This is a genomic window from Bacteroides sp. HMSC067B03 (genome assembly GCF_001811315.1).
Classification (GTDB): Bacteria; Bacteroidota; Bacteroidia; order Bacteroidales; family Bacteroidaceae; genus Bacteroides; species Bacteroides faecis.
Genome location: NZ_KV804295.1, coordinates 1 through 49,181 on the forward strand (window position 1 = coordinate 1; position 49,181 = coordinate 49,181).

Annotated in this window: 50 protein-coding genes; 5 read left to right on the top strand and 45 right to left on the bottom strand. The window is 43.0% G+C overall.

The window, feature by feature from the left end:
- Positions 1-240 precede the first annotated feature (240 nt).
- Positions 241-651, top strand: a complete 411-nt coding sequence (locus HMPREF2794_RS04935; RefSeq protein WP_005868911.1) for a PcfK-like family protein — start codon at positions 241-243, stop codon at positions 649-651.
- Position 652: 1 nt separating this feature from the next.
- The gene (locus HMPREF2794_RS04940; protein WP_005868910.1) at positions 653-1,900 is read left to right on the top strand and encodes a PcfJ domain-containing protein; all 1,248 of its coding nucleotides are present in this window, start codon (positions 653-655) and stop codon (positions 1,898-1,900) included.
- Between the two features lie 99 nt (positions 1,901-1,999).
- Here the strand turns inward: HMPREF2794_RS04940 and HMPREF2794_RS04945 are convergent, their stop codons facing one another.
- The 25 genes from HMPREF2794_RS04945 to HMPREF2794_RS05065 all read right to left on the bottom strand — a co-directional run bounded on the left by HMPREF2794_RS04945 (position 2,000) and on the right by HMPREF2794_RS05065 (position 23,085).
- Entirely contained in the window at positions 2,000-2,485 is a 486-nt protein-coding gene (locus tag HMPREF2794_RS04945) for a hypothetical protein (protein ID WP_005868909.1), read from the bottom strand.
- Positions 2,486-2,538: 53 nt separating this feature from the next.
- Complete coding sequence (locus tag HMPREF2794_RS04950) at positions 2,539-3,564, bottom strand: toprim domain-containing protein (protein ID WP_005868908.1); 1,026 nt, start codon at positions 3,562-3,564, stop codon at positions 2,539-2,541.
- 135 nt (positions 3,565-3,699) lie between these two features.
- A complete protein-coding gene (locus HMPREF2794_RS04955; protein ID WP_005868906.1) occupies positions 3,700-4,119 on the bottom strand; it encodes a hypothetical protein in 420 nt (139 codons plus the stop codon).
- A 22-nt stretch (positions 4,120-4,141) separates the two neighbouring features.
- Complete coding sequence (locus HMPREF2794_RS04960; RefSeq protein WP_070751065.1) at positions 4,142-6,088, bottom strand: type IV secretory system conjugative DNA transfer family protein; 1,947 nt, start codon at positions 6,086-6,088, stop codon at positions 4,142-4,144.
- 11 nt (positions 6,089-6,099) lie between these two features.
- Positions 6,100-6,483, bottom strand: a complete 384-nt coding sequence (locus tag HMPREF2794_RS04965; protein ID WP_007564694.1) for a single-stranded DNA-binding protein — start codon at positions 6,481-6,483, stop codon at positions 6,100-6,102.
- Positions 6,461-7,654, bottom strand: a complete 1,194-nt coding sequence (locus HMPREF2794_RS04970) for an ArdC family protein (RefSeq protein WP_005868899.1) — start codon at positions 7,652-7,654, stop codon at positions 6,461-6,463. The genes HMPREF2794_RS04965 and HMPREF2794_RS04970 overlap by 23 nt, the downstream gene beginning before the upstream one ends.
- A 3-nt stretch (positions 7,655-7,657) precedes the next feature.
- Positions 7,658-7,843, bottom strand: coding sequence for a hypothetical protein (locus HMPREF2794_RS04975; RefSeq protein WP_005868897.1), 186 nt, complete (start codon positions 7,841-7,843; stop codon positions 7,658-7,660).
- 18 nt (positions 7,844-7,861) lie between these two features.
- Positions 7,862-9,334 carry a DUF3945 domain-containing protein gene (locus tag HMPREF2794_RS04980; protein ID WP_005868895.1) on the bottom strand — a complete coding sequence of 491 codons (1,473 nt, stop codon included), beginning with the start codon at positions 9,332-9,334 and terminating at the stop codon, positions 7,862-7,864.
- A complete protein-coding gene (locus tag HMPREF2794_RS04985) occupies positions 9,331-10,443 on the bottom strand; it encodes a DUF4138 domain-containing protein (RefSeq protein WP_005868893.1) in 1,113 nt (370 codons plus the stop codon). Before HMPREF2794_RS04985 ends, HMPREF2794_RS04980 begins: the two co-directional genes overlap by 4 nt.
- Positions 10,444-10,455: 12 nt before the next feature.
- Complete coding sequence (locus tag HMPREF2794_RS04990; protein ID WP_007564699.1) at positions 10,456-10,641, bottom strand: hypothetical protein; 186 nt, start codon at positions 10,639-10,641, stop codon at positions 10,456-10,458.
- Positions 10,638-11,921, bottom strand: a complete 1,284-nt coding sequence (gene traM / locus HMPREF2794_RS04995; protein ID WP_005868892.1) for a conjugative transposon protein TraM — start codon at positions 11,919-11,921, stop codon at positions 10,638-10,640. Before traM ends, HMPREF2794_RS04990 begins: the two co-directional genes overlap by 4 nt.
- Positions 11,908-12,606, bottom strand: coding sequence for a hypothetical protein (locus tag HMPREF2794_RS05000; protein WP_005868891.1), 699 nt, complete (start codon positions 12,604-12,606; stop codon positions 11,908-11,910). Before HMPREF2794_RS05000 ends, traM begins: the two co-directional genes overlap by 14 nt.
- 4 nt (positions 12,607-12,610) lie before the next feature.
- Positions 12,611-13,666: a TraJ family protein gene (locus tag HMPREF2794_RS05005; RefSeq protein WP_005868890.1), complete on the bottom strand. Its 1,056-nt coding sequence runs from the start codon at positions 13,664-13,666 to the stop codon at positions 12,611-12,613.
- A 6-nt stretch (positions 13,667-13,672) separates the two neighbouring features.
- The gene (locus HMPREF2794_RS05010; RefSeq protein WP_005868889.1) at positions 13,673-14,269 is read right to left on the bottom strand and encodes a TrbJ/VirB5 family protein; all 597 of its coding nucleotides are present in this window, start codon (positions 14,267-14,269) and stop codon (positions 13,673-13,675) included.
- Positions 14,270-14,274: 5 nt separating this feature from the next.
- Positions 14,275-14,496, bottom strand: a complete 222-nt coding sequence (locus tag HMPREF2794_RS05015; protein ID WP_005868888.1) for a hypothetical protein — start codon at positions 14,494-14,496, stop codon at positions 14,275-14,277.
- Positions 14,489-17,095 carry a TraG family conjugative transposon ATPase gene (locus HMPREF2794_RS05020; RefSeq protein WP_005868887.1) on the bottom strand — a complete coding sequence of 869 codons (2,607 nt, stop codon included), beginning with the start codon at positions 17,093-17,095 and terminating at the stop codon, positions 14,489-14,491. Before HMPREF2794_RS05020 ends, HMPREF2794_RS05015 begins: the two co-directional genes overlap by 8 nt.
- Positions 17,092-17,403 (bottom strand): hypothetical protein, encoded by a 312-nt coding sequence (locus HMPREF2794_RS05025; RefSeq protein WP_005868885.1) that lies wholly within the window; start codon positions 17,401-17,403, stop codon positions 17,092-17,094. Before HMPREF2794_RS05025 ends, HMPREF2794_RS05020 begins: the two co-directional genes overlap by 4 nt.
- 12 nt (positions 17,404-17,415) lie before the next feature.
- Positions 17,416-17,760 (bottom strand): hypothetical protein, encoded by a 345-nt coding sequence (locus tag HMPREF2794_RS05030; protein ID WP_005868883.1) that lies wholly within the window; start codon positions 17,758-17,760, stop codon positions 17,416-17,418.
- Between the two features lie 18 nt (positions 17,761-17,778).
- Positions 17,779-18,123, bottom strand: a complete 345-nt coding sequence (locus HMPREF2794_RS05035; RefSeq protein WP_005868881.1) for a hypothetical protein — start codon at positions 18,121-18,123, stop codon at positions 17,779-17,781.
- Positions 18,120-18,332 carry a hypothetical protein gene (locus HMPREF2794_RS05040; protein ID WP_005868879.1) on the bottom strand — a complete coding sequence of 71 codons (213 nt, stop codon included), beginning with the start codon at positions 18,330-18,332 and terminating at the stop codon, positions 18,120-18,122. Before HMPREF2794_RS05040 ends, HMPREF2794_RS05035 begins: the two co-directional genes overlap by 4 nt.
- An 18-nt stretch (positions 18,333-18,350) precedes the next feature.
- Positions 18,351-18,929: a conjugal transfer protein TraO gene (locus HMPREF2794_RS05045; RefSeq protein WP_005868877.1), complete on the bottom strand. Its 579-nt coding sequence runs from the start codon at positions 18,927-18,929 to the stop codon at positions 18,351-18,353.
- Positions 18,930-19,238: 309 nt separating this feature from the next.
- Positions 19,239-19,832, bottom strand: a complete 594-nt coding sequence (locus tag HMPREF2794_RS05050) for a Crp/Fnr family transcriptional regulator (RefSeq protein ID WP_005868875.1) — start codon at positions 19,830-19,832, stop codon at positions 19,239-19,241.
- Between the two features lie 244 nt (positions 19,833-20,076).
- Positions 20,077-21,207: a hypothetical protein gene (locus tag HMPREF2794_RS05055; RefSeq protein ID WP_005868874.1), complete on the bottom strand. Its 1,131-nt coding sequence runs from the start codon at positions 21,205-21,207 to the stop codon at positions 20,077-20,079.
- A gap of 692 nt (positions 21,208-21,899) precedes the next feature.
- On the bottom strand, positions 21,900-22,382 hold the full coding sequence (locus HMPREF2794_RS05060) for a DUF3408 domain-containing protein (RefSeq protein WP_005868873.1): 483 nt from the start codon (positions 22,380-22,382) through the stop codon (positions 21,900-21,902).
- A 4-nt stretch (positions 22,383-22,386) separates the two neighbouring features.
- Positions 22,387-23,085: a ParA family protein gene (locus HMPREF2794_RS05065; protein ID WP_005868872.1), complete on the bottom strand. Its 699-nt coding sequence runs from the start codon at positions 23,083-23,085 to the stop codon at positions 22,387-22,389.
- Between the two features lie 371 nt (positions 23,086-23,456).
- Here HMPREF2794_RS05065 and mobC point away from each other — a divergent pair, with 371 nt between their 5' ends.
- The 3 genes from mobC to HMPREF2794_RS05080 are packed head-to-tail and all read left to right on the top strand — an operon-like array spanning position 23,457 to position 26,203.
- On the top strand, positions 23,457-23,795 hold the full coding sequence (mobC, locus tag HMPREF2794_RS05070) for a plasmid mobilization protein (RefSeq protein WP_008770294.1): 339 nt from the start codon (positions 23,457-23,459) through the stop codon (positions 23,793-23,795).
- On the top strand, positions 23,792-25,192 hold the full coding sequence (locus HMPREF2794_RS05075) for a relaxase/mobilization nuclease domain-containing protein (protein WP_005868870.1): 1,401 nt from the start codon (positions 23,792-23,794) through the stop codon (positions 25,190-25,192). The genes mobC and HMPREF2794_RS05075 overlap by 4 nt, the downstream gene beginning before the upstream one ends.
- A 27-nt stretch (positions 25,193-25,219) precedes the next feature.
- Entirely contained in the window at positions 25,220-26,203 is a 984-nt protein-coding gene (locus HMPREF2794_RS05080; RefSeq protein ID WP_005868869.1) for a hypothetical protein, read from the top strand.
- Positions 26,204-26,247: 44 nt separating this feature from the next.
- Here HMPREF2794_RS05080 and HMPREF2794_RS28835 read toward each other — a convergent pair whose 3' ends face one another.
- The 20 genes from HMPREF2794_RS28835 to HMPREF2794_RS05190 form a co-directional block, all read right to left on the bottom strand.
- Positions 26,248-26,403 carry a hypothetical protein gene (locus tag HMPREF2794_RS28835; protein WP_005868867.1) on the bottom strand — a complete coding sequence of 52 codons (156 nt, stop codon included), beginning with the start codon at positions 26,401-26,403 and terminating at the stop codon, positions 26,248-26,250.
- A gap of 611 nt (positions 26,404-27,014) precedes the next feature.
- A complete protein-coding gene (locus HMPREF2794_RS05090; RefSeq protein ID WP_005868866.1) occupies positions 27,015-27,662 on the bottom strand; it encodes a hypothetical protein in 648 nt (215 codons plus the stop codon).
- Between the two features lie 355 nt (positions 27,663-28,017).
- The gene (locus tag HMPREF2794_RS05100) at positions 28,018-29,358 is read right to left on the bottom strand and encodes a sugar phosphate nucleotidyltransferase (protein ID WP_005868865.1); all 1,341 of its coding nucleotides are present in this window, start codon (positions 29,356-29,358) and stop codon (positions 28,018-28,020) included.
- 5 nt (positions 29,359-29,363) lie between these two features.
- Positions 29,364-30,500: a glycosyltransferase family 4 protein gene (locus HMPREF2794_RS05105; protein WP_005868864.1), complete on the bottom strand. Its 1,137-nt coding sequence runs from the start codon at positions 30,498-30,500 to the stop codon at positions 29,364-29,366.
- The gene (locus HMPREF2794_RS05110) at positions 30,497-31,075 is read right to left on the bottom strand and encodes an acyltransferase (protein ID WP_005868863.1); all 579 of its coding nucleotides are present in this window, start codon (positions 31,073-31,075) and stop codon (positions 30,497-30,499) included. Before HMPREF2794_RS05110 ends, HMPREF2794_RS05105 begins: the two co-directional genes overlap by 4 nt.
- On the bottom strand, positions 31,056-31,970 hold the full coding sequence (locus tag HMPREF2794_RS05115) for a glycosyltransferase family 2 protein (protein WP_005868862.1): 915 nt from the start codon (positions 31,968-31,970) through the stop codon (positions 31,056-31,058). The genes HMPREF2794_RS05110 and HMPREF2794_RS05115 overlap by 20 nt, the downstream gene beginning before the upstream one ends.
- Positions 31,971-31,997: 27 nt before the next feature.
- Entirely contained in the window at positions 31,998-33,086 is a 1,089-nt protein-coding gene (locus HMPREF2794_RS05120; protein WP_005868861.1) for an EpsG family protein, read from the bottom strand.
- Positions 33,083-34,183, bottom strand: coding sequence for a glycosyltransferase family 4 protein (locus HMPREF2794_RS05125; RefSeq protein ID WP_005868860.1), 1,101 nt, complete (start codon positions 34,181-34,183; stop codon positions 33,083-33,085). The genes HMPREF2794_RS05120 and HMPREF2794_RS05125 overlap by 4 nt, the downstream gene beginning before the upstream one ends.
- A complete protein-coding gene (locus HMPREF2794_RS05130) occupies positions 34,170-35,072 on the bottom strand; it encodes a glycosyltransferase family 2 protein (RefSeq protein WP_005868858.1) in 903 nt (300 codons plus the stop codon). Before HMPREF2794_RS05130 ends, HMPREF2794_RS05125 begins: the two co-directional genes overlap by 14 nt.
- Positions 35,073-35,306: 234 nt before the next feature.
- Entirely contained in the window at positions 35,307-36,482 is a 1,176-nt protein-coding gene (locus HMPREF2794_RS05135) for a glycosyltransferase family 4 protein (RefSeq protein WP_005868857.1), read from the bottom strand.
- 2 nt (positions 36,483-36,484) lie between these two features.
- Positions 36,485-37,819 carry a glycosyltransferase gene (locus HMPREF2794_RS05140; RefSeq protein WP_005868855.1) on the bottom strand — a complete coding sequence of 445 codons (1,335 nt, stop codon included), beginning with the start codon at positions 37,817-37,819 and terminating at the stop codon, positions 36,485-36,487.
- Complete coding sequence (locus HMPREF2794_RS05145; protein ID WP_005868853.1) at positions 37,816-39,348, bottom strand: lipopolysaccharide biosynthesis protein; 1,533 nt, start codon at positions 39,346-39,348, stop codon at positions 37,816-37,818. The genes HMPREF2794_RS05140 and HMPREF2794_RS05145 overlap by 4 nt, the downstream gene beginning before the upstream one ends.
- A 564-nt stretch (positions 39,349-39,912) precedes the next feature.
- Positions 39,913-40,356: an acyltransferase family protein gene (locus HMPREF2794_RS05150; RefSeq protein ID WP_005868848.1), complete on the bottom strand. Its 444-nt coding sequence runs from the start codon at positions 40,354-40,356 to the stop codon at positions 39,913-39,915.
- Complete coding sequence (locus tag HMPREF2794_RS05155) at positions 40,343-41,611, bottom strand: nucleotide sugar dehydrogenase (RefSeq protein ID WP_005868845.1); 1,269 nt, start codon at positions 41,609-41,611, stop codon at positions 40,343-40,345. Before HMPREF2794_RS05155 ends, HMPREF2794_RS05150 begins: the two co-directional genes overlap by 14 nt.
- Positions 41,612-41,633: 22 nt before the next feature.
- Positions 41,634-42,611: an SDR family oxidoreductase gene (locus HMPREF2794_RS05160; protein WP_005868843.1), complete on the bottom strand. Its 978-nt coding sequence runs from the start codon at positions 42,609-42,611 to the stop codon at positions 41,634-41,636.
- 238 nt (positions 42,612-42,849) lie between these two features.
- Positions 42,850-43,566 (bottom strand): tyrosine-protein phosphatase, encoded by a 717-nt coding sequence (locus tag HMPREF2794_RS05170; RefSeq protein WP_005868841.1) that lies wholly within the window; start codon positions 43,564-43,566, stop codon positions 42,850-42,852.
- Positions 43,567-43,653: 87 nt separating this feature from the next.
- A complete protein-coding gene (locus HMPREF2794_RS05175; protein WP_008782414.1) occupies positions 43,654-46,044 on the bottom strand; it encodes a GumC family protein in 2,391 nt (796 codons plus the stop codon).
- A 16-nt stretch (positions 46,045-46,060) separates the two neighbouring features.
- On the bottom strand, positions 46,061-46,852 hold the full coding sequence (locus HMPREF2794_RS05180; protein WP_005868837.1) for a polysaccharide biosynthesis/export family protein: 792 nt from the start codon (positions 46,850-46,852) through the stop codon (positions 46,061-46,063).
- A gap of 12 nt (positions 46,853-46,864) precedes the next feature.
- Positions 46,865-47,986, bottom strand: a complete 1,122-nt coding sequence (locus HMPREF2794_RS05185; protein ID WP_005868835.1) for an MraY family glycosyltransferase — start codon at positions 47,984-47,986, stop codon at positions 46,865-46,867.
- Between the two features lie 74 nt (positions 47,987-48,060).
- Positions 48,061-48,639, bottom strand: coding sequence for a UpxY family transcription antiterminator (locus HMPREF2794_RS05190; RefSeq protein ID WP_005868833.1), 579 nt, complete (start codon positions 48,637-48,639; stop codon positions 48,061-48,063).
- Positions 48,640-49,181: the final 542 nt, after the last annotated feature.

The following is a 49,181-nucleotide window of genomic DNA, read 5'->3' on the forward strand; positions in this document are numbered from 1 at the left end:
ATCTAGCTGAAGCATAAAATTAGAAGTTTAACAAACTAAGTAGCAGAAGTATATGCAAATCATTCAATTTGTTTTTTCGGTCATCATCGCTCTTTGTGCAGTGGCTATGTTTGTCGGAGCGGTAATAACGCCAAGTCCGATAAAGGTTGTGTCGGTTACGTTGTTGGCTCTTATTTGCCTATTCTCCTTGTTTCTCGTGAAATTGGCTTATTGTGAAATGAAATCTAAAAATGATATACTATGAAAGTGTCAGAACAATTTAAAAGTACCATCAAGGCATACCTTGATAATATGGCAGCGGTGGATAGTCTGTTTGCTCCAGTCTATCAAAAACCTACAAAGAATATAGATAATTGCATTACCTATATTTTAAACCAAGTGAAGAAAAGCGGTTGCTGTGGTTTTAGTGATGATGAAATTTTTGGTATGGCGTTGCACTATTATCAGGAAGATAATATTGAGGTGGGTAGCCCATTGAAATGTAATGTAGTCGTAAATCATCATGTTGAATTGTCAGAGGAAGAAAAGAAAGCGGCTCGTGAGGCTGCTATCAAAAAATTGCAGGAGGAAGAATTGGCAAAGTTGAAGAAGCGTCAACAAGCTAAACGTGAGAACAACACCGAAGTACAAACCCAGTTAACTCTTTTTTGATATGAAACCCAAGACAAAATTACAAATGGAAATCGTGAATGGGAGCAGGAAGTTAGCTCCCGTTTCAGAGGCTCAAAAGCGTTATGCCTATAAACATTGCTTTGTGCATTATTTCAAGCGTGATGCAAAGGGGAATTGCTTTTGTTTGGATTGTGGGCATACATGGCGGGATAAGGAAGATAAGAAAAACTGTAAATGTCCTCATTGCGGTATGAACCTGAAATTGGAGAATAGCAGGAAAAGGACGGCTGTATATAAAGAATATTTTTGTGTGATTACTACATACAAGCAATATCAAGTTATCCGTTTTTTTATGGTGGACTGCCGGCTGAAAAAAGGGTCTCCGGCTAATTACTTTATAATTGAGGCGGTACAGTGTTGGATGAATAAAGAGGGCAAGACAGAAACGCTGTCTTTGCTGCGGGGCATGTCTATATTTTATTACGATGCATGGATATATGGAAGTTCTTTGGAATTGCGTAAGCGGAATGTGCATCATGACCGTATTTATGATATTTGCCCGGCAGTTATCTATCCGAGAATGAAAGTGATACCCGAACTTACGAGGAATGGATTTAAGGGTGCCTTTTATGATATTTGTCCGAGTTCCTTCTTTATGACATTATTAACTGATAATCGGATGGAGATATTATATAAGGCAGGGCAAATGAATTTGTTCTTGAGATTTTTAGAGAGAAAATACGGTATAGATAAGTATTGGACGTATGTAAAAATCTGTTTAAGACATGACTATGTGATACATGATGCGGACTTGTGGCTGGACTATGTGGATATGCTGATAGAAAATAAATTGGATGCGAGAAATCCTCATTATTTGTGTCCGTTGAATGTAGAAGAAGCGCATGATTGGGTGATGGGGAAATGTAAGAAAAAATATTCTGAAAAGGATGAAAAAGACTATATTGCTGCCAAATCACGTTTCTTTAATCTTTCGTTTGCGGATGGAAATATTATGGTTCGGGTATTGGAAAGCCTTTCGGACTTTTACAAAGAGGGAAAGTTGCTGCATCATTGTGTATTCAGCAACGCCTATTATAAGAGAGAAGATTCGTTGATAATGTCGGCAACGGTGGATGGAAGGCGCATGGAAACGGTGGAGTTTTCACTTAGCAGGATGGAGGTGTGCCAGTGTCGTGGAAAGTCTAACCAATTATCAGCCTATCATGACCGGATTCTGAATTTGGTACGGGATAATATACCGTTGATAAGGGAAAGGATGGTAGTGTAATGAATAGCCCACACATCTAAATGTGTGGGAGTTCTTTTTTGGAAGACGCCCAAAAAAGAACCCCAAAAAACGTTGTCGCTACACATCGTTACGCTCGGATTATTTGCTTGTCGGCTTTAGTTTGCCGATACATTTTTCCATGTCGGGGGACAATAGGAAAGAAGCCGTCTTTTTCTGCTGCACCCCTGAGTGTGGCTGGACGATGGCATACCTGCATTTTAATATCTTGCCGATAACTTCCGTACTGTCACGGTGCAGGTACATGGCTTTCATGGCATCCGTTGCTTTCAGGCTTTTTTCGGCTTCCATATAGGCGGAAAAGGACGGTTTGAATAAGGCACGGGGACTTTCCGCTTTCTGTATGACAGCGGATAATTGTGCGCTTTTGTTGTTCAGGTAGCACAGGCTGTCCGATACGGTGACGTCTTCTGTTTCCAACACTTCCAGTAGTTCGAACTTTAAATCCGTCCAGGTGCCGTGAGAATCTGTCTGAACCCATTCCGCAATGGCCTTCTCATAGCCGGGTTTGCTGCATGAGGAAAAGGCAATGAGCAGCATACAAAAAAATAAATGCTTGATATTCATATTGATCTGATTTTATAGGTTGTCGTATTATGTGATGGAGCAAATCTATGAGGTTACTGGCCGTCCTCCGTGGAGGAACAGATGCCACACGAGATTTTCAGATCATCGTTCCAATCCTTGTTTTCCGAAAGTTCGACGTTCTTCAGTTTCCGTACCTTGTTGCGGAGTTCATCGTTACTCAGGCTCTCGACATCAGTCGTATCGCCATGAAAGTAACGATGCAGCCATAGAGTGTACTTGTGCCCTTGTTTGTCGTTGTCAAAGATGCTCCGGAGCTCCTTTACCTGGTTCTTGTCAAGAATCAGGCGTAATAGCCTCATTTGTCCTTCCGTGAATGTCCCTTCCGTAGATACATATACAAGATTGAGGTCGTTTCCGGAATGGCGTAATTGATAGTGGGAGATACAGTCTATAAATGACTCCCCAATGTAGAGAATGTCTATCGGGCGGCTTTTGTCATGGTTGCTGGTCGCCAGACAGTCGAACTTGCCACCGATAATCCCTTTGAATGTTTCATTTCGTTGAGAAATGGCTTGCACACCGTTTTCATTGTACATCTTGATGCACACGTTGCGGTAAACACTCCCTTTGTTCTTTACCTCACGGATAAAGAAAGTGTCTTTGAAGAACCGGCTTTCAATGCTTTCTTTCAGGATACCTCTTTTCTGGAGATAATTGCCCTTGTAGGGTTGTAGCTGGCTCAAGTAGAATTGAAGTTCGTCCGCTCTCATGCTTGTGTTACCTACTTCATACCGGCTTTTTTCGGGTGTCGTGATGCGGTTGGTGTTGATGTAGTTCTGAAGGATCTCCCCCACCTCGCGCAAGGACGGCATTTTTCCGGTTGTTTCAAATAGATGTTCCTGCATCAGATCCATGATACTGCGGCCACGCACGCTGTCACTATGCACGTCCCAATAGGTGTATTGGTTCTGCGAGTTCCGCTTGATGACGATGGTATGCGTTCCGTTGCTCATTTTGGGACAGGAGTTGGAAGAGCCTTCCACGATTTTCCATCCTAGTTCCAGCAGGAAATCGGGCAGAGAAATGGTTGTTTTTATCTGATTGAAATCGACTTTCATAACGTTGACTGGATTAGTTGAATCTCATTTTATCTGAGCTTAGATTATAAATGAGAAAGATTATCTTTCATAAAGATAAGAAATATCATCTAAATATGGAAGAGAAAGTATATGTTTTTTGATTCGTCTGCATTTTTATTTCAAGGTACTGTAAACCAAATCAACAGTAGTGTCTATACCGGGAACGGCCTCCAACTGTTTGCTCTGGTTGAATACGCTTTCCCCGTCTTTTTTTATCTGCATGGTGATGATAGCACTCTCTTTTGAATAGAGAATGCCTTGCACGGTAATTTGGCTGACAGGCTTTTCCGTGCTGTATTCCGCTTTATCGGTGAAACTCTCATCTACGGAAGCTGCGGAGGTACCGGTGCGTTCGTTCCTGAATCTCACGCCGTCAAGATTATATATATGCACACTGCCTTTGGGTGAGGAACCGGTTACGGCTACGGTGATGTGATACATGCCGGCTTTGTCTGTTTCCGATTGGATTTCCTCTTTGTTGCATGAAGCGGCCAATAAGCAGGCTGCCGCTAATAATGAATGAATTTTTCTCATGGTAGGATTCTTTTGTTGAATGTTATCGGATGATTTTTTGTTCTGTCTTGTGTGTCCCGGTTGGCGGAATTGCTGACTTTTCTTTTAATTTGTCCTCTATCTTTTTGAGGATGGCGTTGACATCTTCAATGATTTTGATGTAGTTCTGCTGGATAATCTCTTCCAGGATTTCCAGTTCCATCTCTTCTTTGCCGTTGCCCAGTTTGACCGGTAAGGAGAAACGGGGTATCTCCTTCTCTTCAAAACGGCACATATCCATCTGCACGCTGAAGAATGGCGGCTTGCCTCCGGCAATCTTGCCAATGAAGTGTCCGGCTGCTTGTCCGGCAATGTCCCTTGCCTTTAAGACTTTTTCTTTTTGCAGGCTCTCCGTGACACTGTTATTGCCACCGGCTTGGTGTGAATAAGATTCTTGCGCTTCTTTCTTCTCCCCAAGCAAGTTCTCGATGTCTTTGGCGGTCTTCTCATTTCCGGTCATACCGTAAGCCTGCGTTCCGCAGGAGGCTTTCAGGATGTTGGCACTTTTCTCTCCATAGTCCCTGACCGCTTGGTTGAAGTCCTGAACGGCGAGAATGGTAGCGACATTGTGCTTCCGGGCGGTTCCGATGAAAGTGTCAATGCCTTGCAACAGGATGGTCGGAAATTCATCTACCATGAATATGCTGGTCGCTTTGCCGGGATTGTTCATCTGTGACATCAAGACGCTGCCGATGCAGGAAATAGCAGGGGAAACGGCTTCCTTGATGGTGGGCGCATTGCCTACGCATAACAGCGTTGGGTGTTCCTTGTTGGTTATATCCAAAGAGAACTCTTCTTCGGGAAGTGGCGACAACACCCAGAAGATGTATTTGTTGTTCAGGAGTACCAACGGAGTCTGTGCGGATGATACGGCTCCGGCTGTCTGCTGTTGTGCACCCAGTTTCCAGGCGGTCAGCATGGAGGACATGTTCAATGCGATTTCAGGATCTTCCGACAGCCAGTGGAATACTAGGTTGCTGTCAGAAAGGGCAAGGGCTATCACATGGGGCAGCGTACAGATACCAAGCTTCCTTTCCTTGAAACATTTATAGGCGATTGAATAGACGTAGTTGATGGCATTGTTGGCCCAAAAGTCGGTCTTTTCCTTCCAGCTTGCTTCCAGATTCTTCATCAGTGTCATGATGATATTGCGGATGAATAGCGATTCGTTTCCCTTTGACATGTATTGCGGAGAAAGTACGTTCACCCTGACCGTGCGTGACATATCCACAAAGTTGATATAGGCGAAACGGGGTGTTTCCATCCCCTTGTTCCGGAAATGTTCGATGCTTCCGTATGCGATACGTGAGAGGATGGGTGACTTGTCCTTGGTGGGATCACCCTCCCAATCGTACACGAATCCGGCATAGTTGCGCTCGGCGCACTGGTAGATGATTCCCTTGATCCAGCTCTCTGATTTACCGCTTCCCGGACCGCCGTCGATATAGACATTCTGCTGCGGCTTATGGATGACCAGCGGCCCGGAGGCGGTTTCAAAGCGGAAGTAGAAAGCCGATTCTTCCCGGCTTAACCCGAAAATGCTATCATCGGATTGGGCATGACGCCGGATGAAATAAGGCAGAGTCTTGATGACAAGCAGCGTGTACGCTACGAATAGAATGGGAAATACAAATAGGTTATACCACGCTGATAACCGGCTGAATCCGACAACCAGCATGGATGCCGTAACCAGTGTCATACTGGTGTAAACCCATTTCTTGTTTTCGTCTTTCACTTTGCCAACCGGAAAGAGAAAAGCGAGGCCTCCGATCAGGATAACGTAGAGAAACCGGAATAGGATATCCTTCTCCATCAGCCTTTCCCACATGGCCGGATTACGTAGTGGAGCGTATAATCCCGTAACGATAGCCCACTGAAACAGTACGGCTGTCCCGATGAGCGTGGATAGCAGGATCAGGATGAATGACAGGTCTTTCTTCTCTCTTTCCATGGCCGTTGCTGTTATTGGGGTTGTCCGGATGCCGTTCCGTCACCGCTCTCTTTTTTCTCTGCCTTTCCCAGTAACTCAATGCGTGAGACGGTCAGGCTGACGGATGGGATGTGGCTACCGTCATCCTTCTGGAATACATCGGCATACACATCGCCGCAGACATATACCTGTGTCCCTTTTTTCAGATACTCAAAGACTTTACTCTCGTAATTCACGAAACAGCATACCCATAGGGTCTGTTCCTCGTTGTTCACGTTCTTGTACTTGGTGGATACATGGAAGTTGAATCCTTTTCCGTTCTTGTTCTGCCGGGCATCCGCACCGACATAACCGATAATTTGTCCTGTAAACATAATGATGGTTTTTAAAAGTTTATAATCCGAGCTGTGGCTCATTCATATTTTTCATGGCTGGCTCCGCTTCCATGGAAGGCAGCGAAATGCCGAAAGTGCTGTGTAGCGTTTCAAGGTTGTCGGCTGTAGGATGGTTTGCCGCAACACTTTCCAATAACCGTGATGAAGGGGTAAAACCTTCGTTTTTCATCTGCTCCAATACCGGACGGTTGTCTTGCAGGACGGCCTGCGTGAACCGTTCCTCCGGTGTGAGGTACTGTTCCATCCGTGCGGTATGTTCCTGAATCATATTGCTGGCTTTTCCTACATCGGCAAGGATGTTGTAGATGAATTTGGGATCTTCTTTCAAGGCTCCCAGCCAGTTTTTTAGATACATGGCATTTTCTTCCCGGATATGGGTGGATATTCCCAGGCTTTGCCCGACGGTAGCGGAGGTGAGTTCGGCAACCAGTTCCTCTTTGGCATATTGCTTGTCTCCGAAAATCACGCCTTTTTCCCGGTTCAGATGCTCAGGTTCTCCAGTCGAGTGCGCCATCTCATGCAGTAGTGTGGAGTAGAAATTCTCTCCGTCCTTAAACTGCCCCTTCAGGGGTACGACGATATGGTTATCTTCTCCCCTTGCATGGTAAGCACTATTTCCTTCCTTGGAATAAATGGGGCAGATCCATTGCTGTTCCCGTACCATCGCATCAATCAGAGGCACGGTGAGCATCCCTTGCTCGTCCTTGATGGCCGGTATCTTGAATTGCTCCTTCAATGCTTCCCATTTCTCCGGTTTCGTTTCCTGAAGATTGGTCTGCTGTACGTTGAACACATTGTATGTCTTCAGAAACGGCGTGACCTTATATTCCTGCTGCTCGTTTTTATCCAGGTTCTTATATACGTCGAAAGGTATTTTCTTTCCGTTCTTGTCTCTTACTGAGAAATTCCAGTAAATGACTGGGAATGACTTTTCTCCTTTCAGTATGTTAAGGCCGTTGTCTTTGGCTTGCATGAAGGTCATATAGACCGGCAGGCTGTACTGCTCTTTTTCCGAAAGTAGAAACAACATGAAGGAATTTACTCCGTTGTAGGTTCTTCCCTCGATATTTTGCGGAAGTCCCCCACCCTTTATCCCGAACCAAGGCTTTTGCCAGTTGTCTTCCACCTGCTTTATCTTTTCGATCATCAGTTCGGCGAAACGCTGTAATGCTTTATCACTTGCTGTATCCATGATTTATTGGTATAGATTTCTGTTCTCGTAATCAAGCAGCCATTCTCTGGCCGTTTGGTTGTTTGTCTCTTGCTGCTTGGCAGCCATCTCTTCTTGATAGGCTTGTGCAAGCTCTTCCTGTGCAAGTAGAAACTCTAAGTCACTGATTTCTCCTGCAATGTTTTTCTGTACTAATTCATCGTAATCCATAATTCCTGATTTTTTAGGTTATAAGTCATTGAAAGCCCGGTTGATGGTGCTGGCTATCGGACGGGCCATTTCCTTGCTGTTGTCGGGTTTGGGTGTGCTGGCCAGTTTGACATCTCCCAGTGTCTTTGTGCTGCCTTCCATCCCGAAAATCTTTTGTACGGCTATCAGTGTGTTGGCTTGCACACCCGTTTCACGCATCCGGGTAAGGTCTTCTTGAGTGAGCCGGTACCCTTCTTTCTGTATCTCTTGGATGACATGAAAGTTGTCGGTCTGTGCGGCATCCAACAGACGTGCGGCCTGCCTTTCATGTTCGCCCTGTTCTTCCGGCTTGGTGCCGAACAGCTGGATGACTTCATGGGTTTGCCTTTCATCCAGACCGTGTTCCTTACCGATTCCTTTGATAAACTCTTCACTGGGTTTATATCCTTCCTCTTTGAGCTTCCCGATTTTTTCAAAGTCATGTTTGCCCACCGCTTCCTTAAACTCGGCTTCCATATTGCGCCCCTCTTCGTGTTTTTGCTCTTTTGCAGCTTCTATGTTGGCCGCATGGGCTTCCAGTTTGGGGGTCATGGCCTTGATCAGCTCTTGTGCCTTGCCGGGAGTGATACTCTGTATGTTCTGTATCATGACTCCTTTCCTGTCATCCGTCAGTTGGATGTCGGCAATGAAGTAGCCTTCCGGACTGTGCAGCAGCTTGTTCTCCAGTGCATGGCCGTTGGCGAGCAGGTATTTGTCGGCTTTGGTTAACTTGTAGCCGCCATATTCGCTGGTCTGCCCGATGATGTCGGGAATCTTGATTTCCTGGTTGGTGCGCAGGATGACGGAGTTCAGATCCCGGTCAACTTGCAGCAGGATGTCCTTCTTATTTACGGTGATGGGTACGATGTCACCGGCAAGCAGCTGTTCTTTCTCTTTCTTGCCCAACTTCTTTCCCAGCACCTTGTCCGGGATAACCAACGCCTCTTTGCGGTAGAATACGGAGATTCCGTCATCGTTGAAACGGAGCTTCCCCGGTTTGCCGTGTATCTCCATCAAATCAGACATGACACCCTTTTCCAGCTTGGTGCCTTTCCCGTCGAGGATGTTCCCTTGCTTGTAGGCGTATTCATAGAGCGACTGTCCGGTGTAGCATACCTTCAGGCGATGGTCGATGACGGTAAAGCCGTCCTTGTCATGTCCCTTCAGGTTCTCCCACCGCTTGATGCTGATGCCATCCTTCTCCAGCTCGGCGACATATTTAGGATCATTGGCACGTTCCTTGTCAAAAAGGGCGGATACACGTTCTTTTGATTGGTCACGAAGGCTTTCATCGTACTTTGCTCCGGCTTTTTCCCTGATTTCGCTTACGCTCATGCTCAGCTCTTCCCCGTCTTTGCGGAACCGGAAATATCCGTCCCGGTATTCGGTCTGATAGCCCAGTGATTCGGCGATGCCGCCGAACTGTCCCACGTTGTCGAACATATAGGTGTCTAATGCTTCTCTCAGTTTCATGGCTGTGGCTTGTATAAGGGTTCTGCGGAAAGGATGTATTCGTTCAACACGGCCAGCTTGATGTGCCGCCCGCCGTTTCGCTCGTAAATCTCGATCTCGAATACCTTATCATCGGGTATCGTGAATTTGTCGAAACCAAGTATCAGCCGGTTCCGGCTCTTGCCCTTGATTTTCGTATCAAAATCTTTCTGATAGATAGGTTCGATGGTCGTTTCTTGCTGGATGGCGTTCTTGCTCTTCTTTTGGTCACGCTGGAAACATTTGACAAACTCGATGTCGTAGTCGATGTATGATTTGTTTTTCAGGTCAAAGATGAAAAACATGAAGTCCTCATGCACATACAGATTGGCCATTGACAACTCAAACTTGTTCTCGATGACCCCCAGGCTGTAGATGTTGCGCTTCTTGGTGCGCAGCTCTTGGATGCATCTTTCCATTTCCTCGCTGTTCACATCCACATGGGCGGTATATTTGCGCTGGTCATCAAAATTGTAGGTGAATACGGAGGTATTGCCCCGTTTGATGGTGATGTGGTAAGTGTTCATGGCCTTATCCACCACAAACAGGTTGGAATATGCCACGGCATCTTTGGCGGTTGATACTTTCAACTGGTTGTTGTAGGCGGCCAGAGTGAAGGACACCTCGTTGCCGGGCGTTCCGTAAGCGATGTCCTCCGGAAAGAAGAACTCGGCCAGATGGAGGTCGCTGACTTCTGCCTGATAGTCATGGTGCTGCCATTTCCCGTTGTCCTCGTAAATGTTCGGGTACGAATCCGTGCCGCCTTCGGGAAGGTAGCGGATGTGATAGGTGTAAACGCTTCCGTCGATGCAGACTACGGTCAGGTTGGTCTCTTCGGTGAATCCTTCCGCTTGCGCCGAGAGCCTGACGATATGGGGCGCCTCTTCTACCCGGCTGGCCATGACAAGCTCCTGTTCGCCGATGGCGATATCAGATACTTGCACAGGAAATACCAGGTGTTTCACACAGTCGAAAGAGATAAAGATGTCTTTTTGGCTGATGGCTTGTTTCCGGGGAGTGCCGTTTTCCTGAGCGAAGAGCGGCAGACTGCACACAAAGCAGTAAAACAGTAGATAAATATATTTCTTCATGTTGTCGATATGTTAAACGGTTCTTGAAAAAAAGGCGGTGAATACGGTAATGCCCCATAGAAGAAGCAGGGTAATGCCGAAAGAAACGGTCAGCGGACGGATTTCTTTAAAGGCTCGTCCGTTCCGGCGTGATACGTAGATCCGATAGCCGAAAAAGACCGCTGACAGCGCAAGCAGGTAATTGAGAATGTCTATCATAATTTGTCTATCAATGTTTGAAGGGGATGATTTTTCTTGTTCGTTTTCTCTTGTTCCATTTGCTCATAGAGCTTCTGTAACTCCGCTTGCACGGCTTGCCTACGCAACTTCGATTCCTGACTCTCTTCTTGGATATACATTTCGTAGTTGGACTTGAGATGTACCTTCACTTGTGAGAGGCTCATGTTCAAGATTTGCTTGGCTACCTGGGTGGTGGCGTTGACTACGCTGGTCACTTCGCTGGCCATCGTGCCGATGGAAGAGAGCGGCATGTCAATGTTCTGTACAAGACCTTGTTCCATACGCTTGGCTGCACTGGCTTTCAGGTTATTGGGCAGGTTCAAACCTTCCATGGCATCATTGTCGAAGACAACCACCGATACGGGATTGAGGTTGTCTCCTACCTTCAGGTTGCTGACTACCACATCGAGGCGGTTGGCTCCCAAAGTGGCGATACCGTAAAACAGCGTGTTGGCCGGTATCTTCATGCCGGATAGGGTTACGTCCTGAAGCAACCGCATCCGTACCGTACTGCCCGTGACTACGGTCTGGTCGCCGTGGATGCAAGCCCTGAAGAGGTTGCTGTTTCCCGGTGCGGAGGTCGGTTGGCGGCGTACCCGCTTGCCGTTTTCGGCATGGTAGATCGGGCCTTTTTGCATCAGGCTGTCGGCGGATGGATGGCCGGAAGGGTTGGCAGCGGCTTTCTCCGTTTTTCCCTCTTGGTCATAATTGACAATCCGTTCATACATGCGCTTGCGGTATTTGTCGGATTCTTCCAGTTCCTTGCGGATGCGTGAGTTCTTCTTGGCTTCCCGGATAATCTCGTTGAGCGCCTGCTCGTCCTCCAGTCCGTCCAGTTGGCTTTCCAGCTGATGAGAGAAGCGTCCGTTCCGGCCACCTCCGTATTCTGCCATGACTTCGCTGTACGGATCGTTCTGCATACGGCGGATGCGCTCCAGTGTGGCACGGTCATACCGCTCCTGCTGGTTTTGCAGCTCGAAGTAAAAATCAGATCCTTTGACCTGAGACTCTTTCAGGATGCGTGCCTTCTCCTGCTCTTCCAGTTTGTCCTGCTTATAGGCTTCCATCTTGTCGTTCACCTTGTCGGCCATTTCCGACTGTGGTTCCAAAAAGGCTTGCGAGGCGGCCTGTCTGTCACTCCCTGACGGCACGTTCCCGTCCTCACGGATGAAGAATACATAAAGGAAGAGGATGCCCAGGATTACCGGGATGGCCATCAACAGCTTGTTCTTGTCTTTGATAAGTTTATTCGGTTCCATGGTCGGTTGGTTTAGAGGTTTCTGACTGGTTTTCATTCTTGCCCGGAGAAGCTGCCTGCGATGTGTTGGTGCCGTTGCTTTCCACGGGTTCGGAATAGCGGACAATCCAATCTTCTATCTTGGCTCCGTGCGCATTTTCCTCGCTGCGGGACAGCATATCATAGATGGTGAACTCCGCTTCGATATTACGTGAGATGCTTCCCCGTGCCCGGTACCCGGTCTGCGTGAAGATTATCTTTCCGGAAACGGGTATCGTTTGTGTGTTAATCTCTACATCCTTGATGCGTACCCCGTAACGGATATTCTTTTGTATGAGTGAGTTCAGCATATTCACATCGTTGTACTCGTTCAACAGCTCCTTCCCCTTGTTGCCTATGAGGTTGAGCGCAAGCGAAATGTTCTTCTCGTAGCTGCTCTCGTCAAAGGCATACCAGTGGGTTACGAAGGTCTTTACATGGTTCATGTATTCGTATTGCCGCATATCGCTGGCAGACAGGCTGCTTGCCTCATAGACTTCTCCCTGCCTGTCGATGACGAGAGCCTGGCCGTATGCTTTTTCTATTTTGTTGATAAGGAAGATGATACTGCTGGCAAAAGCGATAGTCAGAATGATGCAGTACCCGGCTGAAAGCCGGATAGTCAGCTTGACCGCATCATCTGCTCCTTTGAATTTCATCAGATTCATAGTTCTATTTTTTATTGTTGTCGTTTATGAAACTTGCCCCGATAGAGGCGGCACCGCCTACGTTGGTCAGCTTGCCGCCTGCCGCTGCGCCTCCCATCAGGGCGATGGTGGCCGCCGTGGTGACGATTGACACGGTTTTCGAAATGATTTTCCCGGCATCGCTGTGTCCTACGATTTTGGAGGATAGCCAGAAACAGCTGCAATAAGCACCAATCAGGGCGAGATCCATTCCTAAATATTGTATCTGCTGCGTAGCTGCGTCCACCATGTCGGCACTTTCCGTATAGATGGCCTTGAAGGTCTGCCATATGATTTGGTTCAGAATATTGATGACGGTGAATACCATACAGGCGGAGCAGAGCGTACCGAACCAGATACTCAACTGTTTCTGAAAGACCGGCAACATGCTTACGGCAAAGACAAACGGGCCGAGAATGACCAGTAGCTTGACAATGACCACGCCGATACCCAAGATGACTACTTGTATGATTCCTACCAATAGGGCGGAAATGCCATGAAGCACAAGGGTGGCGAGGTTGGCGGGGTTGAGCAGCTGCACAATCTTCTCCACGCTGGAGCGTACACCGGTCATTTCGTCCTCTTCCATCTTTTTATCCAGTTCGTGCTGCATGGCGCCGGTGCTGTCTTCTCCGGCTGCTACCTCCGACTGGAGGCTGTGTTTGTCGTATTCGGCAATCATCTCTCCTTGTTCGATGGCTGATTGTGCCATGAACTGGGCAAATTCCTGCGCACGCTCGGAGGTCAGCGAGGTGGCTTCGTTGATTACTTCCATCGTGCCTACGATGGTTTGGGCGATGGGGGTGTATATGCTTAGGCAGAAGAACAGTACCAGGCAACGGGCGATTTCCATCATGTCGGGAAATTTGTCCTCATTCGGGCTTAACAGCTGGCTGGCTCCGTGATAGAGATAGTTGTATGCTAGGTTGCAGATAAAGCAGATGACACCAACACCGAAGGCGATGACTGTCATTTGCGAAACGAGTTCCATCGTCAGACCGTCCGTGATCTGAAGTCCCCAGAGAAAATTATCTTGATTCATAACGCTTTAATTGGTGTGTCGTGTGAAAGCGGCCAACCGTCCCTGGTAATAGGTCTTCCGGTTATGCCCCTTCATGGATTTGTAAATGACCGTGGAACGCACGGATTCGTTAAACTCACGCATCTCTTCGGCGGCTTTTTCCACCGATTCCTTCACCTGCTCGATAAAGGACATGCGCCCTTCCGAGTTCATCGAGAAGTAACTGGTCACGGTGGCCACCTTGAACAGCAGGTCGGTACTCAGGCTCAGATTGACGGTCACACGCTGAAAGTTGAGAAATTTCAGGCAGTGGTAATTCGATCCTACGTTCAGGTAAAAGCTGTAGTCGCTGCTCAGGCAGGCTACGTCGTCCAGCAGGTCGGCAAGCTCTTTCAATGATTTGAGTTCCTTCAACTGGTCGATCTTTTGCAGGCCGAGCCGCAGTTCCTGGGCATCGATCATTTCATTGATTTGTGTAACCCATTTCTTGACATTGGCGATCCATTCCGTTGAGTTCAGCAGGGTGTGGCCGGGATCATGCACGACGAACTGGGCATGAACACTGCCGGTTCCCATCAGCCCTATCGAGGCGGCAAGTCCGAGTATGAGAATGATTCTTTTCATGACGGTTATTTGTTGGTGATGAATAATAGGGTGAATATGACACATACCAGCCAGGCTGTCAGATAGCTCTTGGCATTTTCCTTTTTCGTGGCGAGTGCCCATACCACGAAAATGAGCGCAACGCCCAAAAGTGCGGCGGCAATGCTTCCGGCAAGATTGTATGCGCTGCCGTTGAAGTCGGTTGACCAGCCTAGAAGGGCGGTCAGCCCTTGGGTGGCGTCATCCATACTTTTTCCTCCTTTCCTCCAGATAGCGGTTGATGGCCGTATAGGTCGAGCCGCTTTCGTTGAACAACTGCTTCAGTCGTACTACTGTCGCCTGGCGCGAATCGAAGGCTACGGCGGCGAAGTCGGACACCTCGTTGCGGAAGATGAAGGCATCGTTCGACATCTTGATGAAAAACTCTCTCCAGCGTTCCGTGCGCTGCAACGACTCGATCATATAGGCCTCTTCGTCCGTGATGGAAAGCACGGCTTTCACTTCCGGCAGGTTCTGCCGGTGTTCTGAATGGTCGAGGATAATCTTGGTCGCGCAGTTGATGATGATGGAGTCCTTGATACTGGACGGCATGTTTTTCAAAAACAGGATGTTCTGTGCGGCCAGCGTGATGCTTCCCTCCTTTTTACGGAAGGTTCGGTACAGGTAGGCGATGAAGTCTCCGAATTTCTCGTCTTGCAGGAAGTCGAGTGCTTCGTCGATGATTAGCTCTTTGGCAAACCCCTGGCGTTTCTTGATTTTATCCACGATCATTTGCAGGGTGATGATGGCAACGAGTGGAAAGTACTCTTTCTTAGAGGCATCTTCCATATCGAAGGCTATCAGCCGGTCATGCACGATATCCACGTTCTCGGTAGCGTTCAGCAGGAATGACAGCTCTCCGTCCGTATAGGGTTCCAGTAAAAGCAACAGCTCCTCTATCTCGAATTTCTGTTTCTCAAACTCGGTCATCCGTTTGCTGAACACTTCCTTCAGATAAGCCCGGTAAGTTATCAGCGTCGGGAAGATACGCTCATGCTTCTCTCCTATTGAAGAATTGTTCACATAGTCGTAAAATCCGATGACGGATTTCCTGAGAATGGCGTTTTCGGCAGGCAGCATGGGTTCACGTACCTTCCAAATGTAGCTGATAATGGCGACGATGGTCTTTATCTGGTCATCGGCAGACTCGGCATCCGTGGTGTCGATGTACAGGTATTTGCCGTTCTTGTCACGGTCACACAAGAAGGGGTTGAACGCAAATTTCTTCTGCTCGGTAGAGTCGAAGTATTTGCCCCGGTTCAAGGCTATCATCGAGCGGTAAGAGCCGCCGATGTCAATGATCATCACATCCCGGCCCAGCTCATAGCTTTGCAGGATGTAATTGTTCAGCCAGAAAGATTTACCGGAACCGGACGGGCCGATAACGATGCGGTTCTTGTTGTTCAGCGCCGGATAATCCCAGAGGTTTATCTTGGCGGGAGTACCGAAACGGTCATGGTAGATATGCCCTTTCTCGTCCGAAAGGTACATCCCCTCTTTTTGCAGATAGCAGATGGCCTGCTTGGTCGTGTTGACGAAGCCCCGGTAATTGGCCCTGGCATTGCCGGGTATGTTGCAGAAGAACAGGTTGCACAGCTCGGCGTTCTCCACATAGCACGAACTTTGGTTCATAAAGCTGAAGCCTTGCTGTACCAGTGCGGTTTTCCGCATGAGCGAGGTGCGGTCTGTATCGTTCAGCACGACATTGAAGGCGGTATAGGCGGTCTGGTAGTCGAACTGGGTAATCTCATCGCAGAAGGCTGCCTGCTCGCGTTGCTTCTCTGCCGCCGGAGGGTAGAAGTTGGTGATGTAGTTCAGCGCGTCTTTCTCCGCACCGATGGCCGTTACGGTGGCATCTGGATCGGTTATCTCTATCACGATGTTTACGATGTGGTTGAACGGCAGGCCAAGTCCTACGGGGTACAGCATCGAGCATTTGCTCCGTATGCTGTCCGGTATCTCTATGTTTCCCCCGTATGCCTTCGACTTGCCGGTGTGCGGCACGGCCAGTTCCTGAAGATGCTCGCCTTCGTTGGTCAGCGAAAGGATGGAAACGTGCTGCTGCCCTATTTTCATGCTTCCGCTTTCACTGACAGCCATAGGGTTGACGCTCTTCTGCGTGGCATCGTTTTCCGGTGTCTCGTAAGAGAGGTTGACGTAGTCGTAGATGGCGTTGTTCAGTTCCGTATCATCCATCTTGCGTATCTCAAACTGCTGGATGGACGACAAACCGTTCTCAAAGTTCATCAGAAAGGCTTCCATTTCTGTCAGCCGTTGCTGATATTCCTTATAAGGTTGCTTGAACGGGTAGTGCAGCTTTCGCATCAGCGAGGTGCCCGATGCGCTTTTGCGTATCTTACCGTTTCGGCTGCCGTTCGTGAACGTCACATACAGGTTGGTGTAACTGTTCAGTATCTCCTTGCCGTTGAAATGACGGTTGTTCTCCGCTATCAGGGCATTGGAAGAGTATTCTGCATGATGGTATCGCCCCGTATAGTAGAAATTCTGCTGATGGATGACCGTGCCTGCCGGAAGCAGCTTCAAAAGAGCCTCCAACCGCTCATGGATGTATTGCGCCTCGCTTTCCGACAAGGTGAACACTTCGGGCAGAAGCAGCCGGTAGCCGACGGTGATGTCACCGTTCCCGTTGATGACGGCGTTCTCCGTGATGGTCTGGATAGGCAAGACACTTTCCAGATCCACGGATTTGTCCTTCACCTCTATCTCTGTCTGCCGGATATACAGCAGAGCAATCAGCAGGCACAGCGCACAGATTAGCAGGGATATGAGTATGATGATTCCTATCATGGTTGCTGTTTTAGGATGAATTTGAAAATCTGCCGTTTGTCCGTTATCTGCCGGGGGGTGGCGTTCTTGATCCGGAGGCCGGTCAGGTAGTCCGGGTTACCGGCCTTGTGTTCCTTTTTCAAGGTTTGGAACAGCAGACCGGATAGAAACAGAATGGCGGAAATGATTCCGATGATGAGTATCGGGTGCAGCTGCTTGAATATGCTCACGATGATGATGATGGCCGTCAGCAGCATGAAGATGGCGAACTGTCCCGATGACAGACCGAAGAACTTGATCGGCTTGTTGATTTTACGCATGGTTCTCATGGCTCTTCGTTTTTAGATAATCAGGAAGGCTACCATGATGACTACCACGGCGATGATCCAGCCGAGCAGGTATTCCTTGGCATGGGGATTGTTCGTGGCAAGCGAATAGATGACAAAGACCAGAGCGATGCCGAGTACCGCCGCCAAAATGTATTTGGCTACGTCCAGAATGGTGTCCGCACCCTCTTTGGCTTTGTCTGTCACTTCGGATAGGCTGTTAATCTTCAGGCCGCTTTGTGCCTCCGCCACTTGTGCCGTTCCCAACAGCGTGAAGAATATGAGAAAGGTGAAGATAACCTTTCCATAGCGGTTAATGACTTGGTTCGCTTTTTCTCTTACATTTTCGATTGCTTTCATTTTGTTCCTATTTTTTAATTAAACATGAATCGTTTTCAGTCTCTCCCATTGCACATCCTTATACTTGATGGATATGGGCTCTTCTTTCGGCTGTTCCGGCAGTGGTTTGCCTGAGTAGTAGTAGGCTCTTCCATGCAGGTACATATCGGCTATCTCGGCAGCCAATTCCTCTTCTTCCAGCTCAGGCTGAAATACCACGCAGATGACCGGACAGGCTCTCTCCTGCCCTTCCTTGCGCACCGCCTCCCTTATCGGCTTCTCTTTCTCCTTTCCGGAAGAAAGTGCTTTCTTCTTTTTCCGAAAGTAAAAGTGAAGCGTGACACAGGCGAGTATGGCAACCAGTATCAAATCCACTACGTTCATAAGAGTTGCCAGATAATGAGCCAAGTGACCAATGCCGTGATATAGGTGATGATGGCCTCTTTGGTGCGCTCGTGGTTGCTTATCAGCTTTTTAAGTACCGCTAGTCCGGCACATAGAAAGCCTACCCCTATCAGCATGGCGCCTATTTCACGGTATAAGGAGATCAGGCCGGATACATTTGTATCGGCTAACAATATGATAATAAGCATGGTGATATGATTTGTCGGTTAGTAGAGCAGTATCTTTATTCCTACGTTCCAGACAGTGTTCCACTTGTCAATGGATAGGGGATTCCAATGTTGTTGTATGCGGGCAAGCAATGCCGTTCGGGGCAGGATGAATACTTCCAGTTCCGTTTCCAGTTTCGGGCCGATGATGAAGTTGTATTCCTTATCGGGGTGGCGGACGTATTCTGTACCGATGAATCCTCCCAGGCCGATGCCCCAGTAAACGGATTTCAGGTTGCAGGCCAGGGTTCTGTAATAACCGCCGTCCACAAAAAAGTCCTTACCCTTGTCATGTATCGTTTCGGGAATCGTTTCTTCCGGGTTCAAGGTAGAGACTTGCGGTAGGTTGGCTGTATATTCGTAAGGTTTCTCAAAATAGCTAAACCCGGCTTTCCAATAGCTTGTCCGGTTGATGTATCTGGAAAAGGACAGGTTGTAATAGTTGCCTGCATTGCCGAACAGGTTAGTGCCGTAGTTCAATTCAAGTGCCGGGATGTTCTCATAATGGCGTTGCGCAAAAGCGCTTACGGTGCATAACAGCAGGCTAAGGCTGATAGCAGTCAGTCTGATGTGTTCCATGGGAATTACTCTTTAGGTTATTAATGTTATATATTTTTCTATTTGTCTCATACGGTGTTTCCAATTTACGCGGATTCCTGTCGGCAGAACCGAATCAAGGTGCTTATCGCGTTGTTTTCGCTCCAAACATATAGATTATATACGGGAGGACAAATTTTATGAAGGGCTTTTAAAGGGCCTTTCGTGTTTATTTAATGTGCATTAAAAAATACATGTGCCGTAAACCGGCAGGTGTGGAATAATTCTACAGAAAAAAGCCGGATAGGATTAGTTGTGTAAAACTGTCCTGCCCGGCTTATAGGGTTTGGTTTATATGCGCTTTCGGATGTTGCTCAATGCTTGTGGCGTGATGCCGATATAACTTGCTATGTCTTTTAAGGGTATTGAACGTAACAGCCATTTTTCATTGGCCAAAAGCGCTTTGTAACGCGCTTCGGCATCCAGTGTGTAAAACTCCTCTTCCCTTATTATTTTGCGGTTGATGGATCTTACCAAATGTATTCTGGCCAGCTTGTTGAAATTGATGGATAACTCATATAGCTGATGAAGATCTTTTTTGGGCAATCTCCAGATCTTGCATGGCTCCAATGCCTTGATATTGTAGTGGGCATGGTGTTCTTCATGTGAAAGGAAAAAATTGATGAACTCTTTGGCTTGGATAAACCGTGCTGAAATCTCTCTATTCTCTTTGTCCGGAAACCATAACCGGACGATGCCGGATTCCAGATAATAGAGGTAGCATACTTCCTCGCCCCTGGTGACGAGGTGTTCTCCCTTTTTGATATGGATAAGCTCGAAATGAGCATCAAGATACGCCTTTTCTTCGTCTGTCATCCGCACGTGAAGATGGGCGCCCATTACCATGAGCGTCTCATCTATCAGGGTGGCAATTGTTTGAACCATTGAATTTGTTTTATGTTTATATAAGGGTACGGAAACGTACCCTCTAACATGGACGTGGCGTTCCAACAACAAAGGCACGCCCCGTACCAGTTTCATACTGGTACAGGCATGCGCCTGTTGTTGTTAATTCCTTAACGATAGATGCCACTCTTTTGTTAGACAGACGGACGTATGTAAAAAGCGGGCTGCCAATTTTCTGACAATCCGCTGCAAAGATACTATTTTATGGTTTTTGTTCCAACTTTTAGGGATTTAAGTTGACGGCAAGGTCTTCTGGACGAATGCCTACTACCTTTATATAGATATCCCGGTAGATGTTCTCCTTAATCTCCTTGTCCTCTTCAGAATAAAGCCATGCGGTAAATTCATGATAATATTCGCCGGTTCCCAATTTAAAGAAATCCTTATATTGATAATGTCTGCTCACGGGAATGCCTTTCTTGTTTAACAAGAAGCATGATTTAAGCGCATCGTGATATTGCGAGGTCAGTATCGCCTTTATCTTTTCGTCGAAATATTCCAATGTTTCCTGGTCAAAGAAAAACTGTACGGTGTAGGGCCACTTCTCCCCTTTTCCTTTGATGTACTGGTATTGGAATTTGGTTCTCTCCAGCTTTTTGTTGATACCGTTTAAGATGCTGGTCACCTTCTTCTTCCGGTCATGGTTGTCCTTTACCGTTACATCAAATTCCTTGGCAAGTTGGTCAACCGTAACGGTGAAATAAGGTGCTTGTCCTTGGTCAATCTTATACTTGATCAGGTAAATCATTTTCGCCAGGTTCAGATAAAACTTGCGGTAGCCTTTGCGGTTGGGCAGGTTACGGTAGTCTTTCAGTTCCAGCAGATTGTATTCGGTAAGCAAAGTATTCATCAGATCTTTGCTCAGATGCACGTTGTAATTCCGCTTGGTGCGCTTTTTCGTGCCGAAGTTATCCTTTATCTCAAAGCGGTCCAGTATTTGAATGAACTTATATTGCGTCTTGCCGTTCATGGCGTATGCTACACTGAGGTTGGATGTCCCTAAACGGTATAACGCCGCTTCAAAGGTGTTCTCTATCGGATGCTCTATCTTTTGGCCGTTCTGTTCGGTGATATATACCGGACGTTGGTTGCTGAACAGGAAATCAAGCTGCTTCTCGGTCAGTTTTCGTTGCAACTTGGTTCGTTCATACCCCATGACCTCACAAAAATCGTTGATGGAGAACCAGCAGTCGCCGAACAGATCTTTCATTTGTGAAGATGCCACGTAAATGATAATGTCAGACATGACAGTGCCGCCTGCATCAAATAGAACTTCCAATACTTTCGTGTTGGAAGACTCGCTGAGAGTCCTGGGGACTCTGCTCAACTCTTTTTGTGTATTACTTTCCTTCATAGGCGGACACTTGTTGTTTACTGATGCAAAGATACGTTTTTTTACGGAGATAGTGAATCTAACTCCCTATAAATGAAGATTCCAAAGCATTTTTTTCGTGCTGTTTCTTGATTTAGTTGTGTAAAAGTGTCCCGACTACGGCTGTTTCCGATCCCCCAGTTGTGTAAAAGTGTCCCGAATGGCCGGTTTAGTTGTGCAGAAGTGTCCCGGATTCCTGATTTAGTTGTGTAAAAGTGTCCCGAATGCAGATTCTAGTTGTGTAAAAGTATCCCGACTTTCCTGTTCAGTTGTGCAGAAGTGTCCCGAATAGTCGGTTAGTTGTGCAGAAGTGTCCCGGTTACGAGAAGATGCCAGTAAGTGCTAACTTGCAATAATATAGTTGATTATACGGAAAACCTCCCTTATTAGTTGTGTAAAAGTGTCCCACAAATACTTAAATCCCTAAAAACCTAAATAAAACGAAGAAATGATTTTGTTACCGTATTCTTACTTTCGGAAAAAATTTTGAGGTGGAAACAAGTAGAGGTTTGAATTCTTTAACATATTGTCCAGGATAATAGGCAAAGGGATTTTTCCGCAGTTGTGTAAAAGTGTCCCGGTTCAATGCCGGCCTTCACTAAAACGGTGTGCAAAAATAACGCCTGCCCGACGGATGCAGTCGAACAGGCGTATATATTTTTCCGAAAGTAGAATCAGATGCTCATATACTTCTTCAGTATCGCTTGAATCTCCTTGTTATGGCTGGTCAATATGTCTTCAAGAATGTTGTTTGCGATGTTGTGCATTCCTAATCCAGTGGCCATAGCAATCTGCTTCAGCTTTCTGTGGGTTTCGCTGGATATCCGGATTACTTCGGTGTTCTTTAATTTTCGCTCTTCCAGATATTCCGAGAATTTTTTTCCGCAGACTTTGCTTTCTTCTGTTTTTGGAGAAGACTGCACGGAAGGTTTGGATTCCGGCTTTTCCATTTGTTCCGGCTGAGGTTCTTGGACGGTTTCTTTGACTGGAGCCGATTCTTTCACCTCTTCATGGATGGGGTGCTCAATCGCAGGTTGGGGGATAGTGCTTTCCGCAACACTTCCGATCTGCTGGATTTCCTGCTCTTTCTTACTGGCGCTTTGCAGCAAGAGTTTTCTCATGGCGGCTGATGATGTCCTTTCTTTGTTGGTTGCCATAGCTTTATTCTCCTATATGGTTACAGATTAATTCCAATACCTCTTCACAGAAAGCATCACAGGGATGATGGTACGCTTTACTCAGCGTACTTAAATTGCGTTGATAGTCAACCCTTGAATCCTTGATGTAGTTTTGCATCAACTCGAAAGGCAAGGTTTTTTTATTTTTCAAAATTTCTTTGAACTCCAGCACATTCGGAAGAACACGGTTCATAACACCACGCACGGTAGTCTTTTTACCAATCTTTCGACGGCTTTCGATAATCCCTTCATAGATGTTATAGTAAAAGGTCAATGTAGGTCTTAAATCGGTCTGGTTCGGTTCGAAGGGAATGATGATCACGTCAACGAAGTGCAGCGTTTCAACTACACCGTTTTGTTTCAGGTTACCCGGAAAATCGACAAGTATAATGTCGTAATTGTCCTGAAGGAAATCCAGTTGGTTGATGAACTCTGAGGAAGAGATATTGATAACCTCATATTCTTCTTCCTTTTTCATGATTCCGTCCTCGGCTTCGTCCTCACGTAATTTTCCGATAGTGTTCTGCATGTCGTCGATATCCACCACGGCAATGGATAAGCCCCCCTCTTCGTTTGACTGCGAATGAATATAACCTGCAAACAAAGCTGTCAGCGTAGACTTCCCTACCCCGCCCTTGGGGTTCTCAAAAGCTACGACTACTCCTGGTAATATTTGTCCCATAATGTACGTTTTTAAGTATGTGCGCAAATATATAAATAATAAATTAAATAATTGCATACTTTTATAATTAATTTATTATACACTTTTTTACTTAATTGTATAAGTAATTACATATATAAATATAAATATAAATATGTACATACTTTGTAATAATATAATTAGTAATTATGTATTTTGTAACTAATGGCTTTCCGTTCGCCTGTTACAATGTGCGTAGTTACTTTGTAACAAAGTGAGCGGTTAATCTGGATTAAGAAATCAAGACTTTTGTCTGGTTTTGTTTCACAGCTGAGTATTATTGTATATCTTTGCTAATGCAAGGTATGTTTTTGTGGGTACAAAAAACCTTGCGACAGCCGAGCTGCCGACCAATGTTCGTTACACTCACATACTCTGTATATATGAAAGAGAATCGAGATATAAGTATAAAGATCCGCTTGACGGAAGCCGAGAAAGAACAGCTTCTTCAACGTTCAAAGGAAGAGGGAAAATCCCTTTCTTCCTTTATCAGAGAGTCTGCCTTGAAAGGCAGAAGCATATCGAAAACCGATGTGCAAATGATATATGAACTTCGTAAAATAGGAGCCAATATCAACCAGCTTGCCAAACATATCAATACGCTTCCGTCCGATGAAAATATATTGTATTCATTGGATCGGATTAACCAATACCTTTCGGATGTAGAAACCATTAACCGGAAATTGTTATGATAGCCGAGATACAACCTTCTTTCTCATCCCACCTGTCCATGAGCCGGAAAATTGAATACCAGCTTTCCAAGGTCAAGGAAGGAAACGGAAAAGTGCTTTACACCTCCACTGGTGACGAACTGGCCGCCATGCCAGCCTACATGAAACTTATCTCCCAGTTGAATGACCGGGTGAAACTACCTTATGCGGAATTTATTCTGAGCCTCTATCCGGGAGAAAGCCTTTCCGATGAACAGTGGCTTTCTCTTGCCGGGGAATATATCGAGAGGATGGGGTACGGAAAGTCCTGTTATGCCGTTGTCCTAAATACCGACAAGGCACACAGCCATGTGCATGTGCTGCTGACCACAATTGATGAAGAAGGCAAAAGCATTCCTTCCGGAAATAATTACAGCCGTTCCGAAAAGATCTCAAGGGAACTGGAGCAGAAGTACGGTCTGTTGCCTTTGGAAAGGGAAGGAGGCAAGAGAACCACGTTGGGAGAGGCGCAATACCGTAACTATTATTTCGATGCGGCCTTGAAGAAAGCCATGCGTAGTTATAATTACAAGGATAAGGTATCGGCTGTCCTGGAACAATCCGATACATACCGGTCTTTGAATAAACCCTTGCAAGAAATAAAATTGGCCAATGAAGAATGGCGTGTCCTATTGGGGGATGAAAGCTATGACAACCTTTTCGCATTGCTGGAAAAAGGAGGTTTTTTCAACCCCTTGTTCAAGGATGAACTGTTACAACAGCTTGACCGCATCTACTCTTTTTCCGAAAGTACATCCGATTTCCGAAGGAACCTGGAACAAGAAGGATTGTATATGCGTCTGGTCACCAAGAAGGACAAATCCTATTATGTCTATGGCATCAAGGATTCAGGCTTTTACCTGAAGGACGTTTCACTTCCTCAGAAATATCGTTTTGGTAATATTCGTTTTGATGGCCGGGGCATGAGCGCCGATGAACAGAAGCATTATCTCTATGACCATGTGTTTAAGGCATTGAACGCTTCTTTAGGCTATGAGGATTTTAAGAAAAGGTTGGCGGAAGAATCGATCCGTGTGACGGAACATGTAAACAGCAAAGGCGCATACGGGATTTCCTTTTATATGGAAAACGTGGAAAATGCTCATGTCTTTAAAGGTGCGGATCTTTCCCGTAAGCTCACTTATCAGAATATCCAGAAGCATTTCGATGGTGTGGCTGTCGGTCTCTCGCCACATATCGATAGGGTAGGGGAGTTCCGTGAGCGGGTGGATCGTGAGGCTTTCTATATGCAGGGTGGGGGAGTTATGGCCATTCCGGAACTTGACATTACCGGCAGCGGGAAGAAGTCGCAAGAGGATGATCTCATACCGTCCAAAAAGAAACGGAAACGCAAGAGTGGTCCCGATTTCTCATTATGATGAATACTAACTTAATATATTTGCTTTATGAATTATCAGACCGTTTTACAGAATTATCATCCCACTGAACAGGGGGATTTCATGTTGAGATATGAGATAGGTGGCCGGGGATATGTCGTTTACTCACCGGAGAAGGATGCGTTGTCTTGTATTGAATTACATGGCTTTTCCGAGCTTACTCCTTGGCAATTGGCTTTTGTTCTTTCCTTGGATATGCAGCAGATGAAAGAACAGGACGAGCTTTCTCTCTTCGTATGTTGTAAGCGAGAAAAGCTCTTGTCTTATCTTTTCGATGTGGAGGAAAGCGAAACCGTCTTGAAGACAAAGCACGTGTCCGGTTGGCAGGGCTATCTGATGATGGATATCCATAAGCCGGACAGGGTACGGAACGTGTTCCAGTTCCATCCGGAAACGAAAGAAGCCCGTTTGGTCTTTGATAACCGTTTATGTGTCGCTTCCCTTCGTGAGAAAGAAAAAGGAAAGCTCATCCATCTCTGTTGGAGTCCTTCTGTCTTTGCTGCCATCGATAAGGGAGGAGAGCGTACCGCACCGGCTTATCTGTTGGCTTCTGATGCTGCCTTGTTGCATGGGTATGCCATGAAACAGATTGCGGAATGCTTTGCCGGTACACCGGTTGAAGAACGGGTTATCGGTATTCATGTAGGGGATAATGTCTATGAGGCCTTGTCTTTTGTGTGCTATTACGTCCGTAACGTGCAGGATGAATATTTGGTTATTCCTGAGCGGAAAGATGGGATGGTGATTCTTGAAACCCCGAAATGGAATCCGATACGCCAGGCTAACTTCGTGGCTTCACTGAACAAGATGGCGGTTGACCAGGCGAAGAAACGCTATCCGGAAATGGAGGTTCCGAATGAACGGCCATTCACGTGCCTCTCTTTTGCCCGGAAGTCTTTCGTCTATTTCCCGGATCTGAAGGTGTATCAGGAGGTGTTCTTGAAGATGTATTTGGGGTTGGTGAGGTTACAGGAGGTGCATTTGCTGGGGTAAGGAACAATTGCAGTGCTGCTTATAAAATAGTGGCACTACTATTGTTAGAGTACTTCTATCATTCCTTTGGTTACGGCATCGGCCAGTAGTCTTTTTACAATCCTGCCACTGGGAGGATTGGTTATCCCAAGCGTTATCTCAACCCTGTTTGATAGAGGATGATAGTGCAGGTATTGGAGGATTTCATCTTCAATAGTCATGTTATAATTCTTTTATCGGGACAATTTTGCCTGATATTTATGCTTTTGTTTATTGTTCTGTCCCGATAGAGATTATTTTGGATGGACAAAGAAACGCTATCCAGAAATGGAGGTTCCGAATGAACGGCCATTCATGTGCCTTTCTTTTGCTGGAAGTCTTTCGTCTATTTCCCGAGTCTGAAGGTGTATCTGGAGATGTTTTTGAAGATGTATTGGGAATTGGTGAGGTTACAAGAGGCGCATTTGTTGGAATAAGGAAAAGGGTGCATCTAATGCCCAATTTGAAAGGATCACCTGCTACAGATAACTGTAACAGGGATATTATCCTTAAAAAAGTGAGTTAGATACACCATTTTAAAGTGCTTCTGTTATTTCTTTGTTTACGGTGTTGGGGAATAATCTTTTTATTACTCAGTTATAGGGAAAATAGGTCTGATATTTATGTTTGGATTATATACTTTGAGGATAAGTGAAGAAAGATATCTGAAGGTGGATTCTTTTATTTAGAGTTCCTTTTAGAATAAGATTTCGCCAAACAGAAATATATTTAGAATTGTTTCTCATAAACCTCAATGCTGCAACATTGAAGTCCAATCTGTAAGCTTGATATCTTATACATTTATTCTTATTTCCAACTTTTCATATAGCACAACTGCCTTTATCAGAGGCAGATTCTCCTTGCAGAACCATGGAAAATCGATACATCTGAAATCGACATGGCTCTCCTCCAGCAGATTGAGAAAACGGATGTCGTCTATCATCCCTTTTAAGGAAACGAACAGGAGAGGTATCTTTTTTCTTTGGCAAAAAAATAGCGCCTTCTGTAGTTCCGCATATGCGATGGCTTGTTCATCCTTGCTAGTGGAATCATTTCTCTTGTCAAAAAAAGACAACTGGACTTTTAATGAATTATGTTGTTGGAGGTATTCCGCCAGCTGTTGCTGTGCTTCAGGAGAGCTGGCATCTCCATACAGTATTATATCACTATATTGCTTCATATCGGGTATTTGTTCCGGTTGTACGCTCCTTTTTTCCAAAGGCACCCCTGCATATTCTTTCAATAGATGCTGCTTCGTGATCTTTCGGGGTTTCTCAACGGAGTAGAATGCATATCTGAATATAAACTGAGTCCCTTTCTTCTGTACGGATTCCTGTTCCAGGAAAAAAGAATTCAGGCGTATCTTGTTTTCTTGAAGGATATGTTTGGGAATATCTTCCTGATAGATATCGGTCATGTATTGAAGGATGGTCTTTTTCATTAGAAAAATCAATGAAAAGGTTCATTACCAGTATTTATAATAAGTTTTTCCAACCCATTAATTTTTGCGTAATGCTGTTTCTGCGGTTTAGAATCTGAAAACGAAGCTACTTTCGCAAGATCCTGTGTCCGGTATATATACTTACTTACATATGGATAGTGATATTTTATCATTTTACCGGCAAATACATTCCGAATGTTTTCCACATTGAGTACAATCTTGATCTTGTTGATAATAATCAATGCTATAGATTATCATTTCTTTTTCAATATGGATATCAGGTTGCCTAATTGAGGTTCGATAACTTTCTTGTAAACCAACTTCATTCTTTTGTCAGAGGTTTTAACGAAGGATTTTACCATTTATAGTCAAATTGTTCAATGTCTTCTTCTGCAAGTAGATTTCCGGACTGCACCTCGATGAACGTCAATTCAGAGATAGCCCTGACTGCATGTTTAACACCTTTCTTGATTGTAATCGTATCGCCTCTGCTGATAACCGACCTGATATCATCGAGTACCAGTTCTCCCTCGCCGTCGATAAACGTCCAGACTTCATCGCGATGGCGGTGTACCTGATAGCTGATACTCTTACCGGATTTGATTTTCAGTTGCTTGGTAAGTGATTTGTAACCGTCGGAAAACTCGGCGGTATCGACAACTTTGTATTCACCCCAGCGACGTTCTTCGAACATTGGCCGATGTTGTAGGCAGTCAGCGTAAGTTTTGATGTTCTCGCTTTTATCTTTGTCCGAAATTAGGATTCCATCATTTGATGCTGCGATAACTAGATTCCGTGTGCCAATGCACATGATTGGCAGTCCAAGTTCGTTGATGACGTGGGTATTTTCGGATTCTTCATCCATGACAACATTGCCCATGGTGTGTTCCGATAGTTCATCAGTCAACGTATTCCATGTACCAAGGTCTTTCCACTCTCCGGCAAAAGGTACGACGGCTACCGACTGCGCTTTTTCAGCGACTTCGTAGTCAAAACTGATTTTCGGAAATTCCCCATAGCGAGAACGAATTTCTGAAAAAGTGTCGGTTTTGATGTGTCGGGTTACAATATCTGTCATATACCCCAACCGAAAAGCGAATACGCCTCCGTTCCAGAAAGCACCCTCTGAAATAAGTTTCTCGGCAGTTATCATATCTGGCTTTTCCGTAAAGCGTGATACTTGAAATATTCCTTTGTTCTGTACATCATTGACTGGCACTACATATCCGTATTTTGCTGACGGATATGTGGGGTTAATTCCCATCAATACTAGTTCGGCTACATTGTTTTTCACTGCATCCGCTATCCTGCGAATCGTTTCAAAATAACCTGTTTCGGTATAAGGGTCGCAAGGCATGACGATTATAATCTCATCGGTGGAACATTTTCGTTTGTAGGCCAAATACGAGCTTGCGAGAGCGATAGCCGGGAATGTATCGCGACGCTCCGGTTCCGTAACTACAGGAATCTCTTCTCCAAGCTGGTTGATGATGATATCCCGTTGTGACTGGCTTGTTGCCACAGTAATCGAATCACAGATGCCGGTTTCTCGTAATTGCCGTACCACCCGCTGCACCATCGACTCTTTCGAGCCATCGGGCGCAGTCAACAGTTTGATAAATTGTTTTGACCGTGTATTATTGGAAAGCGGCCATAGGCGTTTACCAGAACCGCCGGATAACAGTATGATTTGCATAGATGTTATTTAATTCGATTTTTAATTTGCCGATAGTATTCTTCAAGCATCAATTTCCAAAATTTATTGCGTTCGTAACGTGATGTAATCATTGCCCTTGCATTCTTTGCCATTCTTTTTACCTCATTAGGATTATCCAAAAAATATTTCATGGCTTTATACAATGCGTGTTCGTCTTGTGGTGGAACAATTATTCCATTTTTGTTTTGAACAATTATTTCATTACAACCATTGATATCTGTAACGATTTGTGGTAATTCCAAGGCCCCAGCTTGCATGACAACATTAGGGAAACCTTCACGATAGGAGGGAAAAACAAAAGCCTCACACCCCATTAGATAGGGACGAACATCTTGTTGAAAGCCGACAAACTCAATGTGAGAATTTGTGCTAATCTCTTGTTTTACCCAATCATCAACCGGATAAAGGTTTTCTTCCATAAAGCCGATTAAACGTAATCCTATGTTAGGATAATCTTTCTGTAATCGAATAAAAGAAGCTACTAATTCATTGATTCCTTTCTCATAAAATATACGACCTACAAAACCAAACGTGAAATCGAAAGTTGAAATCTTAATATCTTGTGTAGCATTTCGCGAATAGAATGCCGTATCAATTCCATTTGAACCACCATTACCGATAACAAGCATTTTTTTAGGATTGCCGATCCCCATTGAACAAATAATATCACACATCTTTTGTGAATTGGGATATACATTTGTGGCACAAGCGTAAGTTAACCGTTCCGTAAAACGAAGAATTTGTTTTTTTATGCCCGTAGCCGTCGTCAATGGGAAGCCTGTTACCGTGTGCATACGGATCGGCACACGTGCTATCCATGCTGCTAACATACCCAAAAGACCAGCTTTGGGGGTGTGCGAGTGAACAATAGTCGGCTTCTCTTTGATAAAAAGTTTTACCAATTGGAAAAGAGTTATTAAATCGAAAATCGGATTTATGGCTCTTGACATTTTTACCGGAATACAACGTGCCTGTTGCTTCTGTAATTCCTCCCAACCTTCTCCTTTAGGGGCAACGGCAATGACATCGAAATATGCGGAAAAATAATTCAATTGACCTTGAAGTTGCCGGACTTGAAAATAAGCTGAATTTGTTATTTTGAATAATTTCTTTTTTTTCATTGAAAAGATTTTATTTTTTTTGCAGGAACTCCCCCATAAATAGAGAATGAGTCAACACTTTTATTAACCAAACTATTTGCGCCTATTATACATCTTGTATCAATGTGAACTCCACATAAAATCCTCACTCCACAACCAATCCATACATCATCATGGATAACTACCGTTTTTTTTAGGATTTCATTATATTTAATAGGTAAATTAAAATCAGAATAAGTGTGAGTACTTGTTAGTATTGAACTTGAATGGGCAATAGACACATTATTTCCGATCATCAATCCTCCGCTACATTCAAAATAACACATCGGATGAATACTGATATTATCTCCCAGTTCTAGTTTCTCTATGTTAGATATATATACATTTTCTTTAATTACAACATTATCACCGCATTTTTTTGCTAGATTTTTCACCAATATGTATCTAATCACAATACCAACTTTTCCTCCAATACCTCTTAAACTTACAAATAAAAAATTATTAAGTTTCCTAGGAAGATATGAATCTACTATAACGAATACCTTAATTAATGGTTTAATCCGTTTAAATAAAGTTCTACCGCTTAGATCCGACATGTCTAATATCTATATAATTGTTTTTTTTATCTTTCATATGAAACAAATAGCCAATAGGCATAAAAATAATATAACTAGAAATTCCTATTTGTTTTATTTTATTTTTCATTTTCAATTTAGAGCAAGGAGCAAAACGCCAGTAATTTATATGAGCTTTTATTTTTTTTAAATATGGAATATCTAGTGATGCCATTTCTGAATAAATTCTCATGGCATAATTAGGTGAATTCATTCTGTTTTTGATTGATGAAACAGATAAACCGTCTGATAAATACTCTGCGATGTATATTTTTTCATTAAAAAATAACATAAGGTAATTTTTTCCAATACGGTTTAGAACCAAACTTTCTGCACAAAATTTTTCTCCGGGTATATCGTCAAATAAATAATTTCTCAGGACTGATGTTTTAAAAACAAACGCAACATCCCCTTTTATATTTTTTATAATCCAATAGTTAATCCAAGAATCTTTTAAAATTTTCCATGTAACCTCTTTCCCTATACGAGAACCATCTGGAAAGCATTTCATACCACAAACTCCAGCAAATTTATCATTATTCTTTATATATTGATAATGAAAAACTATTCGTTCTATAGAGTCTTTTGTTAAATAGTCATCACTATCTACAATATAAAATAATTCTCCTTTTGCATGTAATACGCCATTGTTGATTGCTCTATGTTTTCCACCATTCTCTTGTTTGATGAAACGAATTAATATACGATCTTCATTTTGATAAGATTTTATAATTTCATCAATATCATCAGTGCTCCCATCGTCAACAATAATCCATTCAAAATTTTTATAGGTTTGAGACAACAAACTCTGATATAGATTTCCAATTAAATTCTTCCTATTATATACCGGTGTAAATACAGTAACTAAATCTTTCATAAAAATCTTTTTCTATTGTTTTGTATTTTATTTTATCCACATTACATAAGTGAACATATAATAACATAGAATAATCCATTTTATTCGTTCTCCCTGGTTATTTATTAAGTTATCTTTTAGCAAGGGATATATCAATACTATAGGATAAAGAAACCAAGATAGATAAGCAAATCTGTTATTATACGGTACATGAATGGTCAATAGCCAGAACGCATTACTTGCTATATAAGTATTAAATAAACGGATAAACAATTTGTCTTCGTAGCAATATGTATAGATATATTTCACTCCTGCGATAATGGGTATCAAACTATAAATAATGAAGTCCCAGCGAAATCCAATATTAGAGAACATTTGCTCCATGCCTTTATAAGACATATTCAAATATTCAGACATCCTTTTATCCTGTTCAAACCAAGGAATGTTTGTCAACAAAGTGGAGAAAGAATCACGTGCAACAAGCATAAGCAGGAAAAACGTTCCCCATAAGTATAAGTAGTGTTTGGGATTATTTGAAAGTCGGGTCAGCAAGAAACAGCCAATTGGCAACATGACGGATTGATGGAAAAGACATGCTATAATCCAAACAGGAATTCGTTTAATATCGTTGTTTGGAACAAGAAAAGAGAAGATAACTAACGATGTAGCTATTCCGTTACGCAGTCCATTTACTCCGTATCCCCAAAAACTCAAAGAACAAACGAACAACACTAGTGCTACAGCATATTGTTGTTTGAATCGTTTCTTTAAAGCAAAGAAAACAGGCAATATATATAATGAGCAAAGAACAAACCAATACCCTTTTAAATTGACGAGTTGTGAAAGCCAATAGGTAAGATACTCAAAACCAATATCTCTATCTCTTATAGCAACCGTACCATAGAAGGCTTTCTTTTGGAAAGCCATGGCATAAGCTGAAGTATCTCCAAAGTAGTGATAATCGGTCGGTCGGAAAGTTACATGAACATATACAATCAAGAGTAAAGCAAGGCTAAATATCTGGTTGTTGATATAAGGCTGTCTTACTGTTTCTGCCCTGACCGGTTGAATAGCGATGTAAACAACTAATAGCAGCAACAAGTTGTAATATAAGGCTATATATAGACTAATACTCATAAAATGACATCACAAATTTGGTCCACATAATGTTCCCACGTAATTTTAGCTTCTATGCGCCGACGTGCATTACGACCTTCATTTATAGCAAGAGATTTATCGTCGATTAACTTAATGAGTAAATTCTCCAATTCTTCGTGGGCGTCCTGATGTATCAACCAACCGCCATTATTCTCCTCGACAGCATCGGGAATGCCACCTGTACGAGTACCTATAACGGCGGTTCCACAAGCTTGCGCTTCGGCAAAAACAAGCCCGTATCCTTCTACATTCCTATTATCCGCTTCTTCACGTGTACAGAGAATGAATATATGCGAGGCTGAATAGAAATCGCAAAGTTTATTATCATCAATGAAACCTTCAAATGATACAATATCTGACAATCCTAAATCGGTAACCATCCGCTCAAGTGCACTCTTATATTTTCCTTTACCTCCGAGATGCAATCGCACTTGTTGCTTATACTTTGCCGGTAAAGAAGCTATCGTCCGGATAATAAAATCATGTCCTTTAAATTTTTCCAATCGAGAAATAGAACAGAGGTGTAGCAAGCCATCCTTATATTTTTCACAAGTAGGGCGAAAATGAATTGCATCAACCGCTAACGGAATAGCGATTGTTTTAGCATTTGGAGAACAATGTTTTACTAATGTCTCTGTATAATGACTGTTAGCAATCACGCAAGAGGCGTTTCTTAGTATAAAACGTCGATAAGTAGGCCAAATACAGCGTCGGAAAAAACTCTTTCCGGCAAGATATTCGGCTCCATGTGCCAATATATAGGTTTCTCTGTTTGACAATAGAGACAGCATTCCCTCTGGATGATAATTCCCGGTAATTACAATATCACCGGGAACAGTTTTTTTGCGTAAATACTTCAATGTACGCAACTCCAATATTCCTCTTCTTCCATGCAATCTCACCACATTATTATCCTCCTCTGCATCGGTAGAAGTACTTTGGGGACAAATGACTGTAACATTCAGTCCTTTTTTCTCTAAATATTTTTTCAGTTCAAAACAAAGCCTTGCAATACCACCATTACTTGGTGGATAATCATAGGTTACAATAAAAATGTGTTTGTTAGATGTTTGCATAATGAGTATATTTAGGAGTTAGTTTTCCTTTTTTATAACCTTCTTTATAAGTTTTTGCAAAAAGTCTAAACAGTCCGGGATTGCGGTAAGTAAAAGCGTATGATGCAACAAGACGCAACAAATAGATGTAAGCAGTCGGCCTATGATACCATTTGAGATGACGGCTAATCAATAAAGCCCGGTTATGTACTAATGAAGCAATATAGCGATTGATATCCAGAACCCTGCAACCGCCTGTATCAGCAGCCAAGTGCCATACATGAGCATCATAATTAAAAAAAACTTTGTATCCAAGTTCCTTTACTCGTAAACATATTTCGGTTTCTTCATATAGAGCAGCTCCATAATTCAAATATTCATCAACACCACCAACTTCTAAAAATATGTCTTTTTTTATGCTATAATTTCCACCTCCGCCATGATCTACATATTCTTTATGATTAATGTGGAATCCCCGTTCTGGAGTTGCCGTATAGAAATGGAACTTGCCTACATTTTTCGATTTGGGATTATTCTTATATTTTTCTGTAATTCCCCCTGCCACTACTGCGATATCAGGTTGTGACAAGAACTTGTAATGCTCTTTGAGCAGGTTGCAGTCACACTCGATATCATCATCTAGAAATAGGATGTAGGCGTATTGTGTGTGTTGCACACCGAAATTACGAGCTTCAGGTAGCCCTCTAAATTCAGTCACATGATAGTACTTAATCAATGTATCACTATCTTTTGCACGACTATACATAGTACTGTCAATGGCTGCCGATTGGTCTACAATAATTATTTCATACGGCTCCCCAAAATCTTGCTCTATTAAGCAATCAACTGTACTTGCCAGATAATCAGCCCGATTAAGTGTGGGCAAAATAATGCTTATCCCTTTTTGCATAAGGCGTTTATGAATAATATGAATCAAGAGTTAAGAAATTAATCACTTCGTTTAGGAATTATACTCTATCAGAAATTTCACTATAATGAAGCATTTCTATATTTTACGTAGTTGTACTGAAATGTTTGACTTTCTTCAAGATGGCAATACAAAAAAAGCCTTAACTCCCCTTCGTATGAATATGTGATTTTATAAATAAAAAGTCCGTTTAAATTTTCTAATAAAGCAGTTGAGTTAGGATTCTTCTACATGATGTTTGGAGCTATCTCTTATAACTCGATTGTAAAATTCGATGTTTTGTGCCACTATCTCGTTGGTGTTGAATCTAGCAGTTGCATTTAGATAAGCCCTGTCGGCTTGTTCACACCTATAAATGGGATTCGAGATTAGCCGTTGCAAAGCCTCTGCAAATTCATCGATACGTTTCACCCTGCATTTGCAAACACAGTTACTGTCTCCTATAATCTCTTGAAAACAATCGATATCGGAACAAACAATTGCCTTCCGCAGTAACATTGCCTCCAGTAAGACCAAACCGAAAGTTTCTGCATGGCTTGGAAATATGCAAATATCGGCACTGTTAGCGTATGACATAGTCTTGTCATAAGGTAAGCGACCTAAATACGATACACAACCGATCGATTGCTTTGAAAAGAGAGATTTGCATTTTTCCCATGTCGAAGAACCATTCACTACTGCATCCTGTCCGATGAGAATGAGTTTGACATTGTCGTTTTGCTCGCATATCCTGTTGAAAATAAGAGGCAAATCAAGTACCCCCTTTTTCTCAACAATTGTCCCCCAATAAAGTATCGTTATTGTATTTTTGTTCATGTCACTAGATGAAAGAGGGGGCATGTTTATATCCACAGGATTATATATTACACATTTTCTCTTATTCGAAGACAGACTGAATAATTTATCCGTCAGGTCGAGAGCCTGTCGGCTAACTCCTATATAGGCATCAGAATTACGCAAAGCATTATATTCCATAAGCCGTACGTTCCATGGAGTTTTGTTTCCAGACAAATGATCGAAATACACATTTGAACCATGTAATCTTGTAACTACTGGTACAGATAAACTACAAAAAGCCAAAGGTCCCTCCCAGTCGATAGATTCAACGAGGTCGATGCCAATCTTTGCCACTAATAGATTTAACTTTTTATTTAGATACCTTCTATTGATAAAAGAAGAAAATGGAGACTTATGAGGCTGGTTTATAGGTATCACAGATATACCATCGTCCCACACAGTTTCTGTAAACTTATTGCCCCAATACACAACTGATACCTTCACACCAGTCTCACTCTTAACGATAAGATGAGACAAATGTTTGATAAAAATTCCGATTCCGCCACATTTCATACCCAATATCGGATATTCTGTAGTTAAAAACGCTATATGCATCTCTATTGTATTTTTTGGAAAATATCAATGAAAGATTTTGTTTGTTGCGATGCCAAGTAACGGCGGCAATATTCTTTGTTTGCCGTCATTGGAAATTTTTCGCTAAATACTTGTTTGATGACAGTAACACCTTGCTGAGGAGTATCTATAAAAATACCTATGCCTGCTTTTATCAATTCGGTTCGTGCTTCGCTAGTCATGGGCACCATTGCTAATACAGGCACTTGTAATGCGATATAATCGACCATTTTTGCGAAATTAGTCCACCATAAAGCCGTGTGTCCGGGAATAAGTACTGCTGCTTTTGCATTAACTATCAATTCATACAATTTACGCTGCGGTACATGATTGATATATTCCACGTTGTTACAGATTCCCAAATCATTGACAAATTCTTCCGTTTGTTTTTGATTGATATTCTTATTACCCACAATTTTAAGGGTGCAACCCTTGCCTTTTAATTCCTTAGAATTGACAGCTTCGGCAAATATTTTCAAGAAATTATCTTTATATTCATGGAGGTATTCACCCACGAATATTATATAATTCTCTTTTTCTCTATTTTGAAAAGAAGGCAAATAATCATCATCTACTCCAGTTGGAATAAAATATGATTTATTTGAGTATCGTCCCTCATATAAATCATTAAATATATTCAGGTATGCTCCCGACAGACCAGTAATAGCATCAGCGTATTTAAAAGTATCTTGTTCAATTTTCTTTTGCTTGGCAAAAACAGGAAAATAATCAGAATACATTCGCTTAGCGTATGTGGTAGGATCCCTGAAATCAGCAACCCATTTTACTCCGGTTAGATGTTTAAGTCGCATACCGATTCTATTTGAGGTAAAAGGCAGGCAAGTGGTATATATGATAGATATATCATGTTCTTTAATTATTTTTCGTCCCATCCTCACGGCACTTCTTTCCCAGAATCTAAAGCGGTCGGGAACTTGAATCCATCGGTCTAGTATATATTTATAAAACTTACCGAATAAAGATTGCTTGTTAGAGGTGACTGTATCCGTGCTTTTTGACTGTGCACCAATAGTTTTTGCTTTGGCTGTAATGGCTTTGAGTGAAGTATCTTCTCCTCCAAGCAACATTCTAAGGCCGCGCAATGTCGGTTCTATATAATTGGCTTGATAAATAGGCACGTCTTGGACTTCGTCCAACAAATCAGGATCTTCTAAATATAGATAATTACGATTAACCGTCAGTACTATCGGATTCCAACCTGTACGTTTAAGATATTTTACAAGTTTAAATGCCCTAAATACCGCAGCATGAGTCTGTGGCGGAAAAAAAGGAGTAATTATAAGTATGTTTTTATTCATCGTTTTAATTTGTTTAAAATCAATGCTTTTACTTTTTTCTTATTTTCTTTGTCTAATAGCACATAATAGGACAGAACAACCAATATTATTGAAGAACTAAGAGCCACGATAATCACTCTTGTAAAGGACTCAACCAAGATATGTTGTATGAGTAGGATTGCGGTAAAAGAAGGAATACTTATGAAAAGATTCACTACCATCGTTGTGAAGAAAAAACGTATCGGTTTGAAATCTTCAACATAATGATGGAGTGTATATGAGCAAACGATATAAATCAATAATGTGCTCACTATAGGCAATCCAAAAGCCCAAGTCAAGCCGATACCTTTACTAAACAATAACCAAAGTATCGGAATGACTGATAATGATACTGTCCCCGCCATAAATGAATAAAATTTCAAACGTCCGACAGCTTGTATTCCAATATATATAATATTATTATTCAATGATATGAAGCTTGAGACTATCAATAAAATACAGAATTCAATTGTATATGGAGGAACTTCCACGAGCCATAAATTCATTACATAATGTATTTCAGAGATAAAAGGAATAGCAACCAACAGATATAACACATTTGCCAAACAAGTAGTTTGCTTTAGTAATTGTATCATGGCATTGAAATCGGTCAATGCGTATTGCTTTATAATTTGCGGCCTCGAAGCCATTACCAAATTGGTTGATACTTGTTCAATCATCAGTTGCACAGTTGTTGCCAATCCGGCTGCGGCATTAACAGCTGTACTGCCAAATATATTAAGCAACATATTTGTTCCCTGTTGACGAGTAGTAAAGCAAATATTGGAATAAAGATTCCATCCTGAAAAGCTAAACAGAGAACGGCCGATAACCTTATTCCATTCCCAATTAATCCGGCATTCGTCATAATGCCTAATGCAATAAATGCGATATGTCATTGCAATCAAGAATGAAGATAAGAGCATAAGTCCTCCATATAAAATGAGCTTATCACATACTGTAATAAGTAGAAGTGTAGCGATCAGCAACTTCAACAGTGATCCAACAATTTCCACAATAGCATACACGTCCATTTTTTCGTGCGAAATAAGAGTCGCATTGTATGGAACTTGAGTGATGCTGACCATTGAGGAAATTATTGAAAATTGATACACCCAAACAGCTGCACTCATTCTCTCATCTGGAATGTTCAATTTTTCGAATAACAGCCAAAGTCCGACCGTTTCAGCCAAAAACAAGACTATAATTGCAATTCCTATATGTAATATAAAGGCTGTATTGAATGTTTGTTGGAGTTGTCGAGGGTCATTTTTGGCAAGTTCGACTGTAAGAAAGCGTGAAGTCGCTCCACTCATCGTTACATTCAAAAAGCTAAATAGGACAACAATACCGCCGACAAGTCCATAAATGCCATAATCATCTACACCAAGTGCATTTAACACGATCCGTGATGTATATAGTGATACAATCATGGACAGCAACATACGTGCATAAAGTGCCACTGTATTCTTGAATATTTTTTTATTATTTACGGACGATGTCTTATTCATAGCAAGCTTATGATCTTCCTAATACAGACGGAATGTATCTTTTTATTAAGGTTGTCGCAAAATAGCATATTGCAACAATGAGTGCAAATTCCAATATGGTCCAACTGTAGTTTACAAGATGTAACTTATTGCGCACGATCCAGAATGTATCTACAAATAATATATGTAGCCCCAATAATGCCAAACTGTTAATTCCACACCAAATCAATATTTTATCCAATGGAATAAGTTTCAGCTTTCTCGAATTAAAATATGAATTGATAAACCAATAAAAATTCATAATAAAAACCATTGAAAGCAACAATAGATGCAATGGAAAATTGTTTGATTTTAAGTCAACGTAAGAGGGAAATAGAACGATGAAAACAATGGCGATAATAAGCAAGAATAATGAGTATATCGGTGAAACCTTCATGCCGTACCATTTGTTCCGCATGAAGCAAAAACCAAGATGGTAATAAATCAAGGTAGACATTGTTGTGTCAATAAAATATGGCAAATCAATGTTATTAGCATTTAACCAATATCCTACTCCATATAATAATATACATAATGCGCTGATTGTTAATGCTTTATTGTAGGGGTGATTTTATGTATCAATAAATAAACGAATGAAACCTCGAACAAACAAATTAAAAACCAAATTACATGAAATAAAATAAAAGAGTTTTCATCACCGAGAAAACCATCAAACATACTCGTTACAGGGAGCGAGATCGCTTTTGCCCAATTATGAGTTTCGTTAAGTTTCAAAACGAACAAATATGCGAACAACAAAAAGGCAAAAAAGGCCCAAGGAATCAGTAATTGTCTGGTCTTTTTTGCAAAAAACTCTCTCAAACTGATTGGACGAAAGAAACAGCCTGACACAAAAAAGAAAAGGGGCATGTGAAAACTGTAAATAACGGTTTTCAACATGTAAGGGATTTGTATATGACCAAGGATGACCAATAAAATTCCTCCCCCTTTCAATATGTCAAAGGAGACAATCCGATTAGAGTCTACCATCTACAACGTTTTTTTCAAAGATAGCTTTAACATCGAATATGACGTGTTGAGCATTTAGTAACGTTTTTACATCAAAGCCTATAAACTGTTCGTGTGCTACAGCTATAATTGCCGCATCGAATTTCTTATCCAAAGGATGTTGGTTCGTTACCGAGATTCCATATTCTCGCATAACTATATCAGGATTGGCCCAAGGATCATATACGGTGATATGTACGTTATACTCTCGCAAAGCATTGTAAATATCTATAACCTTTGTGTTCCGCACATCAGGACAGTTTTCTTTAAAAGTAAACCCTAATATGAGGATATGAGAGTTGAGCACCTGTATTCCTTTCTTCAGCATCAATTTCGCAACTTGGTTGGCCACATATTCCCCCATACCGTCGTTCATTCGGCGACCGGCTAAGATTATCTCAGGATTATAACCGTGACGTTGTGCACATTGAGCCAAATAATACGGATCAACTCCAATGCAATGGCCTCCAACCAGCCCAGGCTTAAATGGCAGGAAATTCCATTTGGTAGAAGCTGCTTCCAGTACATCCTGTGTATCAATGCCCATTTTAGTAAATATCTTGGATAGCTCATTCACAAATGCGATATTGATATCACGCTGTGAGTTTTCTATTACTTTGGCTGCTTCCGCTACTTTCATCGTAGGAGCGAGATGTGTACCGGCGGTAATTACAGAAGCATATACCTCATTTACTTTCTTACCTATTTCAGGCGTAGAACCGGAAGTAACCTTTTTGATTTTTTCTACTGTATGAAGTTTATCTCCCGGATTTATACGTTCAGGGCTATAGCCAGCAAAGAAATCTTCATTAAATTTCAATCCGGACACTTTTTCCACAACCGGGATACATTCGTCTTCTGTAACACCTGGATAAACAGTAGATTCATACACCACAATATCCCCTTTGGAGATTACCTTACCAACAGTTGTGCTGGCACCGTAAAGCGGAGTCAAATCCGGATTGTTGTTTTTGTCTACCGGAGTGGGAACGGCAACTACATAAAAATTGTAATCACGGATTTCCTCTATATTGGCAGTACACTTAAAACCATTGGCAAGGGCAGATTGGAGTAGTTCATCTGACACTTCGAGTGTCGCATCATGACCTGCCATCAAAGCAGTCACACGAGCTTGGTTCATGTCAAAACCTATCGTTTTATACTTTGTCGAGAAAAGACGAGCCAAAGGGAGCCCTACGTAACCAAGACCAATTACGCAAATTTTAGTTTCATTCATAATTTCATCTGTTATTATTACTTTAAATATTCTTCCAATACCATTTGACAGCCTCTTTCAAACCGTCACGCATACTGTATTGAGGATTGTAACCTAAAAGGGATTTTGCTTTATCAATACATGCCAAGGAATGGGGAATATCCCCCAAGCGGTTGGGACCATGAATTATTTTCACGTTGGCAATTTCGGGGTCAAATTCACTCAAAAATTCTTTCAAGTAACCGACCAACTGGTTTAATGTGGTGCGTTCTCCGAAAGCAGTATTGTATACTTGGTTGGTTGCATTCGGATTTGTCGTGGTCATAGCCAGCATGTTCATTTGAATCACATTGTCTATATAAGTAAAATCGCGGCTATATTCACCATCTCCGTTAATGACAGGACTCTCATGAGCCATGAATTTCTTAACGAACAAAGGAATCACCGCAGCATATGCCCCGAATGGATCTTGACGACGACCGAAAACATTGAAATATCGTAAGCCGATACATTCCATTCCATAGGTTTTGGCAAACACATCGGCGTAAAGCTCGTTTACATACTTTGTTATGGCATAAGGCGAAAGCGGTTTACCAATCACATCTTCTACTTTGGGAAGAGACTGACTGTCTCCATATGTAGAAGAACTTGCTGCATATATAAAACGCTTTACATTGGCATCGCGAGCGGCTGTCAGCATATTTAAGAATCCCGATATATTAGTTTCATTTGTAGTTATAGGATCTTTGATAGAACGTGGAACTGAGCCTAATGCTCCTTCATGCATAACGTAATCTACATTTTCTACAGCTTTCTTACAATCGTTCAGATTCCGTATATCTCCTACGATAAGTTTAAACTTATTCGGATATCGTTGTAGAAATGGAAAAATGTTTTCAGGTTTACCTGTGGAAAAATTATCCAAACAGATTACATCATAGTCGTGAGCCAATAAATACTCACATAAATTGGAGCCGATGAATCCCGCTCCACCAGTAACTAAAACTTTTGTTAATGACATATGGATTGTTGTTTTATGTTGAAGTTGCAAGCCTATTGCTTGATAGGGGTGTAATGATTTATTTTAAGACTGGTTTGGATAAAAGAGAGATTGTGTGTATCTGCTCCAAGTCGATTGTTACAATTTCCATTGAATTCCAGCCTGTTGGATTTTTTTGTATGTATTTTATGCAAATCCACCTAGAGAGAAAAAGTTAAACAGAATCTACAGGTCTTAATAACCGATAATTATAATCTATTTAAACTATAACAGTCTGACTATCAATTAAACAGTTTTGTATATTTTTTGTAATACTCGTACAAATGAACTTTTGAAATATATTGTAATTGTGAATGTCCGTTCCTATATGAGTAATAGCCTTTTCTTTTAATAGCAGCATGGCTTTTTTCTTAATCCGGTTGCCATACATACCCGCTATTGACGGAAGATTGAACTGAAACTTCACTCCCATGTCTTTTAATTGTTGATAATCCGACTCACCCATATAAACATACCGTTCCGGATGGGCAAGAATGGGATAATAGCCTTTAGCCTTGATGCGGAGCAGAATGTTGTTCAATCCCATCGGAGGGTTAAAGTAGGAGGTTTCCACCAGTAGATGGTCACCGCTTTCACCCAAGGGCAGCAGATCGTTCTTTTCCAACCGTTCCTCGAAGAGGTTGTCAAGCATGTTCTCTGAGGCCAGATGCAGTTTTATCGGACCGCTATAGGTGGCTTGAAGTTCAGCGTAACGCTCCCGGAGGTGCAGTGTGGTGTTGGGCATATCTTCCATGATATGCGGTGTAAGCCATACGGATTTTATGCCCAACTCTTCATACAGGCGCAGTATTTCCAATGCTTCTTCCATCGTCTGCACACCGTCGTCCACACCCGGCAGAATGTGCGAGTGACAGTCGGTAAAATTCTTGAATATACCGCTATCTTTCAGCGATATACGTTTCCTGAATGGCCACACAATGATACGAGTATTTTTATATAAAACATTTTATTTTTTTTAATTAATAATCATCCATTTATCCCCACCCTGTTTTCCGTCGGAACCTTAGTGGTATCCTGAGCCGTAACCGTAGTGATAACCATATCGATAGCCATAACGGTATCCATAGCGACCGCCACTTCCCTCGGTCCCGTTCAAGATCAGGGACATGTTCTTGTATTTTTTCTCCTCGTAGATTTTCTCCAATTCAGCAAGCATACTCCGTTCAAGTAATCCTGCACGAACTACGAAAACGGTACGGTCGGCCAGTTTCTCAATAATTTGCGTGTCGGCCACCAGTTCAACGGGCGGACAGTCGATCAGCACATAGTCATATTGCTCCCTTACAGTATCGATTGTCTGCTTTAACCGCTCGTCGAACAATAATTCCGTTGGGTTAGGAGGAATCGTTCCCACGGGTAGTATATCCATAGATTTATGTTTCGGATCGGGTACGATGATCTCATCCAGATTATCGATACGACCTCCCAGATAGTCGCTCAATCCCTTGTCAGGAGAGTCGATATAGGATGATGCAGAGGCGTGGCGCAGGTCTCCGTCGATTACCAGCACTTTTTTTCCTTTGATGGCAAGGCTCACGGCGATGTTCATGGTCAGAAACGATTTGCCGCTGCCCGGATTGAATGAGGTCATGATGATGACATTCGAAGTCTTGTCCTTGCCGGTCATAAATTCCAGGTTGGTACGCAATACGCGGAATGCCTCGTTGATGATGTCACGGTTGCCCTCCTTGACGATAACGGCCTTGACTTCCTGCGGTTTCTTTCCTAATATCCCTTTTTTCTTTCTTGTGAACAGCGGAATTTCACCGATGAACGGTATAGTCAGGTTTTCCAGGTCTTTCCTTCCCCGTACACGGGTATTCATATTCTCGCGCATGAAGATAATGACTATCGGAATGAGCAGCCCCAGAGCGAATGCGACCATAAAGATATTTTTATGCACAGGGGATGTCGGCAACATGCTGCCGTGTGGCGGGGTAACAATGCGGGTATTATAAGCCGTGAACGCCTGTGAGAGTTCGTTCTCTTCACGCTTTTGCAACAGGAATAGGTAAAGAGCTTCCTTTACCTTCTGTTGGCGCTCCACCGAAAGCAGGTACTTGGCCTGTGTTGGGTTGGCCGCTATACGTGATGTCGTCTGTTGCTCCGTCTGCCGCAAACTTTTTATCTGCGAATTCAAGGTCACTATCTGATTGTCGATAGATCTGATTATCGCCCCACGCATGGATGCCAGAGCCTGATCCATATCCACGACCAGCGGATTTTCCGTGCTGCTGTTCGCAACCAGACTGTTGCGCTGCAACAGTTGCTTGTTGTATTCGGCAATCTGCGATTCAATATTGGCGCTTTCAATGCCGGAGTTGGCCGGAAGCAGTTGGGTACGGTTGGCATCGTTGGCTAAATAGTTCCGGATGTAACGGGTCATATAAAGCTGGTTGTTCAGGGACAGGATCTGCGCGTTGGCCGCACTGCTTTGAGCCATATACATACTCGATGCCGCCTGCACGTCGGGCAACAGATGTTCTGACTTGTAAGAGGAGATATCCTCGTCCACATTTCCCAGTTCCCGTTCGATTACGCCCAGACGCTCGTTGATGAACATTGAGGTGCTGACAGCGATCTGGTTTTTGTCCTTCACCCAATTCTCGTTATAAACGGAAATCAACATGCTCAATACATCTTCTGCCCGCTGTGTGGAGTTATCCTTGAATGACAAGTCTATGACTGACGCTTTCTCGCTGTTCAATGAAACGGACAGATTGGACGAGCAGGAGTTGACGGCGTTATACAGACTGGATTTGCCTACATATAATGTATATGCCTCGCCTTTCACGTAATTGGGTGTTGTATGGATAATGATTTTTCCCAATGGCGTAGTGATGGAGTCGAGCAAGCTTCCCTTTACGTCCTTTTCTTCAAGATCTGTCCCGTTACGTATAAAGTCGGATAGGTATAACGTACCGTCCGGCTGTATTTCCAACGTAAAACCGGCTGATTCATTCTCAGGCAAGTCATTTATCGTTACATCCACCGGTAATGTCAGTCCATAGGCTACCTGACGGTGGAATTTTCCCCGAACGAAGTAATTCATATCCAGACGCAACCGTTTAACCACTTCGGTCATTAAAGACGGTGATCGAAAGGTGATGAGTTCGTTATTCACATTTGTACCGGATTGAAACAGCCCGAACTCCGAGAAGGATTCCAAATCCGAGGAGACCGACTTGCCTTTGGAATCCTCTTTGATCAATACCGAAGCGGTACGTGTATATACGGCAGGAGTGCGTAACAGATAGGCAGTAGCGGCACCGATCGTTACCGCTAAAGACAAGACGAACCACTTCCATCTTGCGAGGCACAGGTATAACAGGTCCTGTATTCGCAGGAAATCATCCTGCTGCCCCGGTTTTATATTCTTTTGATTTACGGTCATCATATCTGATTCTATATTATTTTACAATCAACACGGTAATGGTCGTCAGCAACGAGGCCAATGACATCCAGAAAGAGGCTGAGCGGACGTTATTGCCGTTGACGGTCGCCTGCCGTGCTTTCATTGAGTTGGGTTCCACATAAACGATATCGTTCTGCTGCAAATAATACACAGGAGAGGCATAAAGGTCATATCCCGAATTCAGGTTGACCTGATACAGGGTTTTTTTCCCGTTTTCCTCCCGTTGTACCAGCACGTTTTCCCGTTTCCCATAGACGGTAAGGTCCCCGGCCATGCTTAAGGCCTCCAAAAGTGTCAGCTTGTCCTTTTCGATATTGAAACGTCCGGGGGTGGCAACCTCGCCCAACACTGAAACGGTCAGGTTCATAAACTCCACTGTAACAACGGGGTCTTTCACGAGATTCTTTGAAACCAATTCCTCTTTTATATACGAGGCGATCTCCGCGCGTGTCATTCCTGCCACATGGATATGTCCCAGCACAGGAAAATCAATATCCCCATCCTTATTTATTGTATATCCTGATATTCCCTGACTATTGGATGTACCTGATGTCGTACCAATCTGTCGGGATATGATCGGAAGGTTGAAAAGGTTCATTAATAAGGGGTCTTTGCTGTTGACCTGTATGGAAATCTTGTCTTCTGGACGTATCCGGATTTCCAGCGGGTTCAAGACTTGCTCTGCGGTACCCCGTTTCAGGTCCGTGAAATAAGCGACTTTCGGTGTGGCACATGATCCCAATAGAAAGGCCACGGTTAATAAGGATAAAATGTATCTGATTTTCATATTTATTGATTTTTATTTGTTGGTTTTCTGTTCCGATTGAAGTTGTGCGATAGATTTTGTCAGCCTGATGTTGGCGAGAGTCCATATCAATATATCACCCAAAACGATCCAGTTCACATTGAGATAAAGGGACAGAAGAATATTGAGCAGTATGAATATAGTTGACACGGAAACAATGATGATCATGGTATTGCGCTGCTTTATTCCGAGAGCAAGCAGCTTATGGTGGATATGGTTCTTGTCCGGCAGGAACGGGTTCTTTCCGTTGCGTACCCGATGCAGGTAAACCCTGACCACGTCACAGCATGGAACCAGCAAGGGTGAGAAGGCCAGCACCATCGGATGTACATTTCCTGTATTATCGTCTAGTCCGCACATGGTCAGTTTGAGACTGAGGAAACAGAGCATCATGCCGATGGTCAAACTGCCTGTGTCGCCCATGAAGATCTTCCTTCCGTGTTTGGCGTTCCCGAAAACATTGTAATAGAAGAATGGTACCAACACTCCCAATGTGGCAAACGCCAGCATGGCATAAACATACTGATGGAGCATAAAGAAAGTCAGTCCATAAAATAGGCAGGCGATACTGCATAGCCCGGAAGCCAGCCCGTCAATGCCGTCAATCAGGTTGATGGCATTGATGATGAAGACCACGATCAGGATGGTCAGGGGATATCCTAACCATAACGGCACCGCATGGATGCCCAGAACACCGTATAGGTTGTTGATATATACCCCACCGGCAATAAGCATCACGCCGCACAGAATCTGGATGACAAACTTGGCACGATAACGGATACCGATCAGGTCATCGGCCATGCCAACCAGATATAGTACCATGATGGAGCAGAAAGCAAAAGCCAAAGAGCACACGTCGTTCCCGATTTCGGACAATATCTCCGAATGTCCCAGCACCATATTGATTCCTAGCAACAGGGCTATGGTGAAAAACACTACCGGCTTGAATGCGATACCACCCAATCGGGGCACCGCACAATGATGTACCTTCCGCTCATCGGGAAAGTCGAACAATTTCTTACGGAAAGCGATTAGCAGAATCTGGGGAATGACGATACCCGCACAGAGAACACAAAGCAAAAATGCCAGTGAACAATTTACAATCCAAAAATACATATATTCAAATATTATTTTATTTGTGTAAGGCCACGAGGAAGGGGAACTTCATCATCTCCTTTTTGTGTCATCTCTCAAAATTTGTCACAATCGGAATCATTGATGACTTCAATCAAATCGGGATGAACTTCTACCGATATACCCATAATCCCTTCAAGCATCACAACCACCCGGCGGCGACGTTTTCCTTTCACCCGCATGAATACGCCCTTTACTCCATTGAACTTGCCACCGTAAATACATATGTGGGTACCTTTCCGTATGTCAATCTCTTCCGGTTTATAATAAATAGTGTTTTCTTCATACTGCGAGGCAATCTTGATAAAGCTCTCCATTTGCTTATCCGGCACCACGATATATTTCAGTCCCGTGCTTTTCTCCCACATCATGAATTGTAAGAAATTATATTTTTTTTTGAAATCCGTGATCTGTTTTCGGGAAGCATGCACGAAGACGAGATTCGGGATGACTGGTACAAGCCTTTTGGATTTCACTCCGTGATAGACCCTTACGGCATAGTGTTTCGGTATGAAATACTCTAGACCATCCTTGCCTTTGAGCATCTCTTCCGCCTTTTTCTCGTTTTTATAAGCGCTCATGGCGAACCATTGGATTCTAGTTAGATCTTCCCTTGTGGTTATGGGAGTACTCATTCGTCGTGTGTTTTTTAGTTATTACGGCAGGTCAAGATATACCCATAGTTCATCCCAACTTATGTATTGGTCTGTATTATAGTAATTTATGTCTTTTTTGGCTGTCATATCAACCATTCATGCCGTCTTTTATCTTGCCGCATTCCTATTTTTCTCCATAAGAGAAATAGAGGACATAAATATTTAACATATATAATTGATTTACAGGGATTATTCGCTGTAAATACAATCTAGTTTACTCAACATTTGTTATGTAACCACGACATTTAACGAGGTGGCTATTAAGGTTTTTCTTTGTTTTATGCTATTATGTTCAATAATTTATGTATTTTTGCATATTCAAAACATTTCTCTTATGGAGAAAACCGTCATTTATTCAATCTTTTTCAAGCAAGAATTTTGTACTTTCACGGGGCTTTTTCCTTTCTGAATCCATCTTGTCATACAACTGAAAGTATAGGGTATATACTTGTTCATTATATTCCTATGGCATTCGTATAGGAAATTTCTCCTATTTTCGGTGTTTCTCTTTCTGAGAGAAA

Coding starts and splice junctions, on each gene's coding strand:
- HMPREF2794_RS05015 (WP_005868888.1), bottom strand. CDS start 14,496: ATGGATGACGCCACCCAAGGGCTGACCGCCCTTCTAGGCTGGTCAACC.
- HMPREF2794_RS05140 (WP_005868855.1), bottom strand. CDS start 37,819: ATGAATAAAAACATACTTATAATTACTCCTTTTTTTCCGCCACAGACT.
- HMPREF2794_RS05155 (WP_005868845.1), bottom strand. CDS start 41,611: ATGAATGAAACTAAAATTTGCGTAATTGGTCTTGGTTACGTAGGGCTC.
- HMPREF2794_RS04970 (WP_005868899.1), bottom strand. CDS start 7,654: ATGGATACAGCAAGTGATAAAGCATTACAGCGTTTCGCCGAACTGATG.
- HMPREF2794_RS05005 (WP_005868890.1), bottom strand. CDS start 13,666: ATGAATCAAGATAATTTTCTCTGGGGACTTCAGATCACGGACGGTCTG.
- HMPREF2794_RS05185 (WP_005868835.1), bottom strand. CDS start 47,986: ATGTATTTTTGGATTGTAAATTGTTCACTGGCATTTTTGCTTTGTGTT.
- HMPREF2794_RS05075 (WP_005868870.1), top strand. CDS start 23,792: ATGATAGCCGAGATACAACCTTCTTTCTCATCCCACCTGTCCATGAGC.
- HMPREF2794_RS05035 (WP_005868881.1), bottom strand. CDS start 18,123: ATGAACGTAGTGGATTTGATACTGGTTGCCATACTCGCCTGTGTCACG.
- mobC (WP_008770294.1), top strand. CDS start 23,457: ATGTTCGTTACACTCACATACTCTGTATATATGAAAGAGAATCGAGAT.
- HMPREF2794_RS05120 (WP_005868861.1), bottom strand. CDS start 33,086: ATGAGTATTAGTCTATATATAGCCTTATATTACAACTTGTTGCTGCTA.
- HMPREF2794_RS05045 (WP_005868877.1), bottom strand. CDS start 18,929: ATGGAACACATCAGACTGACTGCTATCAGCCTTAGCCTGCTGTTATGC.
- HMPREF2794_RS05190 (WP_005868833.1), bottom strand. CDS start 48,639: ATGAGTACTCCCATAACCACAAGGGAAGATCTAACTAGAATCCAATGG.
- HMPREF2794_RS05180 (WP_005868837.1), bottom strand. CDS start 46,852: ATGAAAATCAGATACATTTTATCCTTATTAACCGTGGCCTTTCTATTG.
- HMPREF2794_RS04975 (WP_005868897.1), bottom strand. CDS start 7,843: ATGGATTACGATGAATTAGTACAGAAAAACATTGCAGGAGAAATCAGT.
- HMPREF2794_RS05030 (WP_005868883.1), bottom strand. CDS start 17,760: ATGAAAGCAATCGAAAATGTAAGAGAAAAAGCGAACCAAGTCATTAAC.
- HMPREF2794_RS05040 (WP_005868879.1), bottom strand. CDS start 18,332: ATGCTTATTATCATATTGTTAGCCGATACAAATGTATCCGGCCTGATC.
- HMPREF2794_RS05115 (WP_005868862.1), bottom strand. CDS start 31,970: ATGAAAGATTTAGTTACTGTATTTACACCGGTATATAATAGGAAGAAT.
- HMPREF2794_RS05010 (WP_005868889.1), bottom strand. CDS start 14,269: ATGAAAAGAATCATTCTCATACTCGGACTTGCCGCCTCGATAGGGCTG.
- HMPREF2794_RS05105 (WP_005868864.1), bottom strand. CDS start 30,500: ATGAAAAAAAAGAAATTATTCAAAATAACAAATTCAGCTTATTTTCAA.
- HMPREF2794_RS05100 (WP_005868865.1), bottom strand. CDS start 29,358: ATGCAAATCATACTGTTATCCGGCGGTTCTGGTAAACGCCTATGGCCG.
- HMPREF2794_RS05065 (WP_005868872.1), bottom strand. CDS start 23,085: ATGGGACAAATATTACCAGGAGTAGTCGTAGCTTTTGAGAACCCCAAG.
- HMPREF2794_RS05080 (WP_005868869.1), top strand. CDS start 25,220: ATGAATTATCAGACCGTTTTACAGAATTATCATCCCACTGAACAGGGG.
- HMPREF2794_RS04950 (WP_005868908.1), bottom strand. CDS start 3,564: ATGAAAGTCGATTTCAATCAGATAAAAACAACCATTTCTCTGCCCGAT.
- HMPREF2794_RS05125 (WP_005868860.1), bottom strand. CDS start 34,183: ATGCAAACATCTAACAAACACATTTTTATTGTAACCTATGATTATCCA.
- HMPREF2794_RS04965 (WP_007564694.1), bottom strand. CDS start 6,483: ATGAGCCACAGCTCGGATTATAAACTTTTAAAAACCATCATTATGTTT.
- HMPREF2794_RS05135 (WP_005868857.1), bottom strand. CDS start 36,482: ATGCATATAGCGTTTTTAACTACAGAATATCCGATATTGGGTATGAAA.
- HMPREF2794_RS05145 (WP_005868853.1), bottom strand. CDS start 39,348: ATGAATAAGACATCGTCCGTAAATAATAAAAAAATATTCAAGAATACA.
- HMPREF2794_RS28835 (WP_005868867.1), bottom strand. CDS start 26,403: ATGACTATTGAAGATGAAATCCTCCAATACCTGCACTATCATCCTCTA.
- HMPREF2794_RS04990 (WP_007564699.1), bottom strand. CDS start 10,641: ATGATAGACATTCTCAATTACCTGCTTGCGCTGTCAGCGGTCTTTTTC.
- HMPREF2794_RS04935 (WP_005868911.1), top strand. CDS start 241: ATGAAAGTGTCAGAACAATTTAAAAGTACCATCAAGGCATACCTTGAT.
- HMPREF2794_RS04955 (WP_005868906.1), bottom strand. CDS start 4,119: ATGAGAAAAATTCATTCATTATTAGCGGCAGCCTGCTTATTGGCCGCT.
- HMPREF2794_RS05090 (WP_005868866.1), bottom strand. CDS start 27,662: ATGAAAAAGACCATCCTTCAATACATGACCGATATCTATCAGGAAGAT.
- HMPREF2794_RS04985 (WP_005868893.1), bottom strand. CDS start 10,443: ATGAAGAAATATATTTATCTACTGTTTTACTGCTTTGTGTGCAGTCTG.
- HMPREF2794_RS05150 (WP_005868848.1), bottom strand. CDS start 40,356: ATGGTAGACTCTAATCGGATTGTCTCCTTTGACATATTGAAAGGGGGA.
- HMPREF2794_RS04960 (WP_070751065.1), bottom strand. CDS start 6,088: ATGGAAAGAGAGAAGAAAGACCTGTCATTCATCCTGATCCTGCTATCC.
- HMPREF2794_RS05025 (WP_005868885.1), bottom strand. CDS start 17,403: ATGAGAACCATGCGTAAAATCAACAAGCCGATCAAGTTCTTCGGTCTG.
- HMPREF2794_RS05175 (WP_008782414.1), bottom strand. CDS start 46,044: ATGACCGTAAATCAAAAGAATATAAAACCGGGGCAGCAGGATGATTTC.
- HMPREF2794_RS04940 (WP_005868910.1), top strand. CDS start 653: ATGAAACCCAAGACAAAATTACAAATGGAAATCGTGAATGGGAGCAGG.
- traM (WP_005868892.1), bottom strand. CDS start 11,921: ATGGAACCGAATAAACTTATCAAAGACAAGAACAAGCTGTTGATGGCC.
- HMPREF2794_RS05060 (WP_005868873.1), bottom strand. CDS start 22,382: ATGGCAACCAACAAAGAAAGGACATCATCAGCCGCCATGAGAAAACTC.
- HMPREF2794_RS05110 (WP_005868863.1), bottom strand. CDS start 31,075: ATGTCGGATCTAAGCGGTAGAACTTTATTTAAACGGATTAAACCATTA.
- HMPREF2794_RS05055 (WP_005868874.1), bottom strand. CDS start 21,207: ATGAAGGAAAGTAATACACAAAAAGAGTTGAGCAGAGTCCCCAGGACT.
- HMPREF2794_RS04945 (WP_005868909.1), bottom strand. CDS start 2,485: ATGAATATCAAGCATTTATTTTTTTGTATGCTGCTCATTGCCTTTTCC.
- HMPREF2794_RS05130 (WP_005868858.1), bottom strand. CDS start 35,072: ATGCAAAAAGGGATAAGCATTATTTTGCCCACACTTAATCGGGCTGAT.
- HMPREF2794_RS05000 (WP_005868891.1), bottom strand. CDS start 12,606: ATGAATCTGATGAAATTCAAAGGAGCAGATGATGCGGTCAAGCTGACT.
- HMPREF2794_RS04980 (WP_005868895.1), bottom strand. CDS start 9,334: ATGAAACTGAGAGAAGCATTAGACACCTATATGTTCGACAACGTGGGA.
- HMPREF2794_RS05050 (WP_005868875.1), bottom strand. CDS start 19,832: ATGGTTCAAACAATTGCCACCCTGATAGATGAGACGCTCATGGTAATG.
- HMPREF2794_RS05160 (WP_005868843.1), bottom strand. CDS start 42,611: ATGTCATTAACAAAAGTTTTAGTTACTGGTGGAGCGGGATTCATCGGC.
- HMPREF2794_RS05020 (WP_005868887.1), bottom strand. CDS start 17,095: ATGATAGGAATCATCATACTCATATCCCTGCTAATCTGTGCGCTGTGC.